The sequence below is a fragment of the Enterococcus salsurae genome, from assembly GCF_054784955.1.
On the sequence record NZ_BAAHWY010000003.1, the window covers coordinates 230,687 to 288,357 of the forward strand.

45 protein-coding genes, 1 pseudogene and 1 riboswitch (1 of these 47 cut by a window edge) are annotated in these 57,671 nt (G+C 41.8%); of the genes and pseudogenes, 30 read left to right on the forward strand and 16 right to left on the reverse strand.

What is annotated here, in order from left to right; translation table 11 throughout:
* Together ACYVRS_RS09305 and ACYVRS_RS09310 are read left to right on the forward strand one after the other, a co-directional pair.
* A pseudogene (locus ACYVRS_RS09305) lies at positions 1 to 123 on the forward strand (DNA alkylation repair protein); it begins 336 nt to the left of the window's first position.
* Positions 71 to 253, forward strand: a complete 183-nt coding sequence (locus ACYVRS_RS09310) for a DNA alkylation repair protein (RefSeq protein ID WP_461198435.1) — start codon at positions 71 to 73, stop codon at positions 251 to 253. Before ACYVRS_RS09305 ends, ACYVRS_RS09310 begins: the two are co-directional and overlap by 53 nt.
* An 87-nt stretch (positions 254 to 340) precedes the next feature.
* On the opposite strand, the gene nrdG is transcribed toward ACYVRS_RS09310, so the two are convergent.
* Both nrdG and nrdD read right to left on the reverse strand, forming a co-directional pair.
* Positions 341 to 937, reverse strand: coding sequence for an anaerobic ribonucleoside-triphosphate reductase activating protein (gene nrdG / locus ACYVRS_RS09315; protein ID WP_461203207.1), 597 nt, complete (start codon positions 935 to 937; stop codon positions 341 to 343).
* A 72-nt stretch (positions 938 to 1,009) separates the two neighbouring features.
* Positions 1,010 to 3,205: an anaerobic ribonucleoside-triphosphate reductase gene (nrdD, locus tag ACYVRS_RS09320; RefSeq protein ID WP_461203208.1), complete on the reverse strand. Its 2,196-nt coding sequence runs from the start codon at positions 3,203 to 3,205 to the stop codon at positions 1,010 to 1,012.
* A 285-nt stretch (positions 3,206 to 3,490) separates the two neighbouring features.
* On the opposite strand from nrdD, the gene ACYVRS_RS09325 reads away from it, so the two are divergent.
* The 6 genes from ACYVRS_RS09325 (at position 3,491) to lplA (ending at position 10,158) form a co-directional block, all read left to right on the forward strand.
* Positions 3,491 to 4,255 carry an ABC transporter ATP-binding protein gene (locus tag ACYVRS_RS09325; protein ID WP_313539351.1) on the forward strand — a complete coding sequence of 255 codons (765 nt, stop codon included), beginning with the start codon at positions 3,491 to 3,493 and terminating at the stop codon, positions 4,253 to 4,255.
* Entirely contained in the window at positions 4,245 to 6,290 is a 2,046-nt protein-coding gene (locus ACYVRS_RS09330) for an FtsX-like permease family protein (RefSeq protein WP_461203209.1), read from the forward strand. Before ACYVRS_RS09325 ends, ACYVRS_RS09330 begins: the two co-directional genes overlap by 11 nt.
* A gap of 101 nt (positions 6,291 to 6,391) precedes the next feature.
* The gene (locus tag ACYVRS_RS09335; RefSeq protein WP_313539357.1) at positions 6,392 to 7,474 is read left to right on the forward strand and encodes a M42 family metallopeptidase; all 1,083 of its coding nucleotides are present in this window, start codon (positions 6,392 to 6,394) and stop codon (positions 7,472 to 7,474) included.
* A gap of 9 nt (positions 7,475 to 7,483) precedes the next feature.
* Positions 7,484 to 8,269, forward strand: a complete 786-nt coding sequence (locus tag ACYVRS_RS09340; RefSeq protein WP_312498004.1) for a DUF975 family protein — start codon at positions 7,484 to 7,486, stop codon at positions 8,267 to 8,269.
* A gap of 127 nt (positions 8,270 to 8,396) precedes the next feature.
* Positions 8,397 to 9,134: an MBL fold metallo-hydrolase gene (locus ACYVRS_RS09345; RefSeq protein ID WP_461203210.1), complete on the forward strand. Its 738-nt coding sequence runs from the start codon at positions 8,397 to 8,399 to the stop codon at positions 9,132 to 9,134.
* 19 nt (positions 9,135 to 9,153) lie between these two features.
* Positions 9,154 to 10,158 carry a lipoate--protein ligase gene (gene lplA / locus ACYVRS_RS09350; protein WP_054116689.1) on the forward strand — a complete coding sequence of 335 codons (1,005 nt, stop codon included), beginning with the start codon at positions 9,154 to 9,156 and terminating at the stop codon, positions 10,156 to 10,158.
* Positions 10,159 to 10,228: 70 nt separating this feature from the next.
* Here the strand turns inward: lplA and proS are convergent, their stop codons facing one another.
* Together proS and ACYVRS_RS09360 are read right to left on the reverse strand one after the other, a co-directional pair.
* Positions 10,229 to 11,662, reverse strand: a complete 1,434-nt coding sequence (gene proS / locus ACYVRS_RS09355) for a proline--tRNA ligase (RefSeq protein WP_313539363.1) — start codon at positions 11,660 to 11,662, stop codon at positions 10,229 to 10,231.
* Between the two features lie 314 nt (positions 11,663 to 11,976).
* Positions 11,977 to 13,812, reverse strand: coding sequence for a hypothetical protein (locus tag ACYVRS_RS09360; RefSeq protein ID WP_461203211.1), 1,836 nt, complete (start codon positions 13,810 to 13,812; stop codon positions 11,977 to 11,979).
* Between the two features lie 198 nt (positions 13,813 to 14,010).
* Here ACYVRS_RS09360 and ACYVRS_RS09365 point away from each other — a divergent pair, with 198 nt between their 5' ends.
* Positions 14,011 to 14,529 carry a S24/S26 family peptidase gene (locus ACYVRS_RS09365; RefSeq protein ID WP_461203212.1) on the forward strand — a complete coding sequence of 173 codons (519 nt, stop codon included), beginning with the start codon at positions 14,011 to 14,013 and terminating at the stop codon, positions 14,527 to 14,529.
* Positions 14,530 to 14,545: 16 nt separating this feature from the next.
* Here ACYVRS_RS09365 and ACYVRS_RS09370 read toward each other — a convergent pair whose 3' ends face one another.
* From ACYVRS_RS09370 to ACYVRS_RS09385, 4 genes are read right to left on the reverse strand one after another with little or no spacing between them, the layout of a single operon-like run.
* Positions 14,546 to 15,229 carry an energy-coupling factor transporter transmembrane component T gene (locus ACYVRS_RS09370; protein ID WP_461203213.1) on the reverse strand — a complete coding sequence of 228 codons (684 nt, stop codon included), beginning with the start codon at positions 15,227 to 15,229 and terminating at the stop codon, positions 14,546 to 14,548.
* Complete coding sequence (locus ACYVRS_RS09375) at positions 15,153 to 16,568, reverse strand: ABC transporter ATP-binding protein (RefSeq protein WP_461203214.1); 1,416 nt, start codon at positions 16,566 to 16,568, stop codon at positions 15,153 to 15,155. The genes ACYVRS_RS09370 and ACYVRS_RS09375 overlap by 77 nt, the downstream gene beginning before the upstream one ends.
* Positions 16,565 to 17,170 carry an ECF transporter S component gene (locus ACYVRS_RS09380; protein ID WP_054116695.1) on the reverse strand — a complete coding sequence of 202 codons (606 nt, stop codon included), beginning with the start codon at positions 17,168 to 17,170 and terminating at the stop codon, positions 16,565 to 16,567. The genes ACYVRS_RS09375 and ACYVRS_RS09380 overlap by 4 nt, the downstream gene beginning before the upstream one ends.
* The gene (locus ACYVRS_RS09385) at positions 17,163 to 17,771 is read right to left on the reverse strand and encodes a YkoF family thiamine/hydroxymethylpyrimidine-binding protein (protein ID WP_461203215.1); all 609 of its coding nucleotides are present in this window, start codon (positions 17,769 to 17,771) and stop codon (positions 17,163 to 17,165) included. The genes ACYVRS_RS09380 and ACYVRS_RS09385 overlap by 8 nt, the downstream gene beginning before the upstream one ends.
* Before the next feature lie 90 nt (positions 17,772 to 17,861).
* Positions 17,862 to 17,961, reverse strand: a riboswitch (TPP riboswitch).
* A gap of 296 nt (positions 17,962 to 18,257) precedes the next feature.
* Here ACYVRS_RS09385 and ACYVRS_RS09390 point away from each other — a divergent pair.
* Together ACYVRS_RS09390 and ACYVRS_RS09395 are read left to right on the forward strand one after the other, a co-directional pair.
* Positions 18,258 to 19,820 (forward strand): metal ABC transporter solute-binding protein, Zn/Mn family, encoded by a 1,563-nt coding sequence (locus ACYVRS_RS09390; protein ID WP_461203216.1) that lies wholly within the window; start codon positions 18,258 to 18,260, stop codon positions 19,818 to 19,820.
* Positions 19,821 to 19,885: 65 nt separating this feature from the next.
* Entirely contained in the window at positions 19,886 to 20,893 is a 1,008-nt protein-coding gene (locus ACYVRS_RS09395) for a plasmid pRiA4b ORF-3 family protein (RefSeq protein WP_461198454.1), read from the forward strand.
* A gap of 39 nt (positions 20,894 to 20,932) precedes the next feature.
* Here ACYVRS_RS09395 and ACYVRS_RS09400 read toward each other — a convergent pair whose 3' ends face one another.
* Positions 20,933 to 22,057 (reverse strand): NAD(P)/FAD-dependent oxidoreductase, encoded by a 1,125-nt coding sequence (locus ACYVRS_RS09400; protein WP_461203217.1) that lies wholly within the window; start codon positions 22,055 to 22,057, stop codon positions 20,933 to 20,935.
* Between the two features lie 123 nt (positions 22,058 to 22,180).
* On the opposite strand from ACYVRS_RS09400, the gene recQ reads away from it, so the two are divergent.
* From recQ to ACYVRS_RS09465, 13 genes are all read left to right on the forward strand, one after another.
* Positions 22,181 to 23,938, forward strand: coding sequence for a DNA helicase RecQ (recQ, locus tag ACYVRS_RS09405; RefSeq protein WP_396173390.1), 1,758 nt, complete (start codon positions 22,181 to 22,183; stop codon positions 23,936 to 23,938).
* Between the two features lie 134 nt (positions 23,939 to 24,072).
* The gene (locus ACYVRS_RS09410; protein ID WP_312541342.1) at positions 24,073 to 24,804 is read left to right on the forward strand and encodes a MurR/RpiR family transcriptional regulator; all 732 of its coding nucleotides are present in this window, start codon (positions 24,073 to 24,075) and stop codon (positions 24,802 to 24,804) included.
* A 139-nt stretch (positions 24,805 to 24,943) separates the two neighbouring features.
* A complete protein-coding gene (locus ACYVRS_RS09415; RefSeq protein ID WP_461203218.1) occupies positions 24,944 to 26,386 on the forward strand; it encodes a 6-phospho-beta-glucosidase in 1,443 nt (480 codons plus the stop codon).
* Between the two features lies 1 nt (position 26,387).
* The gene (locus ACYVRS_RS09420; protein ID WP_461203219.1) at positions 26,388 to 28,535 is read left to right on the forward strand and encodes a glycoside hydrolase family 3 N-terminal domain-containing protein; all 2,148 of its coding nucleotides are present in this window, start codon (positions 26,388 to 26,390) and stop codon (positions 28,533 to 28,535) included.
* Positions 28,536 to 28,743: 208 nt separating this feature from the next.
* Positions 28,744 to 29,748 (forward strand): LacI family DNA-binding transcriptional regulator, encoded by a 1,005-nt coding sequence (locus ACYVRS_RS09425; protein WP_461203220.1) that lies wholly within the window; start codon positions 28,744 to 28,746, stop codon positions 29,746 to 29,748.
* Positions 29,749 to 29,758: 10 nt separating this feature from the next.
* Entirely contained in the window at positions 29,759 to 30,703 is a 945-nt protein-coding gene (locus tag ACYVRS_RS09430; protein ID WP_461203221.1) for an ROK family protein, read from the forward strand.
* A 28-nt stretch (positions 30,704 to 30,731) separates the two neighbouring features.
* Complete coding sequence (locus tag ACYVRS_RS09435) at positions 30,732 to 31,664, forward strand: ABC transporter permease (protein ID WP_461203291.1); 933 nt, start codon at positions 30,732 to 30,734, stop codon at positions 31,662 to 31,664.
* A 12-nt stretch (positions 31,665 to 31,676) separates the two neighbouring features.
* Positions 31,677 to 32,552 (forward strand): carbohydrate ABC transporter permease, encoded by an 876-nt coding sequence (locus tag ACYVRS_RS09440; protein ID WP_461203222.1) that lies wholly within the window; start codon positions 31,677 to 31,679, stop codon positions 32,550 to 32,552.
* 29 nt (positions 32,553 to 32,581) lie between these two features.
* A complete protein-coding gene (locus ACYVRS_RS09445) occupies positions 32,582 to 34,225 on the forward strand; it encodes a type 2 periplasmic-binding domain-containing protein (RefSeq protein WP_461203223.1) in 1,644 nt (547 codons plus the stop codon).
* Between the two features lie 14 nt (positions 34,226 to 34,239).
* Positions 34,240 to 34,809: a YesL family protein gene (locus ACYVRS_RS09450; RefSeq protein WP_461203224.1), complete on the forward strand. Its 570-nt coding sequence runs from the start codon at positions 34,240 to 34,242 to the stop codon at positions 34,807 to 34,809.
* 191 nt (positions 34,810 to 35,000) lie between these two features.
* Positions 35,001 to 36,608 (forward strand): PTS transporter subunit EIIC, encoded by a 1,608-nt coding sequence (locus tag ACYVRS_RS09455; RefSeq protein WP_461203225.1) that lies wholly within the window; start codon positions 35,001 to 35,003, stop codon positions 36,606 to 36,608.
* Positions 36,608 to 37,939 carry a 6-phospho-alpha-glucosidase gene (locus ACYVRS_RS09460; RefSeq protein WP_461203226.1) on the forward strand — a complete coding sequence of 444 codons (1,332 nt, stop codon included), beginning with the start codon at positions 36,608 to 36,610 and terminating at the stop codon, positions 37,937 to 37,939. The genes ACYVRS_RS09455 and ACYVRS_RS09460 overlap by 1 nt, the downstream gene beginning before the upstream one ends.
* Positions 37,940 to 38,134: 195 nt before the next feature.
* Complete coding sequence (locus tag ACYVRS_RS09465; RefSeq protein WP_461203227.1) at positions 38,135 to 39,505, forward strand: gluconokinase; 1,371 nt, start codon at positions 38,135 to 38,137, stop codon at positions 39,503 to 39,505.
* Between the two features lie 67 nt (positions 39,506 to 39,572).
* Here the strand turns inward: ACYVRS_RS09465 and ACYVRS_RS09470 are convergent, their stop codons facing one another.
* A complete protein-coding gene (locus tag ACYVRS_RS09470; RefSeq protein WP_313540449.1) occupies positions 39,573 to 40,310 on the reverse strand; it encodes a MurR/RpiR family transcriptional regulator in 738 nt (245 codons plus the stop codon).
* A 149-nt stretch (positions 40,311 to 40,459) separates the two neighbouring features.
* On the opposite strand from ACYVRS_RS09470, the gene ACYVRS_RS09475 reads away from it, so the two are divergent.
* From ACYVRS_RS09475 to ACYVRS_RS09495, 5 genes are all read left to right on the forward strand, one after another.
* On the forward strand, positions 40,460 to 41,209 hold the full coding sequence (locus ACYVRS_RS09475; RefSeq protein WP_313540451.1) for an IclR family transcriptional regulator: 750 nt from the start codon (positions 40,460 to 40,462) through the stop codon (positions 41,207 to 41,209).
* Positions 41,210 to 41,314: 105 nt separating this feature from the next.
* Positions 41,315 to 41,962: a bifunctional 4-hydroxy-2-oxoglutarate aldolase/2-dehydro-3-deoxy-phosphogluconate aldolase gene (locus ACYVRS_RS09480; RefSeq protein ID WP_054116715.1), complete on the forward strand. Its 648-nt coding sequence runs from the start codon at positions 41,315 to 41,317 to the stop codon at positions 41,960 to 41,962.
* A gap of 2 nt (positions 41,963 to 41,964) precedes the next feature.
* Positions 41,965 to 42,963, forward strand: coding sequence for a sugar kinase (locus ACYVRS_RS09485; protein ID WP_461203228.1), 999 nt, complete (start codon positions 41,965 to 41,967; stop codon positions 42,961 to 42,963).
* 14 nt (positions 42,964 to 42,977) lie between these two features.
* The gene (kduI, locus tag ACYVRS_RS09490; RefSeq protein ID WP_461203229.1) at positions 42,978 to 43,820 is read left to right on the forward strand and encodes a 5-dehydro-4-deoxy-D-glucuronate isomerase; all 843 of its coding nucleotides are present in this window, start codon (positions 42,978 to 42,980) and stop codon (positions 43,818 to 43,820) included.
* 18 nt (positions 43,821 to 43,838) lie between these two features.
* Positions 43,839 to 44,645 carry a gluconate 5-dehydrogenase gene (locus ACYVRS_RS09495; RefSeq protein ID WP_313540459.1) on the forward strand — a complete coding sequence of 269 codons (807 nt, stop codon included), beginning with the start codon at positions 43,839 to 43,841 and terminating at the stop codon, positions 44,643 to 44,645.
* Positions 44,646 to 44,735: 90 nt separating this feature from the next.
* Here the strand turns inward: ACYVRS_RS09495 and ACYVRS_RS09500 are convergent, their stop codons facing one another.
* The 5 genes from ACYVRS_RS09500 to ACYVRS_RS09520 form a co-directional block, all read right to left on the reverse strand.
* Entirely contained in the window at positions 44,736 to 45,410 is a 675-nt protein-coding gene (locus ACYVRS_RS09500; protein ID WP_461203230.1) for a rhamnogalacturonan acetylesterase, read from the reverse strand.
* Between the two features lie 3 nt (positions 45,411 to 45,413).
* Entirely contained in the window at positions 45,414 to 46,832 is a 1,419-nt protein-coding gene (gene uxaC, locus ACYVRS_RS09505; RefSeq protein WP_461203231.1) for a glucuronate isomerase, read from the reverse strand.
* Positions 46,833 to 48,344 (reverse strand): UxaA family hydrolase, encoded by a 1,512-nt coding sequence (locus ACYVRS_RS09510; protein ID WP_461203232.1) that lies wholly within the window; start codon positions 48,342 to 48,344, stop codon positions 46,833 to 46,835. It abuts the gene before it with no gap.
* A 101-nt stretch (positions 48,345 to 48,445) separates the two neighbouring features.
* Positions 48,446 to 49,855, reverse strand: coding sequence for a tagaturonate reductase (locus ACYVRS_RS09515; RefSeq protein WP_461203233.1), 1,410 nt, complete (start codon positions 49,853 to 49,855; stop codon positions 48,446 to 48,448).
* Positions 49,856 to 49,924: 69 nt separating this feature from the next.
* Positions 49,925 to 50,905, reverse strand: a complete 981-nt coding sequence (locus ACYVRS_RS09520) for a LacI family DNA-binding transcriptional regulator (RefSeq protein ID WP_461203234.1) — start codon at positions 50,903 to 50,905, stop codon at positions 49,925 to 49,927.
* A gap of 167 nt (positions 50,906 to 51,072) precedes the next feature.
* On the opposite strand from ACYVRS_RS09520, the gene ACYVRS_RS09525 reads away from it, so the two are divergent.
* A complete protein-coding gene (locus ACYVRS_RS09525) occupies positions 51,073 to 53,274 on the forward strand; it encodes a helix-turn-helix domain-containing protein (RefSeq protein WP_461203235.1) in 2,202 nt (733 codons plus the stop codon).
* 311 nt (positions 53,275 to 53,585) lie between these two features.
* Here the strand turns inward: ACYVRS_RS09525 and ACYVRS_RS09530 are convergent, their stop codons facing one another.
* Positions 53,586 to 57,626: a hypothetical protein gene (locus ACYVRS_RS09530; RefSeq protein ID WP_461203236.1), complete on the reverse strand. Its 4,041-nt coding sequence runs from the start codon at positions 57,624 to 57,626 to the stop codon at positions 53,586 to 53,588.
* Between the last annotated feature and the right edge of the window lie 45 nt (positions 57,627 to 57,671).

A 57,671-nucleotide genomic window follows, 5' to 3' on the forward strand; every position in this document is an offset into this window, starting at 1 on the left:
AGCTTATGGTTGCGACGTTCTGCGATCATTCATCAACTCCTCTTTGAAAAAGCAGACGGACACAGAACTGTTGCGGATCATTCTCCTGAACAATTTTGGGACCAAAGAATTTTTTATCAATAAAGCGATCGGATGGAGTTTAAGAGAATATGCGAAAACAGATCCGGCATGGGTGCGGCACTTTATAGCTACGTATCGCGATCAAATGTCGTCCCTTAGTATCCGAGAAGCCAGCAAGTATTTAAATCGATGAGGCTAAAAAATCGCGCATGAAGGAAACGAAAAAAACCATAATAAACGCTTAGGTCATGGCGTTTACTATGGTTTTTTTGGTATAAGCTCAAATCTGTTTCTTTATTTGCTCATAACTTTCCTCAGCATCTTTGCATTTGGCCCAAATAACAGCTTCGCCTTGTGCTTTTGAGGCAGCCACATCTATGATTCTTTGATTGCTGCTGCCGCGAAATTGCAAATTCAAATTACGTTTGCTCAGTTCAAAACGACCGTCCACCAGAATATCGATTTTACTAAGCAGTTCTAATTTGTCTTCTGTATCCTCAAGCAATTCTTCATATGTGTAGCCGGACCAGCTCCAGATATCTTTGCTGCGTCCAAATTCTTTTCGGACACGATCCACGACTTGCAAGCAGACAGGTGTATTTAAGAAAGGCTCACCGCCGAGCAAGGTCAATCCTTGAACATAATCTGGCCGCAGATCATCAATGATTTGTTGTTCTAGTTCAGGCGTGAAGGGCACACCGTAGTTGAAATTTTGGACAGCTTTGTTGAAACAGCCTTCACAAGCAAAAAGACATCCGCTGACATATAAGCTGTTTCTGATACCTTCACCATCCACAAAATTATAGGCTTTATAGTCCGCGATCCTATTTTGGCTGTAATCTTGTGCTTGCCATTCTTTGGGTTTTGGGTTTCTCATTTATCAAACTTCTTTCTATTCTTTGGAAGAAAGGAAGAAAAACAAGATTGTTTTTCTTCCTCATAGGCACGTTTATTCTTGCAAGTGTTTGACACGAGCAGAAATTTCTTTGTGACGACCATTGACCATTGGACGTGCTTGGGGATTGCCTAAGTAACCGCATGTCCGTTTGACGACGTCACAGCTTTTGGGATCATGGTTGCCGCATTGGGGGCATTCAAATCCACGTTCAGTCGGATTGAAATCTCCTTCATACCCGCACGCATAACAATGATCGATCGGTGTGTTGGTTCCAAGATAAGCGACACGGTCATAGGCAAAATCCCATACGGCTTCTAAGGCTTTCGGATTTTGCTGCAAGACAGGATATTCACAATAATGGATGAAACCACCGGAACAATATTGCGGATAGTCTTTTTCGAAATCTAGTTTTTCAAAAGGTGTTGGATTTTTGCGGACATCATAGTGAAAACTATTTGTATAATATTCTTTGTCCGTGATATTGTCGATCTCACCAAATTTTTCGGTATCTAGGCGACAGAAGCGGTCAGTCAAGCTTTCGCTAGGTGTTGAATAGACGCTGAAATGATAGCCGTATTCATCCCCCCAAGCATCTGCATGAGATTTCAACTCTTTAACGATGGCTAGGGTAAAGGCTTTTGCTTCAGAATCGTGTTCCCATTCGCCGCCATAAAAGGCAGCTGCGGCTTCATACAACCCAATATAGCCTAGGGAAACAGTCGCCCGTTTGTTTTTGAAAAGTTGATCCACGTTGTCTTTGCGGTCTAAGCGTTCACCGAAAGCACCATACATGTATAAAATAGGCGCATTGGCTGGACTGGCTTCTTTGCATCGTTCCACGCGATAAACCAGTGCATCTTTGACGATCTGCAAACGATCAGCTAAAATCGACCAGAATTTGTCTTGGTCACCATTGGCTTCTAAGGCGATGCGGGGGATATTCAAGGTCACGACACCTAGATTCATCCGACCAACATTGATTTCTTCTCCTTGTTCATTCTTCCAACCTTGCAAGAATGAGCGGCAGCCCATAGGTACTTTGAAACTGCCTGTCAATTCGACCAGTTTGTCATAGTTTAAAATATCCGGATACATCCGTTTGGTGGCACATTCTAATGCCAATTCTTTGATATCATAGTTTGGATCTGTCGCGTCAAGATTGACCCCGCGACGCACGCTGAAAATCAATTTAGGAAAAATCGCTGTTCTCTTTTCACTGCCTAGTCCGTTGATCCGGATCTGCAAGATCGCCCGTTGGATCTCCCGTTCAAACCATGACGTTCCTAGACCAAACCCTAGTGAAGTGAAAGGGGTTTGTCCGTTTGACGTGAATAAGGTGTTGATCTCATATTCTAAACTTTGCATCGCATCAAAAATGTCCTTGCGGGTTTTGCTTTTCGCATAGGCTTCCCGACGCTCTGGGGCTTCGATCCATTCTTCTGCATCCCGAAGATGTTTTTGGTAATTCAATTCTGCAAAAGGCGCCAATAGTTCATCGGTACGGTCAGCAGAGCAGCCGCCATATTGGCTAGAAGCAACATTGGCGATGATTTGTGAGATTTGAGCAGTTGCTGTTTGGATCGATTTCGGTGATTCAACTTCAGCATTGCCGATCTTGAAACCATTGTTCAACATCCCTTTAAAGTCGATCAAGCAGCAATTCGTCATCGGTGTGTAAGGATGATAATCTAGATCGTGATAATGGATATCGCCTTTTTGGTGGGCGTTGGCCACATGGGGCGGCAACATCTTCAAGCCGATGGACTTGCCAACGATCCCTGCAGTCAAGTCCCGTTGTGTATTGAAGACATTGCTGTCTTTATTGGCATTCTCATTGACAACGGATTGGTCTTTATTCATCAATTTGTTGATCGTGAAGTTGATGTCTGTTGCCTTGCTGCGTTCAAAATCACGACGAGTCCGATAATTGATGTACTCTTCTGCTAAGGCATAGGCATTTTTTGCCAGCAAGATATGTTCAACGATATTTTGAACTTCGTATATTTTGACGTTCGTTTGGAAACGAGCAGCGATTTCATGATCAATGCTTTCTACGATCTCCATGATATGCTCATGGTCAATGGGGGTCAATTCCCCTTGTGCATTTCTTTGGGCTTTGACCAAAGCATCATAGATCTTTTGATCGTCAAAATCGACCAGCCGACCATCACGTTTGACTATTTTTAAATTTGCTAAATGGGGTTGTCTTGTCAATCCTTGTTCAGGATTTCTTTTAATCTCCATCATTGGAACCACTCCTATCTTCATCAATATGATAAAACAAAATAGTCGAATGAGCAACTATATATAGTGGGATTATCGGCGTTGATTCTTGGATATACACAATATGTAGTGCATATTCATTTGGCGAAAATGCTTTAAAGATGATAACAACAATGTTTGGATTGTTTCATGTTTCACACAATGAATAAAAAAAAGTAAAAAAATATTTTTGGCTTCTTTTGCGTAAACTGTTTTCATGAGAAAAGTATGCTACCATAGAGTGGAATGTATGAAAAAGGAGGGTTCTTTATGAGAAACATGATTGATGTCAAACATTTGACCAAAACATATGGTACCCGGTTCAATCAAACGAAAGTGTTGGATAATCTGTCTTTTGTCGTGGATAAAGGGGAGTTTGTCGGAATCATGGGGCCGAGTGGTGCGGGGAAAACGACATTGATGAATTTATTGTCCTCCATTTTGCGTCCGAGTCTTGGGTCCATCTATATCAATGGGAAAGATATCACCCGCATGTCTGAAAACCGCTTGAGCGATTTTAGAAGAAAAGAAATTGGCTTTATTTTTCAAGATTTTAACTTATTGGATACATTGAACGCCAAAGACAATATTTTGCTGCCATTGGCCATTGATCGGTTGCCGATCGCAGAAACCGATCAACGCATTTCTCGAATTGCCTCACTGCTGGGCATTGAACATCTCTTAGATCGTTATCCGGAAGAATTGTCTGTGGGTCAAAAGCAGCGTATCGCCGCGGCACGCGCGATCGTGAGTCAACCGGCGGTCTTGTTTGCCGATGAACCTACGGGGGCATTGGACTCGAAAGCAGCCACTGAATTGCTGCGTTATTTGGACCAAATCAACCAACAGGAAAAGACCACGATCTTGATGGTCACCCATGATCCCTTCACTGCGAGTTATTGTAATCGGATTTTGTTCATCAGAGATGGCGTATTTTTTGCAGAAGTGACAAAGAAAGGGTCACGGCAAGATTTTTTTGAAAAGATCATCGACATGCAGGCAACGATCGGAGGGGGACCTCGACATGTTGTTTAAAATCGGTTGGCGCAGTTTTTTAAGGCAAAGTCGTAATTATGGTGTTTATTTCATCTGTATGATGACTGCTGTGATGATTTTTTATTCTTTTAGCGCCATGATGAATGATCGCTTACTGACGCAGCGGGTACAGCAAGATATTCGCATCGAGGGCGTATTGGGTTTTGGCAGTAGTATTGTGGCCTTTGTGGTGTTGTTTTTTATGCTGAGTGCCAATCATTTCTTTCTGAGTCAAAGACAAAAGGAAATCAATATTTATCAGTTGCTCGGGTTGCGGCGAGGGCGGCTGGCCTGGTTGCTGCTGCGGGAAAATTTTTTGCTGAATTTTTTCTCATTGGTCATTGGTATTTTTATGGGAATCATTTTTTCAAAATTTTTCTCGATGATTTTGATTCGGGCGATGGGATTGACATTGACCAGTCATTTCTTTAATTCTTCCCGCTCGATCGTCACAACGATTGTTGTTTTCTTCGCTGCGCTGCTGATCTTGAGCTTGCAAGTGCTGCTGTTTGTGTGGCGCACACCAATGAGTGAAACCTTAAAAACGGATTATTCCTTGCCCATCAAAAAAATGAAGATGACCCCTTTTCGCATCTTGATGGGGATCTTAGGGTTGATTCTGCTGGGTGTTGGTTATTATTTGTCTTTATTTTTGAAGGAGACATGGCAATCTTATATTACCTATACACAAGATTTTTCGGCGATTATTTGGGTGCCATTATTGATTTTGTTTTGTTGTATCACAGCTACTTATATCTTTTTTGATTGTACGCTGCCGGCTTTATTGCATTGGCTGAGTCAGCCCCAAAAACGCAATATTAAAGGCGCCAAATTGATTGCTTACAACAATGTGCGGGCGTATTTGCAACGGACATGGAAGAGTTTTGCTTTTTTGACTGTGCTCACAGCCATTGCGATCTCGTTGATTGGCGGCACGATGGGGATGATCTCTTTGAATTATCAAGCGACCAGCCGTTTGTATCCAGTCTCATATCAAGTGGCCGAATCGCAAGCCCAACAGTTGCGGGATACGTTGAAAGACAACCAAGTCACATTGGCGGCTGATCAAACGGTCACTTTTAAGATGACCAATATGGCTGTCTATACGAGATACTTAGGAGAGACCACTGACAATAATCAGGAAGAAGTGATGGTCAATCTGCTGTCTCTTAGCCAATACAATCAATTGCGAAAACTGTTGAAAGAATCGCCAGAAGTTAAGATCAATGGGCAAGAGGCTGCTTTGTTTGACAGTGAATATGATATAACTCAGGCCTTTAGGTCGTATCGGGATCAGGTGTTGGTGGCTGGCACAGCAAACTTCACATTGGTACAGACGGAGCTTGATTACTTAGGTGATGACTCCTTGCGTTATGCCTTGGCGAATGTGCTGGTCGTGAGTGATGCTGCCTTTGAACAACTCGACGGGTATCAGTATGCGGTGACGTATCTTCAAGTTCAAGGGAGGTTGTCAGAAGCCGCACATCAGACAATCAGTGATGCTGGTAAAATAGAATGGGTTGAACCGATCACCTATCGATTGGTCAAGAAGAAGAATGGCGCTCAGGCGGTATTTACCACTGCAGAAAAGGAGCATACAGACCAAGTGACCGTCTATCGTTTAAATCGTGCTGATCGGTTTACAACGATGCGCAGCGTGCGACGGCAAGGCGGTATCATTCTATTTGTCTCTTTATTTGTTGGCGTGATCGTCTTGATCACCACTTCTAGCAGCTTGATCGTCCGTCAATTCTCGAACACTGAAAGAGAAAAACGCAATTATCAACTGCTGACCAAATTAGGCTACAGTCGGCAGGAGATTCGAAAGTTGATTTATTGGCAAAATATTTGGGTTTTTATGCCTGGTACTTTGTTGGCGATCCTTCATGCGGTATTTGCGATCAATACATTAACGCAAATTATTGATAGTCGAGGGTATTGGGTCGCCTACTTATTTGCTGGCGCAGCGGCTGTGGTCTATTTACTGGCCTATTTGATCACTGTCAAGCTGAGTTTGCGGATCATTGAAAGATGAAAAAGAGCGGAATTTTCCGCTCTTTTTTGTTTTATGTACACGTCTTACACAAGACAATGGTATAATCATAGAGAACGTAACAAAGGAGGAAAAGCATAAACATGGAGAAAAAAGAAGAGCAGCTTTTGATCGATTTAACCAGTGCCCGAGGCGTGCCTGGTAATGAAGAGGAGGTACGGGAAGTCTTTAAGGCGTATGCCAAAGACTTTGCTGAAGATATCTTTTTTGATGGGTTAGGCAGTGTCATTGCCAAACACGTTGGGGACGGCGGCGGACCTAAAGTTTTTATTTCGGGCCATATGGACGAAGTTGGATTTATGGTGACCAAAATCAGCGAAAAGGGGTTTATTGAGTTCCAAACGCTAGGCGGCTGGTGGGGTCAGGTAATGTTGGCCCAACAAGTGGAAATCAAAACCCAAGCTGGTCAGTTGATCCATGGTGTGATTGGCTCGAAACCACCTCATGTATTGAGTCCGGAAACGCGGAATAAACCATATGATGTCAAAGACATGTTTATTGATATTGGTGCCAGCAGCGACAAAGAAGCCAAGGCATGGGGCGTCCGTCCGGGAGATATGATCACGCCATATATTGAATACAAGCGAATGAATGATAGTAAATTCTTATTGGCGAAAGCTTGGGATAATCGGATCGGGACAGCAGTTTCGTTGCGGGTATTGGAAACATTGGCTGCCGAAGGCCATCCCAATTGCCTTTTTGCCGGTAGTGATGTCATGGAAGAAGTCGGTTTGCGTGGGGCACGTACCAGTACCCATTTGGTCAATCCAGATATTGCGATCGCGTTGGATACAGGTACAGCTGGTGATACCCCTGGTATGACATCGAAAGAGGCCGATTCTGTTTTAGGTAAAGGACCGCAAGTCTTGATTTTTGATGCCTCCATGATCCCCCACAAAAAACTATTGAATTTTGTGATTTCTGTAGCGGAGGAAATGGAGATTCCTTTCCAATATACAGTGATCACAGGTGGTGGGACAGATGCAGGTCAAATGCATTTGACCCGAGATGGTGTCCCTTCGATCGCAATCACGGTACCTGTGCGTTATTTGCATTCTCATACATCGATCATTCATGAAGATGATTATTTGAATACAGTTAAATTAGTCACTGAAGTGGTGCGCCGATTGGATGATAAAACCGTCAAAGCACTGCGCAGTTATTAAGGGGCACCTATGAGAGAAAACGATGTGATTCGTCAAACTGCTAAAAATGCCTTGCGGGGTTTTTGGGGGACGATGGTTTTAAGTATTTTAGCGAGTATCGCGATCCAATCTGTTCTTAACAGTATTATTGGAACACTTGGTCTTCGCGGGAGTGACAGCAGCAATCAAACGTTGATTGATTTTATACTAGAAAATGTTGTCTTTTTTGCGCTTACGATAGGATTAAGCATCATGGCGCTGCTTTTGGTTCGCGGTGTCGGTGTCAATGTGTCAAATATCTTTTTGGTTTTTGACAAGCGACTTTATCCAGCTTATTTCGGGTTAAATCTCTTGAATGTATTTGTGAACTATCTGCTGGGATTATTGATTTTCTTGCCGCAATTTGTGATGACCGGCTTCAATCAATATCTGGAATTGGTCCTGTCTTTCAATCATGGTTTTTCAACAGACCGTTCATTACTCAACCAATCGATTGCTTTTATGATCAGTTTAGTCATTTCAGTGCTGTTGTTCTTGTTCTTTTCGCAAGTCATCAGTGGAATATTTCAAATTGCGATCTATCTCCGGTATGATTACCCTGATTTGCGCCTGATGCAGTCTTTGAAACAGGCTTGGCGGATGCTCAGACCTGTATTGTGGCAATATATTTGGCTGCAGCTTTCATTGATTGGCTGGTTTATATTGGGTCTGCTGGCTTTAGTGATCGGTATTCTATGGGCAAATGCCTATGCCTATGGCGTGAACGCTGCCTTTTATGAAGCGTTGAAAGAAGATCAAGCCATGACGATTGCCTAAGCAAAGGACAACGCCTATCGATTTGCCGATAGGCGTTGTTTTCTTTCTTTGTTGAAATAACCAGTTTGTGATAGCATAGTGTCATGAAGCGTCAAGAAACACAAAGAGTCATGAAGGAGGAAGCAACATGAAATTGACTGTACTTGGCTGTTTAGGTGCCTATCCGTACAAAGGGGAAGGGACGACCGGTTATTTATTGGAAGCTGATGGCTTTCATCTGTTAGTAGATGCAGGCAGCACAACATTGGTCCAATTGGAGAAAATTCTAGATCCGCTTTCTTTAGATGCGGTCATCTTGAGCCATTACCACCATGATCATATTGCTGATTTGGGGGTCTTGCAGTATTACTGGCAACTCTATCCTCAATCCGATCAACGGCCAGTGTTGCCGATTTATGGGCACGGTGAAGATGCGGTTCATTTTGCCGACCTAACATTGCCTGGCGTGACGAAAGGCTATGATTATCTTCAGTCAGAGCAATTAGATCTAGGGCCTTTTTCGATCACATTTATGAAAACGATCCATCCAGTCATCTGTTATGCGATGCGTATCGCTGAGAAAGAAACCGGCAAAGTATTGGTTTTTACTGGAGATTCTGGTTATTTAGCCTCTTTTGTTGATTTTGCACAAGAAGCGGATCTGTTTTTGGCAGATACCTATCTCTTTGCTGGCAATGAACGGCACAAGGCCCATTTCACATCGACAGAGGCTGGGGAAATCGCCCATGCGGCTCAGGTCAAAAAGCTGGTATTGACCCACTTGCCGCAACATGGCAACCTTGAGCAATTGAAAGAAGAAGCAGCTTTAGCAGCAGACGGCATTCCAGTAGAATTGGCGGCTGTTCAAAAAAGTTTCGATATTTAAATAGAGAGGAAGTTTGACTATGCTTTTTGTACCAAATGATTTGCATGATCCCCGGATCAACTTAGCGATAGAGATATTTTTGCTGCAAGAAAAGAAGATCGATGAACCTATTTTGTTATTCTACATCAACGAACCATCGATCATTATTGGCCGTAACCAGAACACGATTGAAGAAATCAATCAAGACTACGTTGATGCACACCATATCCATGTCGTACGCCGATTTAGTGGAGGCGGGGCGGTATACCATGATTACGGCAATCTAAATTTCAGCTTTATCATGCCAGATGACGGCAACTCATTTAGAGATTTCGAAAAATTGACCAAACCGATCGTTCAAGCGCTACATGAGATGGGCGTAGAAGGCGCCCAATTAAAAGGACGCAATGATTTGGTGATCAATGACCAGAAGTTTTCCGGGAATGCGATGTATGCGACAAATGGTCGTATGTTTGCCCATGGAACAATCATGTTCGATAGTGACATCAATGAAGTTGTCAATGCACTGAAAGTGCGCAAAGATAAAATCGAATCGAAGGGGATCAAATCGATCCGATCTCGTGTCACGAATATCAAACCATTTCTGCCAGCTGAGAAGCAGGAAATGACGACAGAAGACTTTCGAGATGAGATTTTGTTGAAGATTTTTGGTGTATCATCCATTAGCGATGTCGATACGATCACTTTGACAGATCAAGACTGGGTCAAAATCAATGAGATATCTGACCAATATTACCGCAATTGGGATTGGAATTATGGGAAATCACCTGCGTTCGATATTGAACGTCGCCATCGTTTTCCGATTGGTTCTATCGAGATCCGGTTGAATGTGCAAGAAGGACGGATTTCCGATGCGAAGATTTTTGGTGATTTCTTCGGTTTAGGGGATATTCAGGATGTGGAACATATTTTGGTGGGTACCCGTTATGCCAAAGATGATCTGCAAGCGAAAATTGACACCATCGATGTCAAAAAATACTTTGGAAATATCACGCCAGAGGATTTATTGGGCTTGATTTATTAAGACAGATGCACTACAAAAAAACAGCAGCGGCTCATCCATGATGAAGATGAGCCGCTGCTGTTTTTTTTTATTAATAAGCGCGAGCAATCCAAACTGTATGTTTTGCTGGTTTGCCGCTGACGATATCGACAGTTTTTTCAACTGGGGCATCAAAAGGCATATTCCGGGTAGTGAACCCTGTTTCTTCTTTGATTTTTGCCTCAGTTTCTTCTGAGCCATCCCAGCCGATCAAGACAAATCCAGTGACTTTGTCTTCTTTTTGGCACGTTTCGATATGGACTTTCAGGGCATCTAACGTATCGATGTCCAAATATTCATTTTCACGGTTGCGGGCGTTGGCAGCAGCCAATAGACGTGGTGTCATTGCTTCTAGTGCTTCGTCGACAAAAGCAGACAGGTCAGTGAGTGCGACAGCTTGCTTGTCAGCTAAATCACGGATTTTCACCATAACTTGTCCATTTTCAAGATCCCTTGGTCCGCATTCGATACGCAGACAAGCGCCTTTTAATTCCCATTCGTTGAATTTGAATCCCGGCGAATTATCAGAGTCATCTAACCGGACACGCAGGCCTTTGGCTTTGAAGGAAGTCTGCAACTCGGTTAATTTGTCTAAAATAGCTGGATTTTTCTTCCATGGACCTACAGGCATCAAGACTACTTGCGTTGGTGCGATCGTTGGTGGGAAGACTAGACCATTTTCATCACCGTGAGTCATGATCAATGCCCCGAGCAGACGTGTAGAGACCCCCCACGAGGTAGTATGGGCATGAACGTGTTTGTTTTCTTTTGATAAATAAGTGATATCGAAAGCTTCCGCAAATTTTGTCCCCATGTAATGACTCGTCCCTGCTTGGACTGCTTTTCCATCTTTCATCATGGCTTCGATAGAGTAGGTATCGACAGCACCTGCAAATCGTTCGGAAGGGGTTTTTTGACCTTTATATACAGGGATCGCCAAAAATTCCTCGCATAAGCGGGCATATTCGTCTAATACCCGCATCGTCCGTTTGCGGGCATCTTCTTCCCCCTCGTGGGCAGTGTGTCCTTCTTGCCATAAAAACTCAGAGGTTCTCAAGAATGGCAAAGTTTTCTTTTCCCAACGGAAGACATTGGCCCATTGGTTGATTTCATAAGGCAGGTCGCGATAAGAGTTGATCCAATCTGAAAAGGCTGAACCAATCATGGTTTCAGAAGTTGGACGCAGAGCAAGCGGTTCTTCTAATTTTTCATTGCCAACCTCAGTGACCCAAGGCAATTCAGGGGCGAAACCTTCGATGTGATCTGCTTCTTTCATAAAGAAGCTTTGTGGGATCAGCATTGGGAAGTAGGCATTGCGAATGCCTTCAGCTTTCAAGAAACGGTTGAATTCTTCTTGGATATGTTCCCATAATTCAAAGCCATCCGGGCGAAAAATGATCGAGCCTTTCACAGGAGAATAGGCCATCAGTTCAGCTTTTTGGATCGTTTGGATATACCATTCTGTAAAGTCATTTTTTTGTGTCATTCATATTCCTCCTTAAAAATAAAAAAAGCATCCCGTCCTATAAAAGGACGAAATGCTTGGATTTCGCGGTACCACCTTTGTTGACTATTGCTAGTCCAACTCGCTAAAGGATAAGGCCTTTCCACCGACCGTTTTGCGGTCATTCACATCGGTAGGTTCGTTTTATCAGCGGGTGTCGAAATTTCAGCTTGCTTCGACTCTCTGTAACCATCATAAATCTACTTGTCCCATGTGTGTCTATCTAATCTATATGCTATATGCTTCAATCGGAAAATGCAAGCTTTTTTTGCGACAGAGGCACCCGTCAATAAGACCTAATCTATCAATCCTTTTGCGTAGCGGCTGATTATGAGCGTCACTTTGCGGGTATCATGGTGATCGTCTATGGTACATTCCCCTTGATAGGTGCGAAGAATCCGCTTGAGCCCTAGCATATCACGGTGGTTTTGCTTATGCCGCAAGTCTGCTGATTTGTCATGCAATGGCTGCGTTTCAAGCACTGCGAAGGAACAAGCAAGAATGAGTTGCTGCTCTTTTTCCTCCGTACGCAATGCAACTTGGCGTTGTTTAGGATCCTTGTGTTGATATGCCTGTCTAAATGCATAATCCAACAAGTGGACAAATAATGGCAACAGATCCTCTTCCTGGAAGGCAGCAAACAGACTGGTGTCGATCTGGTGTTCAAAGGCAACACTTTTTTTGGCGGCTTTGCGCGCATAAGTAGTCAAAAGCATCGTCAGTAGAGAAGGTGTGTCGTCTATCTGTTCCAGCTTATGGGTATCGATTTGGTGCTCAATCTCGGATATGCCTTCGAAAGCCGCGGTCATTTGCTGTTCTTCAAGCTTTTCTTTTATCACTTGCGTTTGGTGTGAAATAGCATCGATCGTCTGATGCCATTTCGCGGTTTTGTGAGGAAAAAGGCGCTGCTGCTCTTCGTATAAACGCATTTTCATGGTGGTGGTGTCATTTTCCTTTGTTTTTTCTTCATATGAGAAGAAATAAGCCAATAAGTGATAACAAGTGAAAATCACGACCAACATCATAAAGAGCAAAGATGACCAATTGACAGCAGATTGTCGAAGATGCAAGACATCAAGAATATAAATAAAGCAATGGCCGATGGCTGCCACGACTACCCATGGCGCACATAAAACGTAAAAATGGTTCTTTTTGACCGCTTCATAAATGGCAGCAAAAGCCGTGATGAAAGTGCTTGCAATGTTCAGCAACAGGATATAATTCAGCATGTTTGGCATTTGTTGAGGGGCGTAAAGTCCCCATGACATCACCGTAAGACCAAACAAGTAATGGAACAAGATCCATTTGCCATAGTATTTACGGGCATAAATCATTTTGGCATAATAAAAACCAATCAAACACATGGGTGTCACGATCGTTAATAGGTTCAAGATCAGTGAGTTGAAAGAAGAACGAAACAGCAGTCCACCCAACATATCACTAAATCCCGCTTCTAAACCAGCAAAAAGTGAAAACAAACTGAGCAGCAAAGCAGATACACGTATTTTTCTATGGCGTATATAATGCCATCCGATACTCAACAGAGTAAATATACAAATCAGCCCTGTGAGTAAAAGAATAAAGATATTTGGGATCGAGTGTTTGAAGACATAAGCAATCAAGGCGTTGGCTGTGCCGACATACACATCAGCTGGAAATCCAGCAAAACTGTCAAAGGGACTGGATACATAGATACGCAAGGTTTTCCCTTGATAATCTTGAGGTAATGTCACGAAAGACAGTGTTTTTCCTGGGTAACTGGTCATCACGTTGTCAGGGCTATAATCGTTTGAAAACAATAATTCGTCGTCCAGATAAGCGGTGATTTTCTGGTGATCCCCAATCAGCAATAGCGTTGGAAAGGAATGATCGGTGGTCATTTCTCGTTCCATAATGAAGGTTTCATTGGTTTTTATGTTTGGTAAGGAATTCACATAATTGCTGCTAAATACTGTCTCAGGTTGATTCTCAGGAAAATAGAGCCACGCTTCTTTTTTGTTCATGGAGGCTAAATCATCGGTAGGGAACATCGCTTGAGAGATCAAAATCAACACCAAACTGAGGGAAGTAATCAACACGAGCAAAAACGGTAAAATTATTTTAATATTTATATCGTTATTTAATTTCTTCATGATTAAAACTCCTTTTATATCTTCTTTTTTAGAATAATATAAAAAATAAGTTAAAGTCAATTTTACTTATATATTTAGAAAATTAAAATAACACATTTATTTAATTTTATCTATAATTTATTTATTTTTTGATGTTGTGTAAAATAATTATATGTTATAAAATGAAGTTAATCAGTAACCAAATAGAGGAGTGATACGTTGAAAAAATTTTCAAGGCAAAGTATTTTGTTCTCATTTGTTTTTTTACTGTTCATGTTCTGTTCATTATTGATGATCGTGGTGCCGAAAGTATTTGGTTTCACAATGGCTGTCGTTACCACAGATGCAATGATGCCAACGTATGCAGAAGGAACGGTGTTGTTCGTCAAAAAGGCGACTGAAGACAATTTGGTTGTTGGAAACGAAGTGACCTATTACATCAATCAAGGAAAAGAGATGCAAACCCGCCGGATCGTGGCGATAGAAGACGATCAATCGATGATTTACACGATTGGTGACAATCAACAGCAATTGGAGCAAAAGGCTATCCACAAAAGCCAATTGATTGGCCAGCCTATTTTTCATCTTCCGCATCTGGGACGCTTGATCAATCAACGGACGATGTTTTTTATTCATTGCTTATATGGTGTTTTCGCCTTGTATGTGTTAACAACGACGATTTTTGTGACATTGTATCAAGTCAAAACTGGATCATTAAAAAGGACCATTTCATATTGAAATGGTCCTTTTCACCTTACGATAAATAAAATGTACCAATCAAACTGCCGGTCAAACAACAAAGGATAAATAGCCAATCTCGGCGGGTGATCGTGAAGGTTTTTGCATAACTTCTGCTGGCAGCAGGATCAAAACCTCTTGATGTCATCGCATCGGCCAATAACTCTGACCAGCGGACTGACTTGACGAGCAGTGGGATCAAGAAGGTCATTGAGAAGGGACCGACAGTCATGCCGCGGGACCGCAAACTTTGCTTGATATGTTTGTATTCGGTGGGCAAGATGGGGGCAATTTGAAAAGCTGCCATTAAGCCATAGGCAAAGACAGGTGGCAAAGCTATTTGTTGTTGTAATGAATAAATCAAGTCATCAATTTTGGTAGAGGCAGTAAAGGCCGTCCCTAATATCCCGAAGCAATAGACGCGCGCTGCCATGTCTATGCCATACTGAATCGCTTGCGTCTGACTACCTTGCGTTGTTTGATTCTGGTAAAAAATCAGACCGGTAAAAAATACACCCAATGCGGACAGAGATAAGAGGCTGAACAACAAGCAAGTTTTTTTGATCGTCAATTCTTTGAGCGTCAGCAATAAGAAAACAATCGTGACCAACAGAGTCAATCTGCTATTTGTTTGAAAAGAAATGACCAATGCGAGTGCTAAAATCACGAATAACTTGACGCTTGGGTTGAGTGTTTTCATAGGCATCCTCCGTTAGATAAAGATTGAAATCAATGATCTGGCTGCAAAATGCCTGCAATAGTTCCGTATCATGGCTGACGATGAGGACCAGCGTGCCAGATTTGGCTTTATCTGCCAGCATTTGCATGATCTGCCAGGCTTGTTCAAGGTCTTGGCCATATGTCGGCTCATCCACGAGCAGGATGGGGACAGGGCGAAACAAAAAGCTGGCAACTGCCAATCTCCGCTGTTGCCCTTGGCTCAATAGAAAAGGGGAGGTGTGGCTTTTTTCATCTAAGTGCAGCTGGGCCAAGCAGGACTCAATTGAAATGTCTTGATTGCCAACCCGCAATTCGTCTGCAACTGTGGTGGCGATGAACTGATCTTGGGGATTTTGCATGATCCAACTCATTTGGGTGAACGCTTGTTTGACTGTGGCAATGTTTTTTTGATTGACCCGAACGACGCCCTGATAAGGATGGTCATGCAACAAGACGTTCAAGAAAGTTGATTTGCCGATCCCGCTCTTACCAGTGATGCCGATTAGGCCACCGGCTGGCAAGTGAAATGTTGGCAGATGGATTGAGTGAGATCCCGCTGAAAAGCGAAGATCTTCTAAAACTAGTGCTTCTTTTGATGCGGGTTCCTCTATAGAAGGAACCGGCAATCTGTTGGTAATCACACTTTCCAACGCCAAAATGGCTTCTTGATCGAGTGAAAGGAATTGCGCCTCGATCATCAACCACTGTTCAACCCAATCTGTAACATATGAAACTTGATGATCAATCAGTAGGATACCGATATTGTGCGTGCTTTGCAACTGACGTAATTTTTGGACCAATTGCTTGCGCGTCTGATGATCAAGGTTGGCAAAAGGTTCATCTAACAATAAGTACCGACTTTCCATGACTAGACAGCAAGCCAAAGCAACCAACTGTTTTTGGCCACCGGATAACGTGCGCAATGGCTGGTCGGCAAGGGCCTCGATCTCACAAAAAGAAAGGGCATCCTCCACACGTTGCGGCATATCTTTTGGCGCAATCCCGCGATTTTCTAAACAGAAAAGCAATTCTTCTCTGGCGGTATGCATACAAAACTGAGTATCAGGATTTTGAAACATCAGACTAATCAGTGTGGCGCGTGCACGAACGGATAAATCATCGATAGAATGGGCATCAATGGTATAGCTTCCTGACAAGAAGACCTCTTGGCTCAATCCTGCAAGAATACGAAAGAGGGTGCTTTTTCCTGACCCGGAAGGGCCATAGATGGCTTTGGTTTCTCCCGGATGTAATTCGAAAGAAGCTGTGATTGTCTGGTGATCGCAAGCAAATTGACAATCTGTTAATTGTAAGCTCATCGAGACGTCTTTCCAGCGACCTGTAAGGTCGGATCTGCAGCAATTGGATAACTGTTCAATACACCCATACGTGTCAAATGGTCACAGACGATCTTGATCAAAAATGCCGAGAAAAATAAGGCAGAACATAAGCGAATCACAAATATCGTCAGTAGGAGCTGCCATTTTAGATCAACGAAATTTGACCGGATAATGCCCCATATGAAACTAGTGATCGTTGCACCGATCGCACCTGTGATCAACGGGAACCAGCCGTAGCGCCGATAGCCCCCCAACGCAAATCCTGCTTCAGTACCAATTCCTTGGACAAACCCACTGATAAAAATGATTGGGCCATAAAAGTTGCCCATAAAGACTTCCAGCAAAGCAGCGATCATTTCTGTGATCGTCGCGGCACCAGGTTTCCGCAAGACATAGCCTGCAAAAGCTGCGGCCATGAACCAAACACCAAAAATGAATTCATTGGCCAGAACTGATAGGCCAAAAGGGGTCAGAAGTGTCCCTAATAGCAGGCCGAAATGAACGGCGCCCAGATAGATGACCCCAAAAATCAATGAAGCGATCCCCACCATGATCACATCTTTTAAAGCCCATTTAAACATGTGCCGCCACCTCCTTAGAGGGGCTATTGACAGAGATCGTTGCCTCTAAGACATAATGGGAAAGGTGCGCATGGGCATACGCCAATGCAGCTTCAAAATAGGTGAATAATTGGCTGGCAGTGCCCGATAAGAGTGTTACATAGTGCGCCGAGCGAGGCTTCAATCCATGATCAGCTGCCAAAGCAACGATGGCGGCGATTTCTTCCATATAATTGTTTTCACCAAACGCATAGAAGGAGTATTTGCAATCAACGAGAAAATCGCCTTTCGCTATGTTATTGGCATCATTTGGTTTTGCTTGTTGGCCATTCAAGTAACTATCGCCAGCATGATCCCCTGGGCATCCTTTCGAAAATGTAAATTCACCAACAAGATGTGTGTGTGGCTCATAGGCGTTGATCATCAATGCTGCTGCCGCATCTACCACACTTGCCGGTTCTCCTCGGTACAATGTGCTGAAGAGATCCGTTTGCTTCCACACTGCACTGGTATCAGTTTCTTTGATACTCGTTAAAATTTGGGTGGCGAACTGGTCTTTCATTGGATATACACTTACCCGACACCCTGTAATATCGATCATTCCTGTTTGACATGCTTCCATTTTAAACTCTCCTTTCTGATCATTCTGCCCGCAAAAAAAGCGTTCCCCCTTTAACTATCCACATGCAGACAGAAAAATGGGAACGCAAAAAGTTGTGCGTCGCCACTTCCCTACGTTGGTACTAACCAAATCAGGTTCAAAGGGACCAGACCAAAGTCTATCTCAGCATAAAGCGCCCCTAGTGGATAAATATTCAATTGAATGACCACAGTGTAGCACATCAACTGAGAAAGAACAACTATAGAGACGAAGGCGGCAACAGATACAATGAGATCTTTTTGATGACTGAAGCGATTTTATATGAAGAATCTATCATATAAAAAAACATGAAAAATGATATTGACAGGTTGAAATTAGTTGTGTAAAGTAGTGAATTGAGAGTAAAACGTAATCTTTACGTTTTGTTTTCGTAAACCGTAATTGATTTCATAGTATTTATTTCGTCAGTAAGAAAGAAGGAAAATGAAAAAGGAGTGTTTCAAAAAAATGAAGAAGTTTTTTAAAATAACGTTATTATCGATAACAGCGCTTGGGTTGGCAGCCTGCGGTCAAGGAGGGACTGATAGCACGAATCAATCGGAAGCTGTTTCTGCTGAAGCTGTCAGTGATCCTATTCAAGTCGTTGCGACTTTTTATCCAATGTATGACTTTACCCAGCAAATCGTTGGCGACGAAGGGGAAGTGACATTGCTGATGCCTGCTGGCACAGATTCCCATGACTATGAACCTTCTGCAAAAGATATGGCCACGATCCAAGATGCCGATGTCTTTGTGTATAACAATGAAAATATGGAAATGTGGGTACCCTCGATTGAAACCACACTCGATGAAGGAAATGTGACAGTTGTCAAAGCGACAGAAGGCATGATTTTGTTGCCTGGCGATGACGATCACGACCATGACCACGACCACGACCACGATCATGACCACGGGGATGATGGTCATTCTCATGAATTAGACCCCCATGTCTGGTTGGCGCCGAGTATAGCAATCAAACAAGTTGAAGCAATCCGTGATCAATTAAGTGCAGCCTATCCAGAAAAAGCAACTGCTTTTGATACAAATGCAACAGCCTACCTAGAGGAACTGGAAGCATTGCATGCATCATATCTAGAAGCCTTCAGCAATCCATCACAAAGTCACTTTGTCACACAGCATGCGGCTTTCGGTTACTTGGCACTAGAATATGGATTGACACAAGTGCCGATTTCTGGACTTTCTCCAAGTGAAGAGCCTTCTGCTTCACGAATTACTGAATTGAAAGACTTTGTGACTGAAACTGGGATCGAAACGATTTATTTTGAGGAAAATGCCAAAGATAGTATCGCCCGGACGTTGGCATCAGAAGCCGGTGTTGAACTGGCGGTGCTGAATCCGTTAGAAGGCTTGACCCAAGAACAAATGGACAATGGTGAAAACTATATTTCTATTATGGAACAAAACCGTGATGCTTTAAGAAAAACCACAGATGTAGCCAATGACAAAGAAATTGCGGAAACGGAAAAAGAAAAAACCGTCTACAATGGCTACTTTGACGATCATGCAGTAGAAGATCGTCCCTTATCTGATTGGGCTGGCGATTGGCAATCCGTATATCCTTTCTTAGCAGATGGGACATTGGATCAAGTCTTTGATTACAAAGCCAAACAAACACAAAAGATGACTGCGGAAGAATACAAAGCCTACTATACAACTGGTTATCAAACAGATGTTGCTTCAATCAACATCACCGATCAAACCATGCGCTTTGTGTTTGACGACGGAACTGAAAAAGAAGCAACGTATACCTATGCAGGCAAAGAAATATTGACTTATGAAGCGGGAAATCGCGGCGTACGCTATTTATTTGAGACCGATGATGAAGATGCCGCATTTAAATATATTCAATTCAGTGATCATGCAATCGCATCTGAAGTAGCGCACCATTTCCATATTTATTTTGGCAATGAGAGTCAAGAAGCCTTGCTGAAAGAGATGGACCATTGGCCAACTTATTATCCATCTGAGATGACTGGTTTGGAGATTGCTCAGGAAATGCTGGCCCATTAAAAAAAAGATTGACATTTACCGCTCTTTTCGTCAAAGTAAAGCTGATAGGAAGGAGCGGTTTTGATTTGGAAAAAACATTAAAGCGATTAGCGAAAGTCATCGACCGAATGATGGATCATGTAGACTTGTATGGTGGACCAACCATTGTCAGTGATGATGATCTAGAACATTATTTGGATCCAGTCTTTTATCTGATCTTTTGTGCAGAACTTGTTGGTGGGCTTAGTCAATTAAAAGATAAAGCATTTGTGACTGAACTCTACACTGAGTTGATCCCGCAAGAAGTGCCGTATAGTTTGCGTTATCTACCCTATGCCAAAAGTGCGATAGAAGATTTTTATTACTGTTTATATAAAGAAAAACACTTGACCAAAAGCCAATACTTAGAAATCATCTTTATTTTCGCAGAAAAACAACCAACTTTTTTTTCACGAATGTCAAAACCGCAATTTTGGTCGGAAGATAAGAAAGTGGCCATGATGCGCATGATCAGAGATGTGGAACCGGAAGAGCATGATCTTTTGCCCGTCGATGATCCTCGGATCGCAGCTGCTTCTCAAAAAGTGGTGCCTTTTCCAATAACAAATACCGTCTTTGATGAGACTGATGATCAACCAGCGGCCTATCAGATTCGAATCGATCTAGAAGGATATCGTCCGCCAATCTGGCGTCGCTTGGTCATTCCTGCAGGGATCAGCTATGAGCAGCTCCATCTCTTGATCCAGATCGCTTTTGAGTGGATGAACAACCATGTCTATCTCTTTTTTGCTGGACAAAAGTCATTTGGTGTTGGTATTTCTTCTTCCAGTGAAAAGGCAACGATCGATCAAGATTTTCAAGAATGCACATCGTTGACCTATATTTACGATATGGGGGCGGATTGGACGCATAAAATCAAGATCGAAAAAAGACTGACAAAAGAAGAAGTCAACGTACCTTATTATCCTGTCTGTATCAAAGCAGTGGGGGATGTACCGGTGGAAGACATGTTTGATGATGTGAGAGAACCATTAGATAGAGATATGTTGAATGAACAACTTGCTGAATACTGGGATACAGGTGAATTTTTCTAAAAAAAAAACTGGCTGCGGCCAGTTTTTTTGTGCTATTTTTTAGGTCAAATCCACGGAGTGGGTGATATAGTCTGTCATAGGTTTGCTGTATTGCGAAAAATGCATGACATGGTGCATATGGCTATTTAAAGATTGTGCAATCAAATAGCCGATGAAAGGGCCAGTGGTCAACCCCGATGAGCCCAATCCGCTTGCCGCAAATAAGGTGCCGTGACCAGAAACATCACCAAAAAAAGGCGCAAAATCTGATGTATAAGCCCGAGTGCCTACGCGATAGGATAGGGGCATAGAAAAGAGGCTGTTCGGGTCTTGCAGAAAATCGCTGATACCAGCTGTTAGCTGTAGTTTTGCCTCCTCTGTCGGTGTCAAGTCCCATTTTGCGTTGTTTTCATGGGTTGCGCCCAGCAAAATAGTCCCATCGGCAAAGGGAATCAAATCACCTTCACCTGCCAACATGGCTACCGGCCAGTCATCCGTGTGAAATGGTGTAGCAAAGGACAAGAGTTGTCCTTTTTGCGGTCGGACGTCTACTTGATAACCCAAAGGAGCCAATAGCTGCGCGATACCTGGGCCAGCGGTGACACAAAGGATGTCTGAGAAGATGCTTTGTTCATTCACTTTTATCTGCCATCCATCAGATTGTTGCTGGATCACTGCAGATCCTTCAATAAATTTGACGTTCTTTTTCTGGGCGATCTTTTTCAAATGCAAAAGATAGGCGCGACCGTCTAAGCGCCCCCCGCCACTGATTGATAACGACGGTTGTGGCTTTAACAAAGGCAATGCTTGCTTGGTTTCTAGACGAGTGAGCAGTCTGATCGTCCCAATTTCCGGTGCAGTTTCTTTGCGGGTCTCTGCTAGTTCAGCCAAGTTTAGCAGTTCTCCTTCTGGTCGCAAGATGAGGGTGCCAGAAGGCGCGTAGATCGTTTGATCCAACGCAAAATCCTGTACCAATTTTCCAAAAAAGGCAGCTCCATCTTGGGCCAAACGATACCATTTTTTGTTGCGTCTTTTTGACAACCAGGGTGAGATGATCCCTGCACTGGCACTGGTTGCTTGTCCTGTTAATTGGTCGATCACGGTCACTTCATATTGGGTGTGATCGAGATAAACAGCGAGGGTCATACCGATGATACCGCCGCCGATGATCGTGATTTTTTTCAATCTGTTCACTCCTTATATCAGAATGGTTCTTGGCATGAAGGTCTCAGAAGTTAAACTTCTTCTCATAGCCATTTCCTTTGCGTAATTAATTGCGTATAATAAAGAATTGGAAAAGAGGGTATTATGGACATTCATTCAGTATTAAAAGAACATTTTGGTTATACGCACTTTCGTGAAGGGCAAGAAACCATTATCCAATCTATTTTAACACAACAAAACGTTTTGGGGATCATGCCGACTGGTGGCGGGAAATCGATCTGCTATCAATTGCCGGCACTTTTGTTAGAGGGTGTGACGTTAGTGATCTCGCCTTTGATTTCTCTGATGAAGGATCAAGTGGATAGCTTGAAGGATATGGGCATTCCAGCAGCGTATATCAATTCTACCTTGAACAGCAGCGAGATCAATCAACGGATGCAGCAAGCTAGAAATCGACAACTGAAACTCTTATATGTATCACCGGAAAGACTAGATTCTGAAGCATTTCGCTATTCCTTGAAGCAAGTACCGATTTCGTTGATCGCTGTCGATGAAGCCCATTGCATTTCTCAGTGGGGACATGACTTTCGTCCAAGCTATCTGCGTTTGGCGGAAACCATTGGTTTGCTAGAAAACAAACCAACAATCGTTGCACTGACGGCGACTGCAACGCCAAAAGTAGCAGAAGATATTGAACATTTATTATCGATTCCAGCCCAAAATCAGGTCAAAACTGGATTTGCCAGAGAAAATTTGGCCTTTCAAGTGGTCAAAGACCAAAAAGATACCTATATCAGTACATATCTTAAAATGAATCAAGGGCAATCCGGTATCATTTATGCCAGTACCCGCAAAGAAGTTGAACGGATCTATCATTTGCTGAAGCATGAAAAAATCGCTGTCGGGTATTATCATGGTGGTTTGTCTGAAGAAGAACGGTCATTTTTTCAAGAAGAGTTTCTCTATGACCGTATCCAAGTGATGGTGGCAACGAATGCTTTTGGAATGGGGATCAATAAGAGCAATGTCCGCTTCGTGATCCATGCTCAGATGCCAGGCAATATTGAATCATATTATCAAGAAGCCGGTCGGGCAGGACGGGATGGTGAGCCAAGTGATGCCATTTTGCTGTACGCACCACAAGATATGCAGATCCAACAGTTCTTCATTGACCAATCGGAATCAGATCTTCATTACCGCCAAAACGAATATTTGAAACTGCGGGAAATGGGTCAATATGGCCATACCCAACTATGTTTGCAACGGTATATTTTGCGCTATTTTGGCGAAGATGGGCCGGACTGTCAACGTTGCAGCAATTGTCTAGATGACCGAGAGCAAGTTGACATCACGGTTGATACACAAAAGGTCTTGTCTTGTGTCAAACGGATGGGTGAACGATTTGGTAAATCTTTGGTAGGCAAAGTGTTGACAGGTTCAGCCGATCAAAAAGTCAAGCAATGGGGTTTTGAAAAATTGCCTACCTATGGCTTGCTCAAGGACTGGTCGCAAAAAGATGTCAATCAGTTGATTGATTATTTGACCGCTTCAGGCTATTTATTGCCTTCTGAAGGACAGTATCCGCTGTTAAGTGTCACCAATGCCGGTATCGATGTTTTGCTAGGCAAAGCACAAGTCTTCCGCAAACAAACCAAAGTCAAACAATTGGTCGTTGATGATGCGTTGTTTGATCAATTACGGGCGTTGCGCTTAAACTTGGCGCAAGAGCAAAACTTGCCGCCATATGTGGTGTTTTCGGATCAAACACTACGCCAATTGGCAGAAGTCCAACCAAAATCACCGATCGAATTTTTACAGATCAAAGGGGTTGGACAAAATAAATTGGATAAATATGGGGATGCCTTTTTGGCACTGCTGGCGGACTATGCCGAACAGAAGTAAACAATCAAATGTGAAAGCAAAGAAAATCGGCTATCTATGGGTACCCTCAGTGCGTGCTGTGCCTATATAGCAATATGCGGCTTTCAGACATTTATGGTACATTAAAGGTAGAATATAGATGAGGAGAGATCAAGTTGTCTTTTTTTGGAAAAATAGATTTTAATGATTTGTCTGAAACTGATCGTGCAATCTATCATTACATGTCTAGTCAAAGTGACAAGATTCCGTATATGCGGGTGAGAGAAATCGCCAAAGAATCACATACGTCTGCGTCTTCTGTGATGCGTTTTATCCGAAAACTGGGCTTTGAAAGTTTTACTGAGTTTCGGACTCATTTTAAGGTGCCCGACTTCGAAAGTGCGGATTTCGTGAGTAGTTTGACTATTTTAAGTGCTGAACGCTTTCCAAGAGATATTGAAGGGAAAATCACTCGTATTGCGGAAAAAATGATTGCTTGCGAAAATATCATTTTCTATGGCATCGGTGCATCGGCGTCAATATGCGAATATGCAGCGAGGCGCTTTGCAACCATTGGTTTCAATAGTTTTGCTTTGGTAGACCATACCTATCCAATCGTTGCGAAATTGAAGAATACATCTGAAAACATGTTGATTGCATTGTCAGTTACAGGATATACCACTGAAGTTGTTGAAGTTGTAAATGGCTTTCGTAATAATCCTGATTTTACAACTGTTGCCATTACTAGCGATGCCAACAGTACACTGGCAAAAATGTCTGACTATATGTTAGATTATGTCATAGATGTCCAACGAATCAATAAGCACGAAGATTTGACTAGCCAAATACCGAGTATGTTTTTAGTGGAATCTTTGTCTGAGGTAGTGAGAAAAATTGTAAATGCGTAATTAAGCACTCTCTGGTACACTGCGTACCATGATGAGTGTTTTTTCTTTTTGCTCAATCCTGAACCATTTTCAATGAACAGTACAAAATTGAAAACGTTTTTAAGTATACTAAAATAAACAAGTTTGGAGGATGGAAAACATGAACAAATTTCCAAAAGATTTTTTGTGGGGGGGAGCAGTTGCTGCTCATCAAATTGAAGGGGCATGGAACATCGCTGGAAAAGGTCTCAGTATTGCGGATGTCATGACGAACGGAGGAAATGGTATTTCAAGACAAGTGACAAAAGGCATCAAAGACCAGTATTATTACCCAAACCATGAAGCAATCGACTTTTATCATCGATACACAGAAGATATTGCATTATTTAAAGAATTGGGGCTGAAAGTTTTTCGGACGTCAATCCACTGGTCAAGGATCTTTCCTTTAGGTGATGAGGAAGTGCCCAATGAACAAGGCCTGCAATACTATGATGATTTGTTTGATACGCTATTGGAAAATGGGATTGAACCAGTGATTACCTTATCTCATTTTGAGATGCCGTATCATTTAGCTGAAGCTTATGGTGGTTTCAGAGATAAACGAGTCATCGAGTTTTTTGCACATTACGCTGAAACCGTGATGAAAAGGTTTAAAGACAAAGTGAAATATTGGATGACCTTCAATGAAATCAATAATCAAGCCGACGGACAACACGACTTACACACGTGGACAAATTCTGGCATTTTATTTGAACACGAGGCAACACAGTCTGAAAAAGAAGCAGTCATTTATCAAGCATCTATCAATGAATTGATTGCCAGTGCAAGAGCAGTCATGATTGGAAAATCAATCAATCCAGAATTTCAGATCGGCTGTATGATGGCTTATGTACCAGTTTATCCTTTTTCAAGTAAACCTGAAGATCAAATGGCTGCTTTAAAAGTGATGAATCGTCGTTTCTTTTATAGTGATATTCACGTACGGGGCAAAGTACCGACTTATGCAGTAAAGAGCTGGCAGCAAAAAGGATACAGCATTGATTTATCAGACGAGGAAAAAGAGGTTCTCCAACAAGGAACCGTTGATTTTATTGGATTTAGTTATTATATGTCTGGCACAGTTACAACATTAGAAAAGTTAGAAGGTCAATCGATCACAGATTTTGACAATAGTAAAATGCTGACCAATCCTTATGTATCTTCAAGTGATTGGGGCTGGCAGATCGATCCAGTTGGATTAAGATACACGTTGAACATCGTATATGAACGATATGGATTGCCACTCTTCATCGTCGAAAATGGATTTGGTGCATACGATGATGTGCATGAGGAACCCATTCAAGATCAATACAGGATCGACTATTTAGCAGCCCATATCCATCAAATGAAACTGGCAATCATAGAAGACGGCGTAGACATTTTGGGTTATACCCCGTGGGGAATCATTGATATCGTCAGTTTTGGTTCCGGGGAAATGGACAAGCGCTATGGCATGATCTACGTAGATAAAGATAATACAGGAGAAGGCTCTTTAAAACGGCGAAAAAAAGCGTCATTTAATTGGTATCAAAAAGTAATAGCTACGAATGGAGAGGACATATGAGATGAAAGATAAACATTTGATTGAATTGTTGGAAGAGATGACACTAGCAGAAAAAGTGGGCCAGTTGGTGCAATTGACCCCTGACTTTTTTGCGCAAGGAGGCGAGATCACAGGCCCCATGCAGCAATGGCAAATGAGTGAAGCACAATCCTATCAAATTGGATCAGTTTTGGGCACACATACGGCGGAGCAAGTGTATACGATTCAAAAGCAATACTTGGAGAAGAGTCGTTTGAAGATTCCGTTGGTTTTTATGGCTGATGTTATTCACGGATATGAAACGATATTTCCGATTCCTTTAGCTATGGCGGCGTCATTTGATGAACATTTAATAGAAAAAGCAGCCAAGTTGGCAGCGAAAGAAGCAGCAGAAGCCGGTATTCATGTGACATTTTCTCCGATGGCAGATTATGTCAAAGATGCTAGGTGGGGGCGGGTACTTGAAAGCAACGGGGAAGATCCAACATTGTCTTCAGTGTTGACAGCGGCATATGTCAGAGGCTATCAAGGTGCAACCAATAACTTAAATAAGGATAAAAAAAGAATTGCAGCTTGCGTCAAACATTTCGTCGGATACGGAGCTGCAGAAGGTGGTCGAGACTACAATACGGTAGACCTATCTGATTTAGAAATCTATCAAAATTATCTCCCTGCCTTTAAAGCAGCAATCGATGCGGGTGCAGCTTTAGTGATGACATCATTTAACACTGTGCGCGGCATTCCGGCAACTGCCAACCAGCCGTTGATTCAAGATGTTTTAAGAAAACAACTTGGGTTTGAAGGATTGGTCATCTCTGATTGGGCAGCAGTTGCAGAACTGATTGCACATCGTGTTGCTGCAGATGGTGAAGAGGCTGCAAAAAAAGCATTTCATGCAGGAATAGAAATGGATATGATGAGTGACTGCTATATGAATTCACTAGCCCAAATCATTACGGCCGCACCTGAATTGCAGCAACAATTGGATCAAGCGGTCTATCATGTATTAAAACTGAAAGATCGCTTAGGACTATTTGATGATCCGTATCGGGGATTGAATGAAGCAGATCTATCTGTTCATTTAGATACTGATACTCGATTGAGTACGAGAGAAGCGGCTGAAAAGACTGCGGTTTTATTGAAAAATGAAGACATCTTACCGCTATCAAAAAATCAAAAAATCGCTTTGATTGGACCGAAAGCTGATTCTAAGGATATTTTGGGTGCCTGGTCGTGGATTGGAAAACAAGAAGATGCTGTATCTTTAAAAGAGGGATTGAGCGAAAAAAATCTGGATCTGTCGGTCCTTGCCTGTGCAGAAGAAGAAGTGCTCTCCACTCAATATATCGAGAAAGCGTGTAAACTTGCGGAACAAAGCGATGTTGTCTTATTAGCAGTTGGAGAATCGAGTGAAGAATCAGGGGAGGCCGCTAGTCTAACCAAATTAACACTTTCAAGAAGACATGATGTTCTGGTTCAAGAAATAGCAAAACACAATCCCAATGTTGTGCTGATTCTTTTTAATGGACGACCATTGGTATTGTCAGATATCGAAGAAGCGTGCAAAGCGATTCTAATTGGATGGTTCCCAGGATCTGAAGGCGGACATGCTTTGGCAAATTTGCTAACAGGTACAGTTGAACCTCAAGGGCGCTTGCCAATGAGCTTTCCTCGATCTGTTGGACAACTTCCTTTGACCTATGGACAGTTATCAACGGGAAGACCAAAAACAACAGACAATCAAGATCAAAAGTATATCTCAAGATATATGGATGAAGAAAATGATGCGTTATATCCTTTTGGCTTCGGATTGGGGTACAGTTCCTGTGCAATAGAAAAAACAACGATCACTATCATTTCTAAGGAAGAAGGCCTTTATGAGGTCAGCGCACGTTTGAGCAATAACTCAGAGAAAGCGCATCGAACAGTTTTGCAATTGTATACGCAAGATTTGGTGACAGAAGTTGCGCGACCAATGCGTGAGTTAAAGCAGTGGCAAAATGTGCTTATACCTGAAAAATCATCGATTGAAGTCACCTTCAGTATCGAACAAGAACAGTTTGCTTATGTTCACTCTGATTTGTTATGGAAAAATGATTCGGGAAAGATTGCCTTATACATTGGCTTTGATGCTAAGCAAGCCGATATGATTGGGGAAATCTCTATTTAAAAGCCTTTATAAGGCTTTTTTTATGGTACGTGTTGTTCCACGTTGGTAACGTATACCAAACAGGTGGTACACAAATCAATCAACGCAAGATATATTGTTTTTGAAAACGTTTTTATATATAGTGGATTTATCGAAGGAAAGAAACGACATTCGCTTCGACATTCTTTTTCTTCAAAATAAAAACGTTTTTATATGAGGGTGAGTGGAGATGGCAAATCGGACGACAATCAGAGATGTTGCAAAAGAGGCCAATGTGTCTATTGCAACAGTATCCAAAGCATTGAACGGTATCGATGTTGTTCGTCCAGAAACCAAGGAGCGTGTGCTAGCAGTAGCAGAAAAATTACATTACGTGCCGAACCTGATGGGCAAACAGTTAAAAAATACCAGAACAAAAATGATTGGATTTTATACTACGAGTATTAGTGGTCCGTATTTCAGTATTTTAGTTGAAGCAATTGCCCGAGAAGCTGAGAAATTTGGGTATGCAGTGAATGTTTTTTTGTCGACAGACAAGCGCGTTGTGCTAAGTAGTATTTTAGGTGGTGTGGTCGACGGCATCATTGGATTTGAAGATTTTTTAAACAGCGATGACTTGGCAGCCATTCGTCGAGAGCAAATCAAGGCAGTCTTCATTGATCGTAATATTCAAGATGAACATTTCGGCAGTGTTGTTTTTGACTCTTATGAAAAAGGCAAAGCTGCGACCAATTATTTGTTAGGGCTTGGTCATTCTGATATTGCTTTCATAACAGGCATCAAGGGTGTCTATGACAGTGATGAACGGTTCAAAGGGTACCAAGATGCATTAAGCAATGCGGGGATACCCAATCGTGAGGATCGTATCATCCAAGGTTTTTTTGAAGAAAACAGATCGAAAGAAGCAGTCGATATTTTTCTGAAAAATACGCGTGATCTTCCAACTGCTTTTTTGGCCGGGAATGACCTGAGTGCCATTGGTGCTGTAAAAGCCATCAAATCTAATGGTTTCCATGTACCGAATGATTTTAGTGTTGTCGGTTTTGATGGAATCGATCTGCTGGATTACTTTACACCAAGTTTAACAACTGTTCAAAATCCAATTGCGCAACAAGGACGTCTTGCAGTACAGCATTTGCTTCATATGATAGAAGATCAGGGGATGGGACATGCACATGTTTTAAATGGCGAGTTGAGAATCAGTCATTCCACAAAAAGAATAGAAAAATATTGAGGGTGAAGGTATGTATATTGGTATTGATATTGGCGGTACAACCACTAAATTTGGAATCGTCAGGAAAGACGGAACGATATTTGAAAAAGGAAAAATCACAACTGCCCATGATAAACAAGAATTTCTGCACAATTTGTATACAGTTATCAGCGATTTACAGTACAAAGCCGGAATGATTGAAGGCATTGGCATCAGTGCACCAGGAATCATTCAAAAAGACGGGACGCTAACAACTGCCGGGTCAATCAAATCACTATATGGGACAAATTTACGTGAAGAAATACAAAAATATATACAACTTCCCGTAGTGATTGAAAACGACGCAAATGCTGCAGCAATTGCTGAAAAATGGATTGGTCATGCCCGTGATTTTGAACATTATATTTGTTTGGTATTAGGCACCGGTATAGGCGGGGGCATCATCATCAATAACCAAGTTTATCGTGGCGGGCATGGTATGGCGGGGGAATTTGGCTGGATGCTGATTGATCGACTGCCAGATTCAAGCCATCTAGAATCTGTTTCTTTGAATCAGCGGGCGGCGATCGTCGGTGGTCTGTGTCATCAATATCAGTTAGCGACCTCTAACCTGGTACAAGAAAACGTGGTACAGGATGCCGTTGATATTTTTAGACTAGAAGAACAAGGTGATGAAATTGCTGGGAAAGTGATGCAACGTTTTTTCCAAGATCTTTCTGTCGGTTTACTGAATTTGATCAGCAGTTTTGATCCAGAAGCAATCTTAATTGGAGGAGCGATCAGCGAGAACGATGTCTTTATGGCAAGATTGCACCAAACACTTACTGATTTGAAAAGTAGGCATGAGAGTATCGCCTATTTGCCGCATCAAACGATCGCGCCAGTTATCCCTGCGAAACTAAAAAATGATGCCGGTATGATAGGTGCTGTCTATCAAGTAATCAAGTCAATGGAAAAAGAGATAGTTTCGACATGAAAGGATGGGAGAAATGGAAACAAAAGCAATGATGGGGGAAAGAAAGCCACGAAAGCAAAATTTCTTAGGTAGATTAAAAGCCCAAAGTTTTTATCAAGCAATGGTCTGGCCAGGTATTATCTTGATGACCATATTTAATTTTATTCCACTTTACGGCATTATCATTGCGTTCAAAGATTATTCTGTTTTGGATACGATCGCCAACGCGGAATGGGTTGGTACACAATATTTTCAAGAATTTTTCAGTGACAGAATGTTTTGGACAGTTATGACCAACACATTGGGGATTAGCTTCTTTAAATTATTGATTGGGTTTCCCGCAGCGATTGGTTTGGCGATTTTGATCAATGAAATCGTCCATGTGCGGCTAAAGAAAGTCGTGCAAACAGTCTCGTATTTACCTCACTTTCTTTCTTGGGTTATCTTGGGTGGAATGTTCATTACATGGCTTTCTGATACTGGCCTTGTGAACAACATGCTTCTAGGAGCTGGGCTGATCGATCAGCCGATACGGTTTCTGACTGATCCTGACAAATATTGGGCAATTGCAGTTATATCAGATATTTGGAAAGAAGTTGGCTGGAATACAATTCTCTATATAGCAGCCATGACGGGTATCAACCCAGCACTTTATGAAGCCGCCCGTATGGATGGTGCATCTAAGTTCCAACAAATCACGCGTATCACGATTCCTTCGATCCGCCATATCATAGCGTTGACCTTCGTCTTATCTGTAGGTGGTTTGCTCGGCTCTAATTTAGACCAAACGCTGGTATTGCAAAACCCTGTGAATTACCAATCCAGTGAAGTTATCAATTCCTTCGTCTACAAGATGGGTATCCAACAAGGTGATTTTTCATACGCAACAGCTGTAGGTTTATTCGTTTCAGTGATTTCATTGATTTTGGTTGTAGGCAGTCATTTACTGACTAAAAAGATCAGTGATGAATCTGTATTTTAAAGGAGTGAAGAGATGAATCAGACATATTCTAAAGATGAAAAAATTTTTAATGTGGTGAACGTCATTTTCATGATTTTCTTTCTAGCGATCATCGCATTGCCTCTGTGGAACATCGTAGCGCTTTCATTCAATGATGCGACAGATGCTGCTAGAGGAGGGATCTATTTTTGGCCACGAGAGTTTTCGTTAGAAAGTTATTATACAGTCTTTGAGGACACTGCCATATACAAAGCATTTGTTATTTCTGTTGCCAAAACAGTGATTGGTGTCTTGCTCCATACAGCGTTAACTGCAATGGTTGCATATGGTATGAGCCGAAGAAACTTGATTGGAAGAAAACTTTATATGAACATGGGAATCTTGACAATGTTCGTTTCAGGAGGGATGATACCAACCTTCTTGTTATTTAAGCAACTAGGTTTATTGAACAATTTTTGGGTATATATCATACCGGTACTGTTTTCTTTTTATGACATGGTCATTTTGATGAATTTCTTCAGAAGTATTCCGTTTTCTCTTGAAGAATCAGCCATGATGGATGGTGCAAATCCGTTCACGATCTTTGTCAAAATCATTCTTCCTTTGTCACTGCCGGTTCTGGCAACGATTGCCTTGTTCCATGGTGTCTTCCAATGGAATGATTACATGACAGCCAACATCTATGTAGATGACCGTTCATTATATCCACTGCAAATGTTGTTGTTCCGTATCGTATCAGAAAATTTATCACCTGCAGTAGCTACCGGAACCAACGTGGTGAGGAATACAACTTCTCAATCGCTACAATTGGCAACAATGGTTGTTACAACAGTACCTGTTGTTGTGATTTATCCATTTTTACAAAAGTACTTTATCCAAGGCATGACGCTTGGGTCAGTAAAAGAATAACCTAATTTCAAACCAGAGGAGAGAGAAAAATGAAAGCAAAAATGTTTGCACTAGCAGGTCTAACTTTGACATCGGTAATGGTACTGGCAGCGTGTGGCGGATCGAATGATAGTGCCTCAAAAGGAGAAGCAGCTGCTGAAGATTTACCGGAAGCACGTTTTGAAGTGGACAAGGATACACCAAGTTGGGAAAAAGACACTGAACATGAAGCAACTTTGAAATGGTACGTCAACTTCGATTGGTATGCACAACCTGGCTGGGCGAAAGATACAGTCACGAAAAAAATCAAAGAGGACATGAATATCAACGTTGAATTTGTATCTGGGAATGACGAAAATCTCAATACAATGTTGGCTGGCGGTGATTTACCTGATTTAATGACTTTTGACAAAAATTTATCTGCTGCAAATGAGGCAACGAAATTTGCCTTGCCATTAAATATTTTAGCTGAAACATATGATCCATATTTTCTGGAACATGCAGCAAAACCAGAATCACTCCAATGGTTTACCTTGGAAGATGGCAATATCTATGGCTACCCGAGTTTTTCAACAACAGCACAAGATTATGATGATGGCAATGTTGTAGGCGATCAGACATTTATTGTACGAAAAGACATTTATGAAGCACTTGGAGAACCTGATATGTCGACACCTGAGGGTTTCTTGGATGCTTTGCAAAAAGCCCATGAACAGTTTCCAACTGCGGATGACGGGGCAGCATTGGTCCCTTTCGGTTCGACTGCTTTAGATATTTCAAATGGCGGTGATGGCGCTTATGGCGGGACATTACAAGACTTTTTAAGTATTGCTCCAAGTGTAGATGGGAAATTCAATGATCGTGATGCTGATGAAGACTATATCGATTGGATCGAAACTTTCCGTAAAGCTTACAACGAAGGATATATTACCAATGATCAGTTTTCTGATAATGACAACACGATGAAAGAAAAATTAGGTCAAGGGAGATACTTTGCCTACTTACATTCAAATACGAAAGGTTTGAATGAATTTATGTCTGATAACAATGCACGAAATCCAGAGCAAACGTATATTGCTGTTGACGGACCAAAAAATGCAAATGGTGATGATTCAACATTTACTGGTGGAAATATTGGTGGTTGGACGCAAACTTTCATCACAACATCTACCAAAGAACCACAAAAAGCGATGGAATTACTTACGTATCTGGCCAGTGAATACGGTACGATGGTAACAACGTTTGGTGTAGAAGGTGAAACGTACAATATCGTTGATGGTATCGCTGAATATTCTGAAGAAACTGAAGCATTAAGAAATGCCGATATCGCACGTTTTGACAAAGAAGTCGGTCTTGGATCTTACTGGTTTGTCAGCAATGATAATTATGCCATCCAAATGGGACAAAAACCTGCAACTTCGATTCGTCAAATGGTTGAATGGTCACAAGACAAGTTAGCCCCTCGTTTTGAAATTGAGGATATTGATCCACGGACCGGCTCGGATGCCCGTAATCTAACGTCAATCAACACCTCTCGTGTCCAAGCTTTGGTTAATTTCATTCAAGCAGGTTCAGAGGAAGAAGGACGACAAATTTGGGATGACTACCTGCAAGAACGTGAAAATAACGGCTGGTCGACGATCGTTGACTACCGTAATGAAAAAATAGCAGAAAATATCGAGAAGTTAAAATAAGGATGTGACAAAGAATGTTTGCTGTGGAGAGTAAGTTTTATCGTATTTGTGAAGTGCTGTATCGTCTGATCGTGTTAAATGTGCTGGTGATGATCGCTGCTTTTCCAATCATTACTTTTCCCGCAACATTACGTGCATTGGCAGATATGTATCAATACCCTGAAGCAAAAATAGTCCGTCCATTTCTGCGCCAGTTTAGACAAGCACTGTTAAAGACTCTTCCGTTAGGGGTCTTTAACGGATTGTCCTTTTACTTTTGCTTGATGCTATGGCGCACGGCTAGAAATAGTCAATCCTTATTGGTTCAGTTCATGGTTATTATCTTTCTGCTGTTTATTATCGCCTATAACTGTAATCTTTATTTTCTTCAATCAGCTGATAAAGACAAACAACGGTATAGCCAACTTTTTCAATATTGTTTTATTGGAACGATTATGCATTTTCATAAGCAAATAGTTGTCTTGATTGTAACAGGGATCTTCTATTATGTTTCTTTGACCTATTTCCCAATCTTGTTTCAATTGTTTTCTGTCACACTGCCGTTGTTTGTCTATCAGAAATCATTCAAGATATCAAATGTATAATAGAAGTGCAAGAGAAGTGAAAGCGAACCCTCAATGGTTCGCTTTTTTTATTTCACAATATATGGAAATGCAAGCGTATTGAAACAAATTCCAAATCATGCAACATATTGATTTGAAAGCGTTTGCCCTATCGATGGTCAACATTATTTCCTATAATGAACCTACAAATACAAAACAAAGGAGTTTCATCAATGAAAGAAAAAGTGATGGATGCAATGCAGAAGTTTTCAAAGGCGATGTTTGTGCCGGTATTGATTTTACCGATTGCTGGGATTTTGATTGCAGTTGGGAATGTATTTACCAATGTTCGATTGATTGAGCGTTTTCCATTTTTAGATAATCCGATCACCATCGGGTTCGGCAGTATCTTGTCTGCCGCACTTTTACCCATTTTGACCAATTTGGGCATTATCTTTTGTGTGGGTATCGCGTTAGGTTTGGCGAAGAAGAAAAAAGCTGAGGCAGCTTTTACAGCTTTATTGGGGTACTTTGTCTTCTTGAATGCGATGAACAAATTCATGGCATTACGGGAAATGCTCGTCCCTGCAGATGCCTTGCAAGGATCGGGACAAGCGCTTGTGTTGGGGATTCAGGTTTTGGATATGGGGGTTTTCTTGGGTCTTATTTTGGGTGTTGTGACGGCGCTGATCCATAATCGCTTTATCGATATGACGTTTTCCAATGCATTTCAAGTCTATGGGGGTGCTAGATTTGTATTTATTGTATTGATTCCTGTGGTGGTGGGTTTGTCGATTCTCTCAACGTTTGTTTGGCCGGTTGTTCAAACAGGTATTGATAACTTAGGGGGAGTGATCCAACAAACAGGGAACTTTGGTATTTTCTTATATGGGACATTGGAACGTTTGTTGATTCCGACTGGTTTGCATCATTTGATTTATACCCCATTTCTATATACATCATTGGGCGGGGTAGCTGATGTTGGCGGGCAAGTTTTTGAAGGTGCACGGAATATTTACTTCGCAGAAATTGCGGATCCAGCCGTGACGGTCTTGTCGCAAAGTGTGATCTGGGATGCCAGAGGGATCTCAAAAATGTTCGGACTGATTGGTGCATGTTTGGCGATGTATCATACGGCGAAGCCAGAAAATAAATTCAAAGTCAAAGCGATTCTGATTCCCGCAGTGATTACGTCATTTATTGCAGGTGTAACAGAACCCATCGAATTTTCTTTCATGTTTGTGGCGCCCATGTTGTTTGTGATCCATTCAGGTTTAAGCGGCTTGAGTATGGTTGCCTTGAATCTATTTGGTTCAAGAGCGATCGGACCGAATGGGTTTATCGATTTTCTTTTATATAATATACCGTTGGGTATTGAAAAGACACGTTGGCCTATCTATGTACTCGTTGGGATCGCCTTTTTCTTCATCTATTATTTCTTGTTCCGTTTCTTGATCACAAAAATGAATTTAAAAACCGTGGGGCGTGAAGATGAAGGCAATGAAACAAAATTATATTCGAAAAAAGACTACAAAGAACAGCAGTTGGCGGGCAACGACGGCATGGTTGCTGCTAGCTCGAGCCAGGATTCAATCGCAGCATTGATCACAGAAGGGCTTGGTGGCGACAGCAACATCAAAACGATCGATAATTGTTACACGCGTTTGCGCTTAAAACTGAATGATCCTGAGCTGGTGAATGAAACACTTTTGAAAGAGCAAACGAGCGCCAAAGGGGTCATTAAAAATGGCGAAAACGTGCATGTGGTATATGGGTTAACAGTTCCGCAAGTACGTGAAAATTTAGAAGCTTATTTAGGTCGAGAAGGAGAGAATGAATAATGAAAGATTTTTCAGTAGTGATTGCTGGTGGCGGTAGTACGTTTACACCAGGAATCGTGATGATGTTATTAGACAATCAAGAACGGTTTCCCTTAAGAAAACTAACATTGTATGACAATGACGATGTACGTCAAGGGAATTTAGGAGAAGCTTTAGCGATCTTATTGAAGGAACAAGCATCGCACATCGAGTTTTGTTTTACAACTGATCCTGAAACTGCCTTTACCGATGTGGATTTCTGTATGGCGCATATTCGCGTCGGCAAATATGAAATGCGGGAAAAAGATGAGAAAATCCCGCTGAAATACGGTGTTTTCGGTCAAGAAACCTGCGGTCCTGGTGGGATTGCTTATGGGATGCGCAGTATTACAGGGATGCTGGAAATCATTGATCATATGGAAACCTATGCACCGGATTGCTGGATGTTGAATTACTCTAATCCAGCGGCGATCGTTGCTGAAGCTTGTCGGGTGTTGCGACCACATGCGAAAGTATTGAATATTTGTGATATGCCTGTGGGCACATTGCGGCGTATGTCGCAGATCATCAATAAACAACCGGAAGATTTAGAGGTGCGTTATTTTGGTTTGAACCATTTTGGCTGGTGGACAAGTATCAAAGACAAAGCGGGAACGGAGTATATTCAAGACATTCGTTCCTATGTGGCCAAACATGGCTATTTGACACAAGTGGAAGTCGATACCCAGCATACAGATCCTAGTTGGCAAGAAACCCATAAAAAAGCCAAAGATCTGTTGGCATTGACGCCGGAATTCTTGCCGAATACCTATCTGCAATATTATCTGTATCCTGATGAAATGTTTGATCATATGAAAGATCATCCTGAACATACCCGCGCCAATGAGGTCATGGAAGGAAGAGAAAAGCGGGTGTTTGCCCATGCCAAAAAAATCGTCGAAAACGGATCTGCGCAAGGTATTGCCTTTGAGATCGATGCACATGCCACCTTCATCGTAGACTTAGCCAGAGCGATCGCTTTTAATACCCATGAGCGGATGATCATGATCGTTGAGAACAATGGAGCCATTGCCAATTTCCCGGATGATGCGATGGTGGAAGTTCCCTGTATCATTGGCTCAGATGGCCCTGAAGCGTTGACACAAGGCAACATACCCGCTTTCCAACAAACACTCATGTACCAGCAAGTGATGGTCGAAAAGTTGGTCGTGGAAGCATATGTGGAAAAAAGCTACCAGAAGATGTGGCAAGCGTTAACCCTTTCCAAAACCATTCCTAGCGCAAAAGTGGCCAAAGAATTATTGGCAGATTTGGCTTCTGAGAATGGCGATTATTGGCCAGATCTGCACTGATTTGTTTCACATTTGAGAAACATCTAAGAGGAAGCCGCGCAGATCGATCGTCTAGAAATGTCCAGTGGGATGTTTCTAGGCGATCTTTTGCGGCATGTAAAGCTGTATCTTTCCTTAACCCAAACCCGAAACGTTTCCTTGTGCCAATCTATGGTAAAATAAAGCATAATTTGTATGGAAAAGGGATGAGAAGACATGTTTTTAGGAATCGATATCGGCACCACAGCAATCAAGTTTGGTGTGATCAGTGGTCGCAACATTCGTCACAGTCATTCGATCCAACTGACGACGCAAATTGATGGACCAAGACAATTCCAATCAGCAAAGGAGATCGAAGGCGCATTGTTGGCGGGCATAGAGAAACTGCCGACCGCATATAAAAAACAAATTCAGACGATTGGATTCAGTACAGCGATGCACAGTTTCATGCCAGTAAGGCATGGACAAGGGGACGCGATCTATATTTGGTCAGATAATCAAGCCAGCCAAACAATCGAAGCGTTCCGAAAAACTGAGATGGCTAGAACTTTTTATCAGGAAACCGGTACACCGATCCACGCCATGTCGCCATTTGCCAAATTGCTCCATCTCAAGGAACAAGGACTGCTTTCATCTTATGATCATTTTTATGGGTTAAAAGAGTTGGCCATGCGTTTGTTCACTGGTGAAGTACGAATCGATCGCAGTACCGCTTCTGCTACGGGATTATATGCTTTGCAAGAAAAAACATGGAGTGATGCCATTCTCGCGTATCTCTCTGTGACAGCAGAACAGTTGGCGCCACTGTGCGAACCAACAGATTGTTTCTTGATCGTGCCGGAATTGGCGGAACAATTGGGTCTTTCCCAACAAGTGGCGGTCATGTGCGGGGCAAGTGATGGCTGTTTGGCTGCTTATGCGGGCTATCGATCTACGGGTATCCCGAACAGTTTGACGATTGGAACAAGTGCCGCGATCCGTAAAGTGACCAGTACACCGAGCTTTGATTTGGACAAACAAAACTTTTGCTATTATTTGAAGGAGGGGGTCTATGTCGTGGGCGCACCTTCAAATAATGGCGGATCAGTTTTGGCTTGGGCGAAGGAGAACTTTGCTGAAAATGACAGCGATTTTTTCCAAGCGTTGCCTCACTTATTGAATGAGACCGCCATTGGCAGTCAAGGGCTGCGTTTCTTCCCTTATTTGAATGGAGAGCGGGCGCCGTTTTGGACAAATCAAGTGACAGCTGGTTTTTACCATCTGACGATTGCCCATCGGCGTCCAGAGATGATTCGAGCGACGATCGAGGGGATGTTGATGAATATCCGGTTGTTGAAGGACTTGGTTCAAGTGGCGGATCAGGTAACCGTCAGTGGAGGCTTTTTTCAAACGAGGGCTCTTGCCCAAATGACAGCGGATGTTTTGGGCGTTGCTTGTTGTCTTTCAGAAGCAAATGAGCCGATCTTTGGGTTGTATGATCTGTATGATCCGACAACCGTGGCGGTGGAAATCGGGGAGACGATCACGCCTGATCCGCGATCAGCCGATACCTATCAGCAAATCGCTGCGTCCTACTTCCAACGCTAAAACCGCACACCATAAATTTGAGCGCCTAGCAACAGTTCGCTGAGAAAGCCGACTGTTGCTAAGCGCTTTATTTGTGTGGTGTTTTTTCTGTTACGGTCATCGCAGCAACGATATATTCCATGAGTAACAGCAGTTTGCCAAAAAAGCTGCTATACTCGATATTTTGGGTGTCAAAAGGCCGTTCATCCGTGACTTCAAAAGCATAAGTAGCTAGTTGATTGGCACTATGATCCCCGTTGCCGCAAAACAAAATCGTTGGGATGCGGTTTTGTTGGGCCAACGTCATTTTTTCGATGACTTTTTGGGTTTCCCCTGATTTGCTGATCGTGATCAGCATGCTGATGTTTTCAATATTGTTGCTGATGATGCCGCCTGAGTCTGAGGCACTGACCAATAATGTTTTGATGCCGTTGACCAGCATTTTTTTGTGCAAATACTCCGCAATGATCCCGGAAAAGCCTGTGGCATATATCGTGATGAATTTATTGGGCTGATTTGCATAGATGTCTCGAATGGAGGCAATCATCTGATCAATACTTGCGCTGTCGATTTGGTAGTCGATCGTCGCTTCAGTGATTTGCTGCTGCTTCAACTGATTCTTTAAAAAGTAAAAGAATTCGGTATAGCCAGAAAATCCCAGTTTTTGTGCTAAGCGAACGATTGTTGCAGGTGAGGTATAGATTCGCTTGGCAATTTCTCGTAGTGGACAGCCATCGATTTCTTTTGTATGGGTCATCAGATAGTCGATGATCTGTTTTTCATTGTCGGACAGTTTCTTTCCTTTGGTTAACACATCCAGATCCATTCTTACGCACTCCTTTATCTCTCTTCTTTATCATACTTGTTTTTATCAGCAAATGTAAATCGTCATCTAGAGAAAAAGAATCAAAGAAGATTGTGCATTTCTCAAAAAGAGATTATAATTTCTTATATAGAAAAAATGAGGTGGAGAATATGACACAAAAACCATACGGCACAGTTTTATTGAAGGCGGCACTGATTATGGATCATTTAGCTGAGCATCCGAATCAACCACTGCAGATGATTGCCGCTGCAACAGAAATGACTGCATCAACGACACTGAAAATCTTAGATACACTTGTGATGATAGGCTACGTGCAGCGAAGCAAAGAAAAGAATTATCGTCTGGGTTCTAAACTGATCAAATATGCCAATCATAGTGTGGAGGAAATAGATTTAGTCGAAAGAAGTTTGCCCCATCTAGAAGTGTTACAGACTAAAGCGGATGAAACGATCCATTTAGGGGTTTTGGCGGCAAATGAGATATTATATGTCAACAAGTTGGAACCCAAGCACCAGACGATCCGCATGTCTTCTAAAGTAGGGATTACGAGACCTTTGTATTCATCGGCAATGGGTAAAGCAGTTTTGGCGTTGTTTTCAGAAGAAGAAGTCGCAGACTATTTAGCTGACACACCACTGATTGCCTATACTGAAAATACCATCACCAATCCCTTCCAATTAAAAAAAGAACTTGCACGGTCAAGAGAAGAGCAAGTCGCGTTTGATGACGAAGAAATGGAACAAGAGATTTATTGTATTGGCGCAGCATTGATCCACGATGGCGCAGTCGTTGGGGCTTTTTCGGTTAGTTTACCTAAATATCGCCTAACACCAGCATATAAGCAAACATTGATTGAGACAATTCGTGAAACCAAACAAGCCATCGAAAAATCATTATAAAAGTCTAGAAAGCCCTTGCAAAAATATTGGAGAACGGTATAATAAATTTGTAAGTTTCTCTATAATAAATTCTATTTTCCGAATAAGAAATTTAGGAGGGGTTTGATGGATAAAGTCGCACGATTAACAAAATTGCAAAAGAGCGGAGTGATAGCCGTAGTGAGGGGCGCTTCCAAGGAAGAAGCCTTCAAAGCCAGTCAAGCAATCATTGAAGGGGGCATCACTGGAATAGAATTGACATTTACCGTCCCAGAGGCTGCGGCAGTGATTGCTGAATTAACCGAGACCTATCGGGATCAACACGATGTGGTGATCGGGGCAGGAACTGTGTTGGATGCTGTGACCGCTCGATTAGCCATCATGGCGGGTGCTGAGTATGTGGTGAGTCCAACGTTTGATCAAGCAACAGCTGAGATGTGCAACCTGTATCAAGTGCCATATCTTCCGGGCTGTATGACGATCTCGGAAATGAAAGAAGCGTTGAAAGCTGGGGCGGACATTATCAAGTTGTTTCCTGGCAGTGCGTATGGGCCGAGTATTATCTCTGCCTTCAAAGCGCCGTTGCCGCAATTGAATATCATGCCTACAGGTGGTGTCAGTCTAGCGAATATGGCCGAGTGGTTTGACGCTGGTGTCGTGGCAGTAGGCGTTGGCGGCAATCTGCTTGCACCAGCTGCCACAGGTGATTTTGCGGCTGTGACAGAAGTGGCCAAACAATATGCGGCGCAATTGAAAGAGATTCGAGGCGCATAGTTATGGGAAAGATGCTTACTTTAGGCGAGATCATGTTGCGGTTATCCACGACGGTGGGTGAACGGGTCGCATCCAGCACACAATTTTTTGCTCATTATGGCGGCGGAGAGGCCAATGTTGCGATCTCTTTGGCCAATTTTGGCCATTGGGTTGCTTTTGCCAGCAAGATTCCTGCAAACGCTTTAGGCGATGGCGCCCAGCAGCATTTGCAGCGATATGGAGTTGATTGTCGTTATGTGCTGAGAGGCGGGTCTCGATTGGGGACTTACTATGTTGAGACGGGGGTCGGGGAAAGAGCGGCACAAGTGGTCTATGACCGCAAAGGATCTAGCTTTGCTGAAATGACCACCAATGAATGGCCAGAAGCGTTGTTTGACGAGGTCGATATCTTTCATATTTCCGGCATCACCCCAGCACTCTCAAAAGATTGGCAGGCTACCTTGATCAATTTAGTCAAAGCTGCCAAACAAGCAGGTGTCAAAATCAGTTTAGATATCAATTTTCGCGGCAAATTATGGACAACGGATGAAGCAAAGCAATATTTAAAAAAACTATTGCCGTACGTCGATTTTTGTTCAGCAGGCAAACTTGATGCGCAAGTATTTATGGATATACCCGCGTCAGCAGAAGCAATAGACGATCGCTATTATTATGAAGAAATGAATCGATTGTATCCAAACATTGACATGTTTTATGGTACCCACCGCAAAGTGATCTCAGCCAGTCATCATGTGCTCATAGGTAGACTGTGGCATCAAGGCAATTATGTGGTGTCACAAGCCCATATCATCGATCCGATCGTTGATCGCGTCGGAGGTGGCGATGCCTTTGCTGCTGGCGTCTTGCATGGTATCGCGAGTCAAAGCAGCGATCAAACATTGATCGACTTTGCAACCGCGGCTTCGGCACTCAAACACACAGTTCACGGGGATTGCAATCTATTTTCAGTATCAGAAGTTCAGGACTTTATCAACAATGGATCAGGAAAAATGATTCGCTAAGGAGGAATAGACACATGCAACATATGGAAACAAGGTATACCCACAGTCCGTTAGATATCAAACATTATAGTACGGAAGAATTACGCAGAGAATTTTTAGTGGAGAAAATCTTCACACCCGGTCAAATCATGCTGACATATACCCACAATGACCGCATGATTTTCGGCGGGGTCACACCAACAGATCAAGGCTTAGAAATCGAATTGACGAAAGAATTAGGTGTCGATTATTTCCTAGAACGTCGGGAATTAGGTGTGATCAACATTGGCGGACCAGGGGCGATCTCGATCGAAGGCACGAAAGAAGCCATGAAAAAACAAGATGGCTATTACATTGGCAAAGAAACAAAAAACGTGGTCTTTTATTCTGATGATCCCGAAAATCCAGCCAAATTCTATCTTTCAAGTGTACCGGCCCACAAAAAGTATCCAAACGTCAAAATCAGTATCGATCAAGTCAAACCCATGGAAACAGGGGAAGGATTGACGTTGAACGAACGGAAAATCTATCAATATATTCACCCAAATGTCTGTGAAAGCTGTCAATTACAAATGGGTTATACGATTTTAGAACCAGGGAGTGCATGGAATACCATGCCTTGTCATACCCATGAACGCCGCATGGAAGCGTATGTGTATTTTGACTTTGCGAATGAAGACACCAAAGTGTTTCATATGATGGGTAAACCTGATGAAACCAAACATCTGGTGGTTGCCGAAGAACAAGTGATCATTTCTCCTAGCTGGTCGATCCACTCTGGCGTGGGCACAAGTAATTATTCCTTCATTTGGGCAATGTGTGGTGAAAATATTACCTACACTGATATGGATATGATCGCAATGGATGAGTTAAAATAAAAGAAAGAAGGTATAATGATGGATTTTTCAATGAATGATTTTCGATTAGATGGCAAAATCGCTTTGATTACGGGTGCTGTGTACGGGATTGGGTTTACCTTGGCACAAGCGCTAGCCAAAGCAGGTGCGACGATCGTCTTTAACAATTTAGATCAGGCTTCAGTGGATCAAGGTTTAGCAAATTACAAAGAGGCGGGGATCGAGGCGCATGGGTATGTCTGTGATGTGACGGATGAGGCAGCAGTACAAGCAATGGTCAAACAAATCGAAGCAGAAGTCGGTGTCATCGATATTTTGATCAACAATGCTGGAATCATCAAGCGGATGCCAATGTTGGAGATGTCAGCTGCAGATTTCCGTCAAGTAGTTGATGTCGATTTGAATGCACCTTTTATCGTTTCTAAAGCAGTCTTACCATCAATGATCGAAAAAGGCCGCGGTAAAATCATCAATATCTGCTCGATGATGAGTGAATTAGGTCGGGAAACAGTGGCTGGGTATGCAGCAGCCAAAGGCGGTTTGAAAATGCTGACCAAAAATATTTGTTCAGAGTTCGGTTCAGCAAATATTCAATGTAATGGCATTGGGCCTGGCTATATTGCGACCCCGCAAACAGCGCCTTTAAGAGAAGTACAGCCAGATGGCTCACGTCATCCCTTTGATCAATTTATCGTTGCAAAAACACCTGCAGCACGTTGGGGAGAGCCAACAGATTTAGCTGGTCCAGCCGTATTCCTTGCTTCTGAAGCATCTAACTTCGTCAATGGACATGTGTTGTATGTCGATGGCGGAATCTTAGCCTATATTGGCAAACAACCGGAGTAACACCCGCAAACAATCGACAAAACATGAATCAAAGAAGGAGGACCCAGACATCTGTTGATGCACGACTCCTCCTTCTTTGTTGTTTGACGATCATTCAATCTGGATATCTTGGCCGCAAGGCAAACTGGATTTTTTAAGGGCTTGGGCAATGATCAGGGCAATTGCTGTTGCGCCATGTCCATTGAGATGGGTGTCGTCATCGATCCCTTGAGGATAATTCGGATGTACCCCCACTGGTAAATGCAAGAAATGGCTTTTGGCCTCCATCTGCGATAGCCGATTGAAATAGTTCTGTGTGGCCGCGAAGATGTCTAAGCATAAAATATCGTGTTGTTTTGCAAAAGCACGCATAGCAGATGGATAATCCCCGACTGCACTTGTATCTAGTTGCTGCTTTTGGTAATGAAGTCGGGTGATGGATGTCAGCAATATAGGCGTAACGCCTTTTTTTTGTGCGGTTTGAACGTAAACAGTTAAATTTTTTTGGTATTCGTCTAAAGTCGTTCCTCGGTCATCATCGACTTTTTGATCGTTATGGCCGAATTGAATCAGAAAATAATCTCCCTTATGCATTGCGACTTCAGCTTCTGCAAGCAGATGATCGTTGATAAAGCTTTTCGTTGAAGCACCATTTTTGGCAAAATTGATTACTTGATAATGATCAGAGACAAACCATGACAGTTTTTCTCCCCAACCCGTTTCTGGTCGTGCACGTTCACTCTTGTTTGCCGCAGTTGAATCTCCGGCAATAATGAATTTTGGCATCTGTCATCTCCTAAATTGAAAGTAATGGGCAGCATTGTGGTAGCAAATGTTTTCTATCAATGGTTTCAGCTGCTGAAGGTCTGTGGGTGCTTCCCCACGGATCACGATTTCAGCTAACCATTCGCAGAGTACCCGCCGGAAATATTCATGTCGTGTATAAGAGAGGAAACTGCGAGAATCCGTCAACATGCCGACGAAATTAAACAGCACACTGCCATCTGCAAATGCAGTGAGTTGGCGGCGCATACCAGCCCGGGTATCATTGTACCACCAGCCAGAGCCCAATTGCAGTTTATTGGCGCCGGTACTTTGGAAACAACCCATTAACGCCACAAGGGCATCGTAGTCATTGGAATTCAATGAGTACAATATCACTTGCGGCAAGTGGTGCGCCTGATCTGCTTGATTGAGGAGTTGTTGCAAATCTTTGACGATAGAACGATCATTGATGCCATCATAACCAGTATCAGGTCCTAACGTTTGATACATACGCTGATTGCAATTGCGGTACGCATGCAAATGCAGCTGCATCGTCCAACCTGCTTGATGATAGTGCTTCATCAATTCTAAGAGCAAGGCCGTTTGATAGACTGCAATTTCTTGCTCGCTTAGCGGTTTTTTTGCGCGTGCTTTTTGAAAAATGTCGGCAGCGGATAATTCAGATTGATCCTTAAAGGTCAATGTATCGATGCCATGGTCAGCTAAACGACACCCATGTTCTGAGAAGTACCTGATGCGTTGGGACAAAGCAGCCAACAAGTCCGGATAACTTTCAATCGTTTGGTTTGAAGCAGCAGCCAGTTGTGCGATATAGGATAGAAAATGGGCATCACCGATCTTGATTGCTTTGTCTGGCCTGAAAGTTGGCAAAACGGTGAAACGGTCTTCTGTTTGACGGAGTTGTTGATGATAGGAGAGGTTATCGATGGGATCGTCTGTCGTACAAACGATCTCCACACAACTATTGGCAATCAAAGAACGTCTGCTAAAAGCTGCTTGCTGTAATTTTTGATTGCATTGTTCCCATAATATTGCCGTATTGGCTTCATTGACAGGGAGGTCAATGTCAAAAAAACGTTGTAATTCTAAATGCGTCCACGTGTACAATGGATTTCCGATCAATTTCGGTACCGTCTGACACCAGGCCGCAAATTTGTCGTAATCAGATGCTGGACCGGTGATTTTCTCTTCATCGATCCCACAAGCCCGCATCAAACGCCATTTATAATGATCGCCAGAAAGCCATGCTTCTGTTATGTTTTTAAAGGGTTGATCTTCATAGATCTCTTTCGGGTCTAGGTGACAATGGTAGTCGATGATGGGCAAATCTTTCGCATAGTGATGATACAGTGTTTCAGCGATCGGGTTTGTTAGTAAAAAGTTTTCCTTAAACAACGGTTTTCCTTCTTTCTTCCTATTCATTTATAGCGTGACGCCATTTTTAAAAATCGCAATTTCTCGTACATTGTTGGCTTCATTACGTGTCGCTTTGCCGCTGGCTGTGTCAATGATGGCTTGAACGAAGTCTGTCAGTACAACATCCATTGATTCTTCTAATAACCGTCCAGCATTGAAATCCATCCAATGGGGCTTCTTGCGAAAGATGTCTTGATTGGTGGCGACTTTCATTGTGGGCACATAGGCACCAAATGGTGTTCCCCGACCGGTGGTGAATAGTACAAGTTGACAATCAGCAGATGCCAAAGCAGAAGCAGCCACTAAGTCGTTCCCAGGGCCTTCTAACAAACTCAATCCGGGTTTTCGCAGTTTTTCACCATATTTCAAGACATCAACAACCGCTGATGTGCCAGACTTTTGCGTACAACCTAAGGATTTGTCCTCCAGTGTTGTGATGCCGCCAGCTTTGTTTCCTGGGGATGGGTTTTCATAGACTGGCTCTCCATAGGCCAAAAAGTAGTCTTTGAAATCATTGATCAAATGAAGGATTTTCTCGAAAGTTTCCTCATTTTCCGCTCGTGCCATCAAGACTTGTTCCGCACCAAACATTTCTGGTACTTCAGTCAAAACAGTACTACCGCCTTGCGCAACGAGAAAGTCTGAAAAAGCACCCAATAATGGGTTGGCAGTGATACCAGAAAAACCGTCGGAACCGCCGCACTTCAAGCCAACTTTCAACTCGCTCAATGGGACAGCTTCACGAACATCATCTTTGGCAGTTTCCAGCAATGCTTCTAGCAACTCGATCCCGACTTGGATCTCGTCTTGGCTTTCCTGGGCAACTAGGAATTTTACGCGATGTTCATCATAATCACCGAGCTTTTCTTTGAAGGCAGGAACGGTATTGTTTTCACAGCCAAGACCAAAAACCAGGACACCGCCTGCATTGGGGTGTTGAACCGCATCGATCAGAATTTGGCGGGTGTTTTGGTGGTCTTGGCCTAATTGTGAACACCCGTAAGGATGTTTTAAAATCGTCACATGGTCAAAAGAGCCGAGGTCTGGGTGAAGTGCTTTGAATTCTTCAACGATGATCTCGGCGATCCCATTGATGCAGCCAACCGTTGGGACAATCAATAAATCATTGCGAATCCCAACCTTGCCATTGGCCCTTCGATAGCCATTGAAGGTTAATTCAGTTTTAGGGTAATGGACCGGTTGTAGGTTAGGCTGATAAGTATAAGTTAATGTGCCAGCAAGATTGGTTTTCACATTATGGGTATGAAGCCAGCTGCCAAGCGCTGCATCTGTGGTCACATGACCGATGGGGTACCCATATTTGATGACATTTTCTCCGTTTGCTAAATCTGTTAAAGCGATCTTATGGCCTTGAGGAATATCCTCGGTCAATAATAAGTCTTGTCCCTCAAAGGTTAAGCGACTATTGCGGGGGAGGGGCTGTAATGCGACCGCGACATTATCTTTGGGATGTAATTTCAAGAGTTGTGTCGGTGCTTCGATAAGTGCCTCTTTCATTTTTTTCTTCCTTTCTGTACTGAATTGAACAGAAGACCAGTCATGTAACTTCTAGCGGCTGTTGTCTTTGTTCCTAAGCTCGATAAAGTGGAACGACGGTTTTACAAAGAGGATACAGCGTCTTGCTGTTCCACATAGTGAAGCAATGCACGAGGACCTTCTTGAGAGAGGATCATCATCATGCCCTGGATTTCATCAGTCAAATAACGCAGATCCCTCTGCCATAATCTTTCATCGCCAAGCAAAAAGGTGAGTTGCTCTGAGGGTGCCAACGCCTGTGCCTCGGCGAATATCGCTGAAACGAGGGGATCATCGGTGAAAGGGACTGTCAGATAACGGTGCAGCAATCCCGCCAACGAGGCCGTGATCCGTAAAGGGATTTGTTGCTGAGTTTGGTAAAAGCGCGTCAAGATAGGCAATAGTCTTGCAGTAAATTTGGAGACACTGTTCAACGCAATTGACTGTAATTGATGATGGACATAAGGATTTTTGAAACGTTCCTTGATTTCTTCAGCATAGGCGTTTAGTTGTGTTTCTGGTAAATCAAGCATTGGAATCAATTCGTTTTGGAACAAGCGATCCAAGTACAATGTGAAATCTGGATCATTCATGACATCTTCGACAGTCTCAAGGCCAGCTAAACAGCCTAACGATACGACTGCAGTATGGGGCCCATTGAGTAAATGGACTTTTCGTTCACGATAAGGGGTTATATCGTCGGTCACGATCACATTTAGACCAGCGGCTGCCAACGGTAATTTTGCTTCGATCTCTGACCCTTCGATCACCCACAACATAAAGGGTTCAGCAGTGACGATCAAGCGATCTTGATAGCCTAGCAAGGTTTCGTATTCCGCTGCTTGTTCTCTTGGATAGCCAGGGACGATTCGATCCACCAGACTGCAGCAAAACTGATTGTCCGTGTCGAGCCAGTCACTAAAGGCAGCAGGCAGTGCCCATAGTTTGGCATAGGCTTGAACTGCTTCTTTTAACTGATCGCCATTGCGATCGATCAACTCACAAGGAATAATGGTAAAACCTGATTTCTTCAATTGAAATCTGCGGTAGAGCAGTGCAGTCAGTTTTGCTGGAAAACTGCTGGGCGTTGTCGTATCGCTGATCTTATCTGCTGGATCAAAACGAATGCCTGCTTCGGTGGTGTTAGAAACAATGACATCTAGTGCGTCATTTTCGGCCAATGCAAGAAAGTCTTGCCATTGTTGGTAGGGATCGATCACCGCATGGATCGTTGAAATGAGTTCCGCTTTTTGGATAGGCACGCCATCGACTAACCCTTCTAAGATAACGGTATAGCGATCGTCTTGCTGATCTAAAAGAGCCTTCAATCCTTGCGGGATCGGTTGAACAACGATGGCACTTCCTTGAAACAGTCCTTGTTTGTTCATTTGCGCCAATTGCCAATTGAAAAACCCCCGCATAAAATTCCCCTCGCCAAATTGGATGACACGTGGGGGATAAGTAGTGACAGGTTGCGCTTTGATGTTTTGCATGTTTTAGCCTCCGATGTAATGAAATTATATATGCACACGTTAACATTTTCGAGCAATCCTTATAAGCTACTATAAGGATTGACGAATCGTCAACGATGTATCTAAGAAAAATTGCTTCTGATGATCATCTTCTCCAGGACGAGCCAAAAGGAGCTCAGTTGCACGTTTGCTCATCTCGTAGACTGGTTTGCTGATCGTAGTCAAAGGCGGGTAGGTGAATTGCGAAAAAGGAATGTCATCAAAGCCGATGATCGCGATATCTTGCGGAATCCGCAACCCGGCCTCTAAACAATAGTTGATGGCGCCGATCGCCATATCATCATTTGCACAAAAAATCACTTCTGGCGGATCAGAAAGCGACAATAACTGCTGGGCCCCTGTTTTCCCACTAGCCAAAGTAAAATCACCTGACACGCAATATTCTGGCGGATAAGTGAGTGCCGCTTCTGTCAAGGCTTGATCAAAGCCCTTCTTTCTTTCGATGGTGGAACGAAAAGAGGGCACGCCTTCGATGCAGGCGAATTTGCTGTAGCCTTGCTTGATGGCATGACGCAGCATTTGGTAGACTCCTTGGGCATCATTGCTAGTGACATTTTTAAAACGTGGTGTATCAAGCTGCCGATTCAAGACCACCAGCGGGATATTTTGTTTGGCTAATGCCTCGATAAAGGTATCGTCTTGGTCACTTTGACTCATGACGATCGCCCCGTCGATCCGATTCAAGTGATCAAGATCGTTGGCCACTTCTTGCAGCTCATGGACTGCTAGACTATATTCTCTGGGCAGAATATCGTTGATCCCTTTGATCACATCGCCCAGAAAATTATTAGAGGTTCCTTTTGAGAGGTGTGAAAAAAACAATTCAATAATATATGATTTTTGATTGACCAAACTTTTGGCGTTGACATTCGGAATGTAATTTAAAGTCTCGGCGAGCTCATTTATTTTCTTTTTGGTCGCCGGTTTGATCAACGGGCTGTCATTTAACGCACGGGAGACCGTGGTATGAGAAACGCCGGCTATCTTGGCAATATCTTTGATCGTAACCATGAAAATGCTTCCACCTTTCATTTGTTTTAGCATATAACTTTATTATACAAAAGTCAATATACCAAACATGCACACGTGAAAAAAATAAAAATTGCATAGGCATGATTTGGAATATATGGTAGTATAAAAGCAAGAAGAAGTGAAAGCGGGGAGGGCTTATAAGATTGTTGGCTAGGCTCAAAAAAGAAAGTACATTATTCAAGCAAATGTTTTTTTCAGTTTTTATAATTGGAAGCGTTTTAATCATTGGGTTCGGCGGTGTTATTTATCATCGTACCTATACGAATCTTCAACAAACATTTTTACAAAAACATCGTGAAGCAGTCAATCAAGTCAAGTTCAATTTAGAACATAAAATACAAATGGTGGAATATGCTTTCTCGACTTACAGCAATACGCAAAGTTTTAAAGAAAATCTTCAAGCAGATTATGCAGATATGCAATTTCGAGATGTGCAAAATATCAATTCGCAATTGGCGTATATCAGCATTATGGGCATTGAAGATGCCAGTTATCAATTGATCAACGTTGATAAAGCTTGGAAAATCGATCAAGGATCACTGAAGCGAATGGGTAACGAAGAGGTGGTTTCGTACCAAAACATGGGCAATCAAGAGCGTTATATCGACTGGCAGTCAGGTGAGGATCATCTCAGAATGGTCATGACATTGCCAGTTTTTAGTCAAGATACGCATGCGTTAGGGATCGCTGAGATCAACAAACAAGGAATTGCCAAATTAGTGGCGCATCAATCTGATTCTTTTTTGAATATCGTCAATTCAGAAGGCACAGTTTTATTTAACGAAGGTGATACGATCAGTGCCCAATTGGCTAGTGAAATGATCAGCGATCATACATCAACGGGGATCATCACTGGTCCTGAACAGCAGTCGTATGTCTACACGCAATCTGAATACAATAATTGGTACTACGTGATGCGTTTAGCACCGCAAGAAGTCTCCACCGTCATTGGCTCATTTCGGGTCAGTCTGGTTGGGATCGTCTGTCTGTTGATTGCGTTACTGGCTTTCTTGGCTTATCGCATTGCTCGGATCGCCACGTCACCAATCAACCGTATCAGCGAAATGTTGAAGTCGAAGAAGATGGACGAAAAAGTTGAAGTCAATCAGGTGATTTCGGAGATCACACAGATTTTGAGCGACAACCAGATCCTCTCAGGCGAAATGGATCGTCAAAAACCTGAATTGGCTGCCTTATTTTCATTGAATCTATTTCGAGGCTGTATCGCAGAAAAAGATATTCCTTCGAAATTGCATCAATTTGGCTATCAGGTAGATAAGAATGATTGTTTCCGAGTCATGCTGATCCAAATCGATGACCTCTGCGGGCGTGATGCGATCCAGGGAGATGTCTTTTTATTGGCGCTGCAAAATCTGGTGGCTGAGATCATTCCCGATGAAGCGCGGCTGCAGCCGATCATTTTCAGACAAGAAATACAGGGAACCTTGCTGAGCGTATCTCAGGACAGCAAGCAAAGCGATATTTTCGCGTATTGTCAGAAAATCAGGAACGCTGCCAAAGAGTATTTGAAAATCAAAATCAGCATCGGACTCTCTGATGAATTTCAATCGCTGCAGCTGACCAAAGAAGCAGTCAGGAATGCAGAAGAATCATTACGCTACCGCTTAAATCTAGGGGAAGAGGTCATTATCTTCTATGATGATATTGCGATGCAATTTGACAAAACAGCAGTTATCCAATATCCCACAGAGGCGGAAAGAGTTTTTCTCGATGCCATGCGCAGCGGTGATCTTCCTTTGATCAATGAAAGTTATCGCCAAGTCGTAGAGCAAATCATCCATGACAATAAGAACCCCATGACGATCGAGAGTGTCTTTTTTCAATTGATCAACAATATTATTCGTTTAGGGCAATTGTTAGGGGCTGATTACACCAGTCTGCAAAAGAGCCGCAAAGTCTATCAGCGGGTACTGAATCAAAACCACTTGTTTAAAATAGAGCAAAGTATTTATCATGAACTGGTCATTCCGATAGTTGAAACCATTCAAATCAAGACGGATCAAGAGATTCGTTCCTTGTCAGACAAGATGGTGTTGTTGATCCATCAGCAATATGATCAAGAACTATCCTTAGATCGGGTGGCCGAGCAGCTCCATTATAATGCCAACTACTTGAGCAATGTATTCAAAAAAGAAATGGCTGTCACTTTTGCAGAATACTTGCAAAATTATCGCTTGAAGATCGCCAAGAAATGGTTAGAAGAAACGGAATTGACGATCAAAGAGATCGCTACCCGTTTAAAATATACCAACTCGCAAAATTTCATTCGATTCTTCAAGAAGAAAGAACAAGTCACCCCTGGTGAATACCGCAAAAAATTCAGCTAGACAAAAAGAAACCTTTCCAAATGCGGAAAGGCAGTAAGTTAGAATACACAAATAACGTACTTGGTGACAAAAATAATGCAACTAATGATTCATGTAATCAATTGCCGCAAACTAGTGAAACTAACTTTGTTATTGCTTCACTGTTTGGTTTAGAGGTAATATCAATTTGTGGAGTGATTCATCTAGTTAAAAATCGGAAAGAGAATGGTTCTTGCTAATCCTATAGTTTTAAAATTAGAAAGGCGTGTTTTATTCTTAAGGCACATCTTGCTAGTGTAAATTAGGTTTTATTAGTCTTATAATTCGTTTAATTAGTATACCTCATCATTAACAATTTGATTAGTATTTTGATGTGTAACTAATAACATTTCTAAGTCATAAGAAATCAACTCTGTCAGCTCTGAGCATAAAAATTTTAGTTGCTTTATCAATTTATTCCATTTTTCAGTACTACTTGTAGTAAGTAAAATATCGATTTCTAATTTAAACTCTTCAACTAAAGTATTTATCTCACTCAGTTTTTCGTTTGCCCTTAGGTTGCCAGACTCAGGCATATAGAGTGTAAGTTCATTTACGACAGAGTAAGCATTATGGTAGATTGCAGACAAGATATCATCATTGATTACTTTGCTTACGTTAATCTTCCAGTCAGCAAAAATATTTTTATCATAGCCATTATCGCACCTCTTGTCGTCTAAAAACTGATTAACTTGACATACGTATACTGAAAAAACGTATAAGTCTGACTGTAAGCCATTGTACTTAAGAAATGAATCGAGTTCAGTGGATTCTATCTTTATCTCATCTGTCAGTTGGGTGGTCATCATTAATTTTTCAATACTGTCTATATATGCAAATTTTTCACTTAACAATTTATATTTAAAGGGGATTTTATAACCAAAAATGCTCGGACTAATAATAATTTCATTGAATGACTGATTCCACAAGATATTTTCAAATGAGAAGATACCAATCTCTGGGAAAGTGTTATTGAAATCATCAACTAATTCTTTGAAGATATTTTCCAAACTAGAGTGCTCGACACTCATAATAATACTATCTGAGATTTCTAAATCAATAACACCATCATATTCATTTATTTTGTTATTTAAAAAGTTATAAATTCTTTTTCGATATCTCTTAATATATTCTTTCCTTTCAAACAGCATATTTCTCTCAATCCTAAATTCAGATTCATAAAAATGAGACCATATAGCCACAAAAACAAGTAAATTGTTATAATCTTCCTCGGTTATTAATTCATCTAAACCTCTGAATTCTTTTCTATAAAGATAGGATGCTGTGTGCAGAACATCTATGCTATTTACAAGGTTGATAAGCGATAATTTAGATTGATGTGATGTTTTTTCTCCATTGATTCGCTCTACTAAGAGTTTATGCATATTTTCGTAAAAAGCATTTAATTTATTTCTATAATCAGAAAAAGCTTGGACGAACTGTTTATTTTTAGTGCTAGACTCAGAAAAACTAAGAGACTCATTAATTTTAGAGATAGCATTATCATTGGTGTCAACGATAACCCGAATATTATTTACCCCAAACTTATCAACAGAAACTTTAGGGTAGTAAAGAAAATTATTATTTAACCGTGCCATAGAGTTATTAATTTTCATTAACAAGTCATCCATGTTTAGAGCAGTGAGGTTTTTCTTTTTATAGAAATGACTTAAGCCACGTTCAAGAATGCTTATTATTTCAATATTTTGATTCATACTTATTTTAATATTTTCTTCTACTATATCCCAATTGTCTGGAAGCATATCGTAATTGTGCTGTTTAATTAGCCACCCATTAATCTCAGTGATCCATAACCATGGTAGGTTATTAGCTTTGATTGTTTTGATTACATCTGGTATTTCCAGATTTTCAATGATTTGTCCTCCAACTAATTTGACATTGTACTGTTCTTTTTTTATTGAAAGTCTCCTAAAAGAACTTACTATTGACATTATATAGCTATTTTCATATTGTATTTTTGCTTTATCAGTATCGTATATGTTCATGAGATAAGACGCATCATAGGTTTTTTTATCTTCTGTCAGATAAATAATTCCAAATTTCCTCTTGACCTTTTCTAGTAAAGCTGGGTAAATTTTTTGATAGATTTCCGTCATATTTTGCTTTTGAATACCAACGATTAAGTTCAGAAGAGGTTCTAAATACTCCTCCTTGTTCTGGATATTGTCAGGTAAAATAATTCTTGAGTCATCTATCTTCACGCCCCTAAGAGCTAGCCAAAAAAGACTATATCCTACTGCGTTTAATTCTTCTGGCGTGGAGATGGTACAATTGGGGACATTATCCATGGAATTTATCATGAATTTGTCTACAATATCATATTTCATTTTTCTACTTTTTAATTCTGTAAGATCAGCTTCAATCGTCTGAACTCGCTTAGGTTGAATTTTACGCATAATTTCTAGTGACTCATTACCATCAAATTCAGGGTAGTATGTTGTAACATCCCCTAATAAGAAAAGAGGGAATTTTCCAGGACAGTGGTTGTCAATTCTATATATAGTGTCTCTATTTTCTATATAGTATTTTCGGAGTTCTAGCCATAACAAAGAACGAACCACACTTGAGTAACACTGCCATGAATCATACTTTACACAACTTAAAATATTTAAAAGTTCATCATTTATGCTATTATCGTAAAAATACGACACTAATAAAAAGAACATGTTAGTACTAGTTGATTTCATTACTAGATCTATAGTTTCGATTTCAGTAACTAAAAGATAATCTAGTAGTATATCAGAAAGGAGACGTGCCCTTAGTGCGTGTAGTGTATTTATCTTTCTACTATCGTCAGAAACTCTCACTAGATATTCCTTTTCAAACAAAAATATCATTTTCGATTTATTATTAACACTGACATTTGAGAATAACTTTTTTATGTCTACATCAATGCTAAATTTTCCGGCATAACTAACAACCAGCAAGAATACGAGCCATTCTTCAATATAATCTTCACTATTTACTATTCGATTTATTTGGGATTCAAGCTTTTTTCTTAAAGTTTCGCTTTGATTTAGCATATACGTATACTCCATCAATGGACCAGTCCCACCAAAAGCTTCCCACGATTCTTCAAAAGAGCGAAATTCATTATTCTTATATCTTTGATAAATAAACTCTGCCTCTTCAATACTCAAGGTAAGGTTTATGTATTCGATCGGTGTTTTCGAATTATCAACTGTTGCTCTCCGATAATCTTCTTCCCTTATTGATATCAGTAGCTTGAATTCAGAGCCGTATTCATGCAGCTTATCGCATACCCAAGTCCAGTTTGTGTCCTGAGGAGACACATCGTAATACACTATGATGTCGCTATTTTCTTTCGCTAGACCATTTAAAGCAATGACAATATTTTGAGCCTGCTCTTCATTAGTAACTGATTGAATGCAAAAAACATCTTTTTCTGTATAGTATTTATACAGGTATCGATATGATAGAGATGATTTCCCTTGACCCGAAGCCCCTTTTATAACAACTATTTTCTCGTTATGAAAGCATTTATCTATTTGCTCTATCCAATAACCTCTAGTAACATCAAGTCCGAGACGTATATGTTGAGGTTGAGCATTAATTCCAGCCACATATTCTTTTTGTAACTTTTCTAAACTTTCAGTTTGTTTGTACTCAGTCATGGGAAGAATAGAGTTGCCAAATTCTTTAGCAAAACCACCAACAGCAGCTAAATCAATACTTATCTGTCTAATTTTTTCATTCCACAATTTTTTAGTAGTTGAATCAGAATACCTAGATAGGTTAGCTACGTACTGTGTCAGGATATCTAAAAAAATACTAGGAGCGACCATGGTTTCAATAGTCTTCTCTAATTGATTGTAGATTGCTTCAATCAACTCATATTCATTCACTTCTTCAATAGATAGATGCCTACCAAGCCAAATTATTTCATCTTCTTCGTAGCCATTTTCAATTAATTTAGTGCTGATTTTTTTGAACTCAGCCGACTCCATATCACTAAAGCCTATAATTTCAGGTCCAACTTTCCCAAATGATATGATTTTGAGAACTATGTTTTTGTTAGTGTCTTTATAGGACAGGCATCTTCTAAAGAAAGAGTCTGATTCACTCGGATTCAAGTCTGACAATGAAAGTGGTGAAGAGAGGTTTTTTACTTGAACAATCTCATGAGCAATTCCGTCTTTATTTATTAACAAATCTTCGACTTGCTCAGGACAAAATTCAAATTCCTCATCGAGGTTGATTAGCCTATAAGCAATATACGTTGTTTGTGATGAAAATCCTTTCCAAGCAGCCTTTGCGCCTGTATCTGACTTAGAGAATAGAGTTTTAACCATCTTGCCACTCCTGTTTTCTTTTTCTCAATTATATCAAATATAACA

Coding starts and splice junctions, on each gene's coding strand:
- nrdG (WP_461203207.1), bottom strand. CDS start 937: ATGAGAAACCCAAAACCCAAAGAATGGCAAGCACAAGATTACAGCCAA.
- nrdD (WP_461203208.1), bottom strand. CDS start 3,205: ATGATGGAGATTAAAAGAAATCCTGAACAAGGATTGACAAGACAACCC.
- ACYVRS_RS09325 (WP_313539351.1), top strand. CDS start 3,491: ATGAGAAACATGATTGATGTCAAACATTTGACCAAAACATATGGTACC.
- ACYVRS_RS09330 (WP_461203209.1), top strand. CDS start 4,245: ATGTTGTTTAAAATCGGTTGGCGCAGTTTTTTAAGGCAAAGTCGTAAT.
- ACYVRS_RS09335 (WP_313539357.1), top strand. CDS start 6,392: ATGGAGAAAAAAGAAGAGCAGCTTTTGATCGATTTAACCAGTGCCCGA.
- ACYVRS_RS09340 (WP_312498004.1), top strand. CDS start 7,484: ATGAGAGAAAACGATGTGATTCGTCAAACTGCTAAAAATGCCTTGCGG.
- ACYVRS_RS09345 (WP_461203210.1), top strand. CDS start 8,397: ATGAAATTGACTGTACTTGGCTGTTTAGGTGCCTATCCGTACAAAGGG.
- lplA (WP_054116689.1), top strand. CDS start 9,154: ATGCTTTTTGTACCAAATGATTTGCATGATCCCCGGATCAACTTAGCG.
- proS (WP_313539363.1), bottom strand. CDS start 11,662: ATGACACAAAAAAATGACTTTACAGAATGGTATATCCAAACGATCCAA.
- ACYVRS_RS09360 (WP_461203211.1), bottom strand. CDS start 13,812: ATGAAGAAATTAAATAACGATATAAATATTAAAATAATTTTACCGTTT.
- ACYVRS_RS09370 (WP_461203213.1), bottom strand. CDS start 15,229: ATGAAAACACTCAACCCAAGCGTCAAGTTATTCGTGATTTTAGCACTC.
- ACYVRS_RS09375 (WP_461203214.1), bottom strand. CDS start 16,568: ATGAGCTTACAATTAACAGATTGTCAATTTGCTTGCGATCACCAGACA.
- ACYVRS_RS09380 (WP_054116695.1), bottom strand. CDS start 17,170: ATGTTTAAATGGGCTTTAAAAGATGTGATCATGGTGGGGATCGCTTCA.
- ACYVRS_RS09385 (WP_461203215.1), bottom strand. CDS start 17,771: ATGGAAGCATGTCAAACAGGAATGATCGATATTACAGGGTGTCGGGTA.
- ACYVRS_RS09390 (WP_461203216.1), top strand. CDS start 18,258: ATGAAGAAGTTTTTTAAAATAACGTTATTATCGATAACAGCGCTTGGG.
- recQ (WP_396173390.1), top strand. CDS start 22,181: ATGGACATTCATTCAGTATTAAAAGAACATTTTGGTTATACGCACTTT.
- ACYVRS_RS09415 (WP_461203218.1), top strand. CDS start 24,944: ATGAACAAATTTCCAAAAGATTTTTTGTGGGGGGGAGCAGTTGCTGCT.
- ACYVRS_RS09420 (WP_461203219.1), top strand. CDS start 26,388: ATGAAAGATAAACATTTGATTGAATTGTTGGAAGAGATGACACTAGCA.
- ACYVRS_RS09425 (WP_461203220.1), top strand. CDS start 28,744: ATGGCAAATCGGACGACAATCAGAGATGTTGCAAAAGAGGCCAATGTG.
- ACYVRS_RS09430 (WP_461203221.1), top strand. CDS start 29,759: ATGTATATTGGTATTGATATTGGCGGTACAACCACTAAATTTGGAATC.
- ACYVRS_RS09435 (WP_461203291.1), top strand. CDS start 30,732: ATGATGGGGGAAAGAAAGCCACGAAAGCAAAATTTCTTAGGTAGATTA.
- ACYVRS_RS09440 (WP_461203222.1), top strand. CDS start 31,677: ATGAATCAGACATATTCTAAAGATGAAAAAATTTTTAATGTGGTGAAC.
- ACYVRS_RS09445 (WP_461203223.1), top strand. CDS start 32,582: ATGAAAGCAAAAATGTTTGCACTAGCAGGTCTAACTTTGACATCGGTA.
- ACYVRS_RS09450 (WP_461203224.1), top strand. CDS start 34,240: ATGTTTGCTGTGGAGAGTAAGTTTTATCGTATTTGTGAAGTGCTGTAT.
- ACYVRS_RS09455 (WP_461203225.1), top strand. CDS start 35,001: ATGAAAGAAAAAGTGATGGATGCAATGCAGAAGTTTTCAAAGGCGATG.
- ACYVRS_RS09460 (WP_461203226.1), top strand. CDS start 36,608: ATGAAAGATTTTTCAGTAGTGATTGCTGGTGGCGGTAGTACGTTTACA.
- ACYVRS_RS09465 (WP_461203227.1), top strand. CDS start 38,135: ATGTTTTTAGGAATCGATATCGGCACCACAGCAATCAAGTTTGGTGTG.
- ACYVRS_RS09470 (WP_313540449.1), bottom strand. CDS start 40,310: ATGGATCTGGATGTGTTAACCAAAGGAAAGAAACTGTCCGACAATGAA.
- ACYVRS_RS09475 (WP_313540451.1), top strand. CDS start 40,460: ATGACACAAAAACCATACGGCACAGTTTTATTGAAGGCGGCACTGATT.
- ACYVRS_RS09480 (WP_054116715.1), top strand. CDS start 41,315: ATGGATAAAGTCGCACGATTAACAAAATTGCAAAAGAGCGGAGTGATA.
- ACYVRS_RS09485 (WP_461203228.1), top strand. CDS start 41,965: ATGGGAAAGATGCTTACTTTAGGCGAGATCATGTTGCGGTTATCCACG.
- kduI (WP_461203229.1), top strand. CDS start 42,978: ATGCAACATATGGAAACAAGGTATACCCACAGTCCGTTAGATATCAAA.
- ACYVRS_RS09495 (WP_313540459.1), top strand. CDS start 43,839: ATGGATTTTTCAATGAATGATTTTCGATTAGATGGCAAAATCGCTTTG.
- ACYVRS_RS09500 (WP_461203230.1), bottom strand. CDS start 45,410: ATGCCAAAATTCATTATTGCCGGAGATTCAACTGCGGCAAACAAGAGT.
- uxaC (WP_461203231.1), bottom strand. CDS start 46,832: ATGAATAGGAAGAAAGAAGGAAAACCGTTGTTTAAGGAAAACTTTTTA.
- ACYVRS_RS09510 (WP_461203232.1), bottom strand. CDS start 48,344: ATGAAAGAGGCACTTATCGAAGCACCGACACAACTCTTGAAATTACAT.
- ACYVRS_RS09515 (WP_461203233.1), bottom strand. CDS start 49,855: ATGCAAAACATCAAAGCGCAACCTGTCACTACTTATCCCCCACGTGTC.
- ACYVRS_RS09520 (WP_461203234.1), bottom strand. CDS start 50,905: ATGGTTACGATCAAAGATATTGCCAAGATAGCCGGCGTTTCTCATACC.
- ACYVRS_RS09530 (WP_461203236.1), bottom strand. CDS start 57,626: ATGGTTAAAACTCTATTCTCTAAGTCAGATACAGGCGCAAAGGCTGCT.